Here is a 57,522-nt window from a genome sequence, read left to right on the forward strand (position 1 = left end):
AGCAGCGCACGGCGGCGGCGAGGCGGACGCCGCACAACCGCAAGTCGCCACTGAAACGCAAGCCGCAGCGCTGCCCGCATCTCCCGCCGCCGGACCCGACATCGGCAACGCCACGCGCGAAATCGGCCAGGCCGTCGCCCGTCTGAGCGCTGAAGCAGCCGTGACCGACGCGGCATTTCCCGATCCCGCGCATGCCGGGCACGATGAACCGCTCCAGTCGCTGAGCGCGCCGCCAGTTGCACGCGCAACGCGAGCGAGCCACGCCGCCGACACGCATCAAGACGAACAGGGCAACGGTGCGTCCGAAGAAGGCAAGTTTGCGTAGCGAGGCGTCGCCGCGCGGCAAGCCGGACAGTGGAATTTCAGGTCCGCTTTAAGTCCCCGCTTTAAGTCCCCTTTTTAAGCCGCCTTTAAGAGACCCCGTGGTGTAATATCCGCGAGCGATGGCAGCCGGGCCATGCCTGGCCGCATGCCGGTTCGTCGCGCCGGTTCGTCAACACGCTCTTGCAATAGGCGGAAGGCGCCCCGATTTACCGGCTGCATGCGCGCTCTGTACAAAGCGGCGTAATCTGCCAACAGCGCTGGCAACAACGCGGTCCACAGCACTGTTGCCAGCGGGCACGATGCCGATGCTGCTCGACGCCGTCTGCGCCTGCGTGCATTTCGGCCCATCGCAGCCCGTTTCAATTCACGGAGGAATTCATGTCGCTTTTCGACTCCATCTCTCGCACGCTCAAGGGCCTGCTCAACGACGCCGCCGATTCGGTGCAGGACCCGTCGCGCGACGCACGCCAGATCGTGCGCGAACTCGACGACAGCATCGCGAAAGCGGAGAACGCGCTCGTCGAGATCCAGGCGCAGGTCGCGACGCAGCAAAGCAAGCGCGACGTGGCCGCCGACAAGGCGAAGAAGTACGAAGAAGGCGCGCGGCGCGCGCTGCAATCGGGCGATGAAGCGCTCGCACGCGAAGCGCTCGGCGCGCAGTCCACGGCCGAAGCCGAACGCGATGCGCTTGCCGCAGAACTCGCGAAGCTCGAACCGTCGGTCGATCAACTGAAGCAGCAGATCGACGACATGCGCCAGCGGCGCAACGACCTCAACGCACGCTCGAACATCCTGCAGGCGAAGCAGCAGATCGCGCAGGCGAAGGACGTCGCGGCTACGGCGCTCGGCGGCATCGGCGGCAAGAATCTCTCGGCCGATTTCCAGAAGCTCGAAGACAAGGTCGCGCTGTCGAACGCGCGCTCGGATGCGCGGCTCACCTCTGCCGACACATCGAGCGGCAAGGCGCTCGACGACAAGCTCGCCGCGCTGAACAAGGGCCCATCGGTGGATGAGCGTCTCGAAGCCCTCAAGAAGCAACTGAACACACCGGCGCAATAACGCGCAGGGGTGTCCGGAGGCGGCGCGGCGCTCACCGCGCGCCGCCTCCTCGTCCCGACCGTCATGGAGACGGGCGTCACGCCGCCCGGCTTGCAACATGAAAAAGTTTCTCGTCGCCGCCCTTGCTTCGCTTGCATTCGCAAGCGGTGCCGCGTTCGCGGTGCCCAACGCGCAGCAGATCGAATCCGCCATGTCGCGAGGCGACTGGCAACGCGCGGATGCAGGCCTCGTGGAGGTTCTGCAGGCACATCCGAACAACGCGCACGCCCACTATCTCTACGCGCAGGTGCTCAATCGCGAAGGCCGCTACGCCGACGCGCTGACCCAGGTCGAACAGGCCAGATCGCTCGATCCGCAAGTGCGCTTCACGACACCGCAACGCTTCGCCCAGGTCGAAGCGAATATCCGCGCCGATGCGACGCGCGCCGGTGCCGTCACCACGAGCCGCACGGCCAATCCGTTCGCCCGGCAACAGACTCAGCAACAGGTTCAGCAGGCTGCGCCTGCAACCGCGCCGCAACGTCACGGCCTCGGCATGGGTGCGTGGATCGGCTTTGCGGTCCTGCTCGCCGGCATTGCGCTGGTGCTGCGCTGGACGCTGCGCCGCGCGAAGTCGAATGAAGACGCCAAAGCCGGCGGCGACCGTCTCGATCAGCTCAAGCGCGCCACGGAACTGCTCAATGCGGTGCGCTCGCTCAAGCTCGACGTGCGGCTTTCGACAGCGCCGGGCCACGATGTGCTCGAAAAGGAAGTCGAGGGGCTGGAAGCGCAATTGCGCGGCCTCGTCGAAACGCTCTCGAACAGCGCCAATCCGCTGCCGCCGTATCAGATCGAGGACCTCGAACACCAGTTCGAAAGCCTCAAGGCGCGCGCCGATGGCCGCCCCGATCCGAACGCGCAGCCCGCTGCGGCCTCGCCTGGCGGCAGCAATTCCACCTATGCGCGCGAAGCCGACGCCGCGTTCGGCCATCAGCCGCAGGCGCCCTATCCGCCGCAGCAACCGCCGCAGGTCATCGTGCAGCAAGGCGGCGGAATGGGTGGGATGGGCGGATTGCTGACCGGCGTGCTGCTCGGCGAGGCGCTTGGCCGCGGGCGTGAGCGCGTGGTCGAGCGCGATGTCTACGTCGACGAAGACGGTCGCCGCATACCGCGCGGCGGCGATGGCAGCGGCCTCGACTTGGGCCAGGGTTCGAACGACTGGGACGATGGTTCAGGCGGCGGCGTCGATATGGGCAGTAACGACAGCTCCGACGACTGGGGCAATTCGTAGAAGTCGCGGCACGCGCAGCGCTTGACGGCGCATGCATGCAATCTCACGACGGGCTCTCTTGCAGAGCCCGTTTTTTATCGAGGCGCGACAACGATTGCGCAGTCGGCCGGAAGGAAATGCGCATCGCTTCTCAACTCGCCGCGATAGTGACGCACCCGCGCCTCACCCGCGCCTCACCCGCGCCTCCCCCGGCTTCAGCTGCGAAAATTAATTCGCGCTGCCATCCATTGACGACTTCATGCGCTAGCGCTGCGGCCTTCCCGCATAAACGCGCGTCTCGTAGACGAAATTCACGCGGCCATCCTGTTGCGTGTGATCGAAGAGCGTGCGCAACGCTGCCAGCATCGGCTCGTGGCGCGGATCGCCGGGTTTCGGCGCGTAAGACGACGACATCAGCCGCCCCTGCAATCCATCGAAATCGAGCAACTGCGCATTGGGGAAAACCGTCTTGCGCTCGAAGCCGTCACCGAACCATTCGGCCATCGCCGCGTCGTCCGGATAACGCTCGGCAACACGCGCATAGTCCGAGCAAAAGCGCTGTAGCAGCGCCTCGTAGCCCGCGAGAAAAGGCGAGCCTTCCAGCAGCCGACTGTTCCAAAACAGGACAATCTGTCCGCGCGGTTTGAGGATGCGTGCGAACTCGCGTCGCGCCCCTTTCTCGTCGAACCAGTGGAAAGCCTGCGCAGCCATCACGAGATCAACGCTCGCGGTATCGAGCGTCGTAGCTTCCGCCGTGCCCGCCACGCTGCGGTAATTCGGGTAGTCGCCGAGCAGTTGATCGGCGGCTGCACGCATCGCGGCGTTCGGCTCGACGGCCACCACCGGATGCCCCGCATCGAGAAAAAGCTTCGCGGAAATGCCCGTGCCCGCACCGATATCGGCTATGCGCGCAAGCGGTGCAATACCGCAATTGGCATGCACGAAGGTCACCAGCTCGCGCGGATAGGTCGGCCTGAACTTCACGTAATCGGCTACCCGGTCGGTAAAGCGACGGGTGGAATCATCAGTCATCATGTCCCCTCTCAGCATGTCGCGCACGCGTTCGTACGCAAAGTCAATCGAATCCGGCCGCACCCGGTTGTGCACCAACGCCGTGCAGCATCGCCGCGCCCGCACGGCCTCAAGCCGTTCCGTCCTTAGTCCTGCAGTCCTTAAGCGCCGCCTAAAAGCCGCAGCAATCCCCACAGAAAGCGGCAGATCATCACGATCAGCTCCCAGAGCTGGATCAGTTGCTGCCATAGCACCACGAAGGTGCCTGCATCCAGCATGGCCTCGATCATCGTGCTCCCGATGCGGGCGCTGCGCGGCCCGTGATTCCGATCATATCCCTGCGGCACTTCGAACGCTCAAGTCTTCCCGCTTCACGCCGTTAAACTGCTTGGAGAGAGCCCGATATACGCATGATCGACGGGCCCACGCTTACCGACCCTTACGGGCAAGGAGACACCTGATGTCACGTTTGCGTTTTCGCCTGTTCGGCGCTCGCCGCACAGGAAATTCGGCTGCCATCGTCGGCGATATCGCCGCTCAGGCAGGCCGCCTCGGAATTGAGATTTGCGACGTATCCGGCCACGTCGACGAAGTTGCCGCGCGGGTGCAAAACCAGGCGGGCGTCTGTCACGCACTGCGCGACTCGGCTGCGCATACCCTCGCGGGCAATCACCAGATCGCCGCCGCGGCCCGGGCCATGCGCGAAGTCAGCAACAGCACGGCCGCGACCGTGCAGTCCTCGCAACAGACCATCGAAGCATCGCTCGCCGATATTCATGGGCTCGTTGAAGGCGTGACCGTCATTGAAAGCCAGATCAGTGCGCTGCGCAGCGCGCTCGCGCATGTCTCGAAGGTATCCGAGGAAATCTCGCTGATCGCGCGCCAAACCCAGCTTCTCGCACTCAACGCCGCCATCGAGGCCGCGCGCGCCGGCGAATCGGGCAAGAGCTTCGCCGTTGTCGCGTCCGAGGTGAAGAACCTCTCGGCGAAAACGGCGCTGGCCACCGGCCAGATCGAGAAGACGCTCGCGGAACTCACGCAGCAGACCGAACAGCTCATCGCCGAAGGTGCGACGAACACCGAGCGCGCACATCGCGTACGCGAAGGCACGCACTCCATCGGCTCGGCGATGCAAAGCACCGGCGTCGCGATCACGCAACTCGACGAGCACGCCGGCCAGATCGCCCAGCTCACCAGCGAAATCGAGGAAAAGTGCGACGGGCTCGAAGCGCAGGTCGCGGAGATGGCGAACGGCGTCGAGGATTCGAGCCGCAATTTTGTGCAGGCCAAGGATCAACTCGGGCGCCTGCTGGACGTATCGGAGACGCTGATCGAATTGAGCGCGGCGACGGGCGTCGAAACCGAGGACACGCCCTTCGTCGAGGTCGTGCAGCGCGGGGCGGCGCAGGTCGGCAAGCTGTTCGAGAAGGCCGTTGCGCGCGGCGAAATCAGCGAGGCGGATCTCTTCGACACCGACTACGTGCCGGTGCCCCACACGAATCCGCAGCAGCACATCGCACGCTTCACCGGCTTCGCCGACCGTGTGCTGCCCGAGATCATCGAGCCGCTCCTCGAGTTCGATTCGCGCGTGGCATTCTGCGTCACGATCGACCCGCACGGTTATATCCCGACGCACAATCGCAAGTTCTCGATGCCGCAGCGCGACGATCCCTTGTGGAACGCCGCGAATTGCCGCAATCACCGCATCTTCAGCGATCGTGCCGGCGTCGCTGCGGGCTCGCATACGAAGCGGTTCCTGTTGCAGACCTACCGGCGCGATATGGGCGGCGGCAACTTTGTGATGATGAAGGATGCGTCCGCACCGATCTTCGTGAACGGGCGGCATTGGGGCGGTTTCCGCATGGGCTACCGGCTCCAATAACGGCAACAGAAGGCCACAGAAGGCAGCAGAAACGCAAACGGCGCGCGGCCGGTTAAGCCGCGCGCCGTTTGCGTTACGTCAGGGAATCTCAGCCGGAGCCCCGGAAAATCCCGAAGCGACTTTTCCCTCTTCGCTCAGAAATCCTGAATGATACGCCCGTCAACCTGACGACGCGTGATCCACCCCTCCCTCCGGTACAGCGTCGACATCCCCGCCTTGCCTGTCATTATCCCGACAATTTAATTGCATAGTATTGCGAAACATTGTCGCGCAGGCGTTCAATCGCCGACGACCAAACCCAACCTGTGCTGCGCACCGTGAGCGCGTCACACTTTGATCCGTAATTCGACATGAACAGCAGACGTGATTTCCTGAAGCTCGCCGGTACCGGTGCAGCCGCAACGGCCACCCTTGCTGGTATTCCTGCCTCGATTCGCCGTGCACTCGCAATCCCGGCGAACAACTCGACGGGCACTATCCGCGACGTTGAGCACGTCGTGATTCTGATGCAGGAGAACCGCGCGTTCGATCATTATTTCGGCACGCTCAAAGGCGTGCGCGGCTTTGGTGATCGCTTCACGATTCCGCTGCCGGACGGGCGTCGCGTATGGCAGCAGGCACGCGATAACGGCGCGCTGTTGACGCCGTACCACCTCGACGGTGCGGCCAATAATGCACAACGAACCACGGGCGTTCCGCACACGTGGGCAGATAGTCAGGACGCGTGGGATGGCGGCCGAATGGCAAACTGGCCGAAATCGAAAACTGATACGTCGATGGGGTATTTCAAGGAGCAGGAAATCCCATTTCAGTTCGCACTCGCAAACGCGTTCACGCTCTGCGACGCGTACCACTGCGGGATGCACACGGGAACGGATGCGAATCGCTCGTTCCACCTCACGGGGACCAACGGCGCGACCGCAGTCAACGCCGCATTTGTGAACAACGAATGGAATGCGCTCGAAGGTCTCCCCGGGACTGAGGATACCGGGTTCACGTGGACGACCTACGCAGAACGCCTGGAGGCGGCCGGTGTCAGCTGGATCTGCTACCAGAACATGCCCGACGAATGGGGCGACAATTTGCTGGGGGCATTCGTATCGTTTCGGCGTGCGAATCTGAAATCGGGCTTTCCGGTTTCGAGCGGCGGCGCACCGGGCAACCCTTACTGGATCACGAGCCAGCCGCTGCCATACCATGCTTACGACGGCGCAACGGACAATGCGAAGACGCCTCTTTACAAGGGAATCGCCAATACGCTGCCAGGCGCATCACCGGACGAATATCTGAATGCCTTTCGCCGCGACGTGCTCGAAGGACGATTACCGCAAGTCTCGTGGATCAATGCCCCATCGATTTATTGCGAGCATCCGGGGCCGTCGAGTCCCGTGCAGGGCGCGTGGTTCATCCAGGAGGTGCTGGACGCACTCACTGCGAATCCCGAGGTCTGGAGCAAAACTGTGCTACTGATCAACTACGACGAGAACGACGGCTATTTCGATCACGTACCGTCCCCCTCCGCGCCATCGCGCAATCCGGACGGTACGCTGGCGGGTAAATCGACATTGCCTGACGAAGCCATGGCGTTCGAATATTTCTCACAGCCGGCTCCTGCCGGCAGCACGTTACAGCCCAAACCGGACGGACGGGTGTTTGGTCCAGGGCCGCGCGTGCCGCTATTCGTCGTGTCGCCATGGAGCCGGGGCGGATGGGTCAATTCGCAGGTGTTTGATCACACGTCCGTGCTGCGCTTCCTCGAAATGCGCTTTGGTGTGAACGAGCCAAACATTAGCCCTTATCGTCGCGCGGTATGCGGCGATCTGACGACCGCGTTCAACTTTCGGACACCCAATACCGAGCGGTTACCCGAGCTGACGGGACGTGGCACGCGCGCGGCCGCCGACCAACTGCGCGACGCGCAGGCTGCGCTACCTGACGTGCCCTTGCCTGTCGATACGAGCTTGCCCATCCAGGCAACCGGACTTCGACCATCGCGAGCGCTGCCGTACGAACTGCACACCAGCGCGCGCGTCGCCGCTTCAGGCATGGTCGAACTGCGCTTCGCGAACTCCGGCAAACAGGCCGCCGTGTTCCACGTGTACGACCGCCACAATCTCGGAAGGCTCCCGCGACGCTACGTTGTCGAGGCCGGGAAAACGTTGGATGACACATGGAACGCAGGACGAGACAACCAGGGACGCTACGATCTATGGGTGCTCGGCCCCAACGGTTTCCACCGGCAATTCACAGGCGATACCGGTCATCTATCCGGTGCGACACCGAATCCGGAGATTCGGGTCTGCTATGACATCGCAAACGGCGACATCTACGTTGACCTCATCAACCGGGGAACAGCACCGTGTACGTTCACTGTCGAGTCGCTGGCCTATCGCCGCGACGGACCGTGGACCATGACTATCGATGCGCAGGCGCAATCGTTGTTGCACTGGCAACTAGCCGACAGCGGCCGATGGTACGATTTCGCGGTACGTAGCGACAGCGACCCATTGTTCCGTCGTCGTTTCGCTGGACGCGTGGAAACGAGTACGGATTCGATTAGCGATCCCGCAATGGGTATGTCGTGACGGTGCGGTGATGCTGCGAAAGTGATTTCTGCGTCAGACTTGAAACACCCATGCGGCATTCACTTTCAGCCCATTGCGCTCGATGCATTGCGTCTGAAGCAGGGTATGCGCACGCCCTGCTTCAGACGGCCAACGCCATACGCTTGCGCTCCGCGCGCTGCATAAAGTAGTTGCCCACCACGACGCCGATCGTCACAACGAGAATAAAGAGCGTTGCGAGTGCATTCATCTCCGGATTCAGGCCCAGACGCACGCGCGAGAACACGACGAGCGGCAGCGTCGTCGAACCCGGGCCGGACAGGAACGCGGACAGCACGAGGTCGTCGATCGAGAGCGTGAACGACAGCAGCCAGCCCGCGGCCAGCGCCTGCGAAATAAGCGGCAGCGTAATCGTGAAGAACACCTTGAACGGCGTCGCGCCGAGGTCGAGCGCAGCCTCTTCGAGCGACGGGTTCAGTTCGCGCACGCGCGACTGCACGATGATCGCCACGTACGAGATGCAGAGCATCACGTGGCCGATCCAGATCGTGAATACGCCGCGCCCTGCGGGCCAGCCGATCAGCTTGCCCATTTCCACGAACAGCAGCAGCAGCGAAATGCCCTGAATGACTTCGGGGATCACGAGCGGCGCATTGATCATGCCGGTGTAGAGTGTAAAGCCGCGAAAACGCCCCATGCGTGCGAGCACGAAGCCCGCCCACGTGCCGATCACGACCGAAGCGAACGCGGTCATCAAACCGATGCGCAGCGATAGCCATGCGGCGGCGATGAGTTCGTCGTCGGTGACGAGCGCCTGATACCAGCGTATCGAGAAGCGCGTCCACACCGTCACGAGTTTCGACTCGTTGAACGAGAAAACAATCAGGCTGATGATCGGGATGTAGAGAAACGCGAAGCCGAGGCCGAGCGCGATGTACCGCAAAACCGGATTGGTTTTCATCGGCCGCGGCCCTCCAGTTCCTTCGCCTGAAAATGCTGGAACAGCGCCATCGGCACAAGCAGCAGCAGCACCATCGCGCAGGTCACGGCGGAGGCCATCGGCCAGTCGGCGTTGTCGAAGAACTCGTTCCACATGACGCGGCCGATCATCAGTGTATTCGCGCCGCCGAGCAGTTCAGGAATCACGTACTCGCCCACCGCCGGAATGAACACGAGCAGACACCCCGCGATAATGCCGTTCTTCGACAACGGCAGCGTGATCTCGACGAACGCGCGCCACGGCTTGGCGCCGAGATCGTAGGCGGCTTCGAGCAGCGTCAGATCCATCTTCACGAGATGGGCGTAAAGCGGCATCACGAGAAACGGCAGGTACGAATAAACCATGCCGATATAAACAGCCGTGTTCGTGTGATAAAGCTCGATCGGCGCATGAATCAGCCCGATCGACATCAGAAAGTTATTCAGCAGCCCGTTGTTCTTGAGGATGCCGATCCACGCGTAGACCCGGATCAGGAACGAAGTCCAGAACGGCAGCATCACCGCCATCATCAGCACGTTGCGCGAGGCGGGATTCGAGCGGGCGATGTAGTACGCCATCGGGTAGCCGATCAAGAGACACAGCAGCGTCGAGATCGCGGCCACCATCACCGAATTGACGTACGTCGCGAAGTACAGGCTGTCCTGGAACAGGAACGCATAGTGCGACAGGTCGAGCGCAAGATGCACGACGCCGTCGGCAAACGCGACGAGTTCGGTATACGGGGGAATGCCGAGCTGCTGGTCCGCAAAGCTGATCTTCACGACCAGGATGAACGGCACGAGGAAAAACAGCAACAGCCAGATGAACGGTCCTGCCACGACCGCCGTACTGCCGGTCAGGTTGAAGCGCCTGATGGGCCAGCTTACGATTTTCTTCAGTACCACGCTCATGACGTCAGCACCACCCCTGCCGACGCGCTCCAGCGCACATAAACTTCGTCGCCCCAGCCGGGCGACTCGATCTCGGAGATGGCGAGGCTCGACACATTCGCGACCACGGTTTTGCCCGAATCGAGCTTGACGTGATAGAGCGAGTAGCCGCCCATGTACGCAACGTTCATGACGACGCCGCGTCCCCAGTTGTAGGTGCCTTCGGGCGGCTTGCGCGTGAGCGCGATGCGCTCGGGGCGCACCGAAATCGTCACCGGCATGCCGAGCGGGCCGGTAATGCCGTGGCTCACGTACAGACGCACGGACAAATCCGGCGAATCGACGTACACGTGATCGGGTTCGTCCTCGACGACCGCGCCGCTGAAGAGATTGGTCGAGCCGATGAACTCCGCCGAAAAGCGGCTGTTCGGGAATTCATAGACCTCGTTCGGCGTGCCGAGCTGGACGATTTCGCCTTCGCTCATGACGGCGAGGCGCCCCGCCATCGTCATCGCCTCTTCCTGGTCGTGCGTGACCATGATGCAGGTCACGCCGACCTGGTCGAGAATGTTCACGAGTTCGATCTGCGTGCGCTGGCGAATCTGCTTGTCGAGCGCGGACATCGGTTCGTCGAGCAGCAGCAGCTTCGGACGCTTCACGAGCGAGCGCGCGAGCGCGACGCGCTGTTGCTGGCCGCCCGAAAGCTGATGCGGCTTGCGCTTCGCGTAGCGCGACATCTGCACGAGTTCGAGCGCCGCCGCGACGCGCTCGGTCAGCTCGCCCTTTTTCACGCCTTCCTGGCGCAGTCCGAACCCGACATTCGACTCGACCGTCATATGCGGAAAGAGCGCGTACGACTGGAACATCATGTTGACCGGCCGACGATACGGCGGCAGCGCCGCGAGATCTTCCCCGTCGATCAGGATCTTGCCCGAGGTCACGGTTTCGAGACCCGCGAGCATGCGCAGCAGTGTGGACTTGCCGCAGCCCGAGCTGCCGAGAAGCGCAAACAGTTCGCCCTTTTTGACCGAAAGGCTGACGTTCTTTACAGCGGCTGTCTCGCCGAACTTCTTGACGACGTCGATGACCTGCACGAAGTTATCCGCAGAAGTCCCTGCGGTGGATGAGCCCGAAGGCAGCGCACCGGTCGCAGCCGGCGCGCTCGATTGGTCACTCATGATTCTCTCTGCCCTGCCTTATCGCTGGACGGGTGTTGACGAACAAAGCCCCCGGCAGTGTGTCGGGGGCTCGGGGGAACAGGCTGGCGGTCGGGGCTCGCCTTAGCGGCCCGATTTGAACTCGGTCCACAGGCGCGTCTGCAGACGCTGGACCTCAGGCGGCAGCGGCTTGAGCAGGAACAGTGTCTTCAGGACTTCCGGCGGCGGATAGACGGCCGGATCGTTCGCGATGTCCTTGTTCACGTACTTGCGCGCTTCTGCATTCGCGCTCGGATAGTAGACCGCGTTCGTGATGGCGGCATGAACCTGCGGCGTCTCGATGTAGTTGATCCACTCGTGCGCGGCGTCCTTGTGCTGCGCGTCCTTCGGAATCACCATCACGTCGAACCAGATCGGCGCGCCGCCCTTCGGGATGAAGTACTCGATCTTGTACGGCTTCTTCGCCTCGATCGTGCGGTGCTTGGCGATCACGACGTCGCCGGACCAGCCGTAGGCAAAGCAGATGTCGCCGCCGACCAGATCGTTGATATAACCCGACGAGTTGAACTGCGTGATGTACGGACGGATCTTCTTCATCATCGCGAGCGCGGCGCGATAGTCTTCGGGATTCGTCGACATCGGATCCTTGCCGATGTAGTGCAGCGCGGCCGCGAACATCTGGTCAGGCGCATCGAGCACGGAGACGCCACACGACTTCAGCTTCGAAATGTTCTCCGGCTTGAAGAGGATGTCCCAGTTGTTGAGCGGCACGTCCTTGCCGAGAATCTGCTGCGCCTTGGTCACGTTGTACGCGAGGCCGGTCGTGCCGTACGCCCAGGGCACCGCGAACTTGTTGCCCGGATCCGCGCCCGCGACAAGCGCCATCAACTGGGGATCGAGGTACTTCAGATTGGGGATCTTCGACTTGTCGAGCGGCGCGAAAATGCCGGCGGCAATCTGCTTGCCCGCGTAGTTGCTGGTCGGCACAACGATGTCGTAGCCCGAATTGCCCGCGAGGAGCTTGGCCTGCAACGTGTCGTCGCTGTCGTAGTTGTCGTACTTGACCTTGATGCCGGATTGTCTGGTGAAGTTCGGAATCGTGTCGGAGGCGATGTAGTCGGACCAGTTGTACACGTTCAGTTGCGTATCCTTCGCCACCGACGCCACCCACGGCGCCGCGCAAAGCGCCAGCGCGGCCAGTCGTGTCACCACCTGTCTTTTCATTCCGTTCTCCGATCCTGGCCAGCCCGCGCCGGCCGTGTGCCTCGCATCATGCCGCGCCAGGCGCGGCCCCCCTGAGATTTACGAAACCTACCATCAAACATGTTAGACGACAAAGAAAACGCCGCCCTGTCGCGCAAACGGGACAGCCCCGCGCAAGCGCCTGGTCTGAAGGTAAATCGCGCGCAATTTTAGCCCGTTCTGCGCACGTGTCCATCAAAAATTCGGTCCGTGCTGTTTTCGTGCGACGCGCCGCCCGGCGCGCGGCCTCGAAGCCCTGGCACAGCGGGCGCCGCCCTGCTACATCCCCGATATTTCTCGACAGAGCGACTGGCTCATGGACGAACCTTTCACACGGGCGCACACACCAAACGCGGGCAAGGCGCTGCATGCGTACCGGGCGATGCCAGTCGGGCTTCGGAAGCAATGAACCGGGCCCGCGCCGGTATCGGCTAACATAACGGGGTTTTCATCCGTGGACGGCCGGGCCCGGTTCATTGCACCGATGCTCGCCGCTCCATTCAAGGCTCCTTCGATGGCATCCAACCTCCACGATCTTCCGGACAGCCCGTGCATAGGCGTCTGTTCCACCCTTTTCGACGAAATCTGCAAAGGCTGTGGCCGCACGGCGATGGAAGTCTCCAACTGGGTCTTCATGACCGACGAAGAGAAGCGTGCGGTTTGGGAACGCATCGAGCGTGAAGGCACGGCAATGCGCTTCCAGAAAAACCGCACCTGATTCGCAGCCCACGAAAAAAAAGCGCCGGACATAGCCGACGCTTTTTGCATGGTGCGTGTGCCTCAGAAGCGCATACCGACACCGACACCGACGATGAGCGGATCGATCCTCAGCATGCCGAGCGACGCTCCGCCGGCCGATGCATCCGTGCGCATCCAGATCTTCTTGATGTCGGCGTTCACGAACACCCGCTTCGTGACGTCGATGTCGATACCGGCTTGCAGCGCCGGACCGAAGCTGTCGTTCCCGATGGAAACCCGCGGACCACCGGCGCCTGCATGCAGACCGTTGTTGTAGAACAGCGTGTAGTTCAAGCCCGCGCCGACGTACGGCCGCACCTTGCCTGCGTGATTGAAGTGGTACTGCAGCAAGAGCGTCGGCGGCAGCACGCCAACACCGCCAAGGTTACCGATCCTCGACGTAACCTGATTGCGCGACGTGCCAAGAATCAGTTCAGCGCCGATGCTGCTCGTCACCATGTACGTGAAGTCGAGTTCCGGCACGATCGAATTGTTGACTTGCGCGTGAAGTCCGTCGAGTGTTCCGCTCGCGCTGGTCTGCGGGATGATGCTTATCGCCCGCAGGCGCACGAGCCAGTCACCTGCAGCGAGGCCAGTGCGAACGGGTCCCGATGCGTCGGCCGCCATGGCCGGTGCTGCTGCAAACGTAGTAGTCCCAAGGACCAGTGCAGCCGTAGCTGCGAGAGTTTTGATGCAATTTTTCATTGTGGTAAGCCCTGTTTTCTTTGGTCTCGTTAAAAGACCTTATTATTTTCAGGGACATACCACGTTACGGGATTGAGTCAGATCAAGTCAGGGCAAACGCCGCACGGCATGCGACCGCAGGCCGCGTCACTCCTGTCAGAAGCAATTCGAGGAGATCGCGCACGCTGCGAATTGCATTGCCAAACGGCAATGATTCGCGGCCGCGGAAGAAGAGACCATTCGCCACATCACCGCGCAGTGCGGCAGCAAGACGCGTATCGATACAGAAGTGGCCGAACTTTTCGATACCGTCACGCAAGCCGCACGCCGTCAGACATTCCAGCGTGGTGGGACATGCGAGCTTGAGCGAACCGATCTTCGCGCGCACGCGCGATTCGTTGCGCAGATAGCGCTCGAGCCACGGCGTCTTGACGGCACGTGCGGGCAGTCCCGTCACGCTGACGAACTCGACGATATCTTCAGGCTTCGCATCGGCAAGCACGCGCTTGAAGTTGGGATGTGCATCGCCCTCCTCCGTCACGGCGAACGGCGTACCCACCTGCACGCCACTTGCGCCTGCTTCGAGCCATTTTCGCACTGCCTCGTGGCTGTTGATGCCGCCTGCGACGATCAGCGGCACATCGGCACGCGTAATGCCCAGCGTTTTATAGACCTCTTCGAGTTCTGCCAGGATGCGGCCGAACTCGAAGCGCTCGTTGCCCATGTCTTCGATGGACGTGACGCCGAGGTGGCCGCCCGCATGAGCGGGATGCTCGATGACGATAGCGTCCGGCAACCGGCCTTTCTTGATCCACTTCTTGAGGATGAGCGCGACGCCGCGCGAGTCCGACAAAATCGGGATCAGCGCGATATCGCATCCCTGCGTGAGCTCCGGCAGGTCGAGCGGCAGACCCGCGCCCATGACGATCGCATCGGCGCCGTTCTCGCAGGCAGAGCGCACGTAGTCTGCGTGCGCAGCGACCGCCTTCATCACATTCACCGCGATCATGCCGTTGCCGTCGCTCAACTTGCGCGCCGCCTCGATCTCGCGCCCGAGCGCGGTCAGGTTCGCGTTAGCCAGCGTGTCATGGCCGGGGTTGGCACGGCATTCTTCGAGGAGATCGGCGTGATGGTGACGCAGGTCGATGCTCGCAATGGTGCCGACTGCGCCCTCGCGGGCGACGCTGCCCGCCAGGCGGTGCGCGGAAATGCCGACGCCCATGCCGCCCTGGACGACCGGCAGCAGCCGGCGGCCTCGAATCTGGAGCGGAGCGAAGGAGTGGTTAGGGAACATAATGACCTGCGTGGTATGTAACAAAGTTAGAATGGTCGCGCGCTGCCAACATATGATATTGATAACCATCAAGCAAGTGCACAGACTGTCGCAGTAACACTTCTTCGCGTGATGTCAATCAACACGACGCACGAAAATATTTGCACCGACACCAAAGCCACTTGCGATCAGAATCTGGGGCTTTGAACTGCGTCGATTCGAATTCCAGATACGCTTCCAGGCCGTATTTCCCGCTCTCCCGGCCCTTGCCTGACTACTTGCAGCCGCCGAGCGGCGCGGCAATTTTTCACATGACGGCGTCGATGCCGACCGGCCCGTTTCTTCACTCGCCGCGCCACACTGCCGCATGACACATGCGCCGTTAAGCCGCGCCCCGCAATCCCCTCCGCCCGCCATCAATGCTGGTTGCAGCCGCAACTGACTGACGTTTCACGCGCATACAAAAAACGGGCGACGCTTTCGCGCCGCCCGCGTGGCGTTCACCCGGCCAGCGCACGGTTGCTCAATGCAGCCCCTGGCTAGCAAGGAAGTCCTCGTAGTTGCCGCTGTAATCGTTGATCGTGCCGTCCGTCTTCACTTCGATGACGCGATTGGCCAGACCATTCACGAACTCGCGGTCGTGCGACACGAAGATCAGCGTGCCTTCGAACTTCTCGAGCGCGATCTGCAGCGACTCGATCGACTCCATGTCCATGTGGTTGGTCGGCTCGTCCATGAGCAGCACGTTGTGGCGGCCGAGCATCAGCTTGCCCCAGATCATGCGGCCCTTCTCGCCGCCCGAGAGCACCTTCACCGACTTCCTGATGTCGTCCGCGTTGAAGAGCAGACGGCCGAGCGTGCCGCGCACCGATTGCTCGTCGTCGCCTTCCTGGCGGTACTGGTCGATCCAGTCCATCAGCGTGACGTCGCCCGGAAACTCTTCGTACGTGTCCTGCGGCATATAGCCGACGTTCGCGTTCTCGGCCCACTTCACCGAGCCGCCGTCGAGCGCCAGGCTGCCGAGCAGCGAGCGCAGCAGCGTGGTCTTGCCCGCGCCGTTCTCGCCGATGATCGCGATCCGCTCGCCCGGCTGCACGCTGATGCCGAATTTCCTGAAGATCGTACGGTCGTACTGCTTCGTGATCTCTTCGGCCACCACGACGATGTTGTGCAGCTTCTTTTCGAACTCGAAACGGATGAACGGGTTCTGGCGCGACGAAGGCTTGAATTCCTCGATCTTGATCTTGTCGATCATCTTCAGGCGGCTGGTGGCCTGGCGCGCCTTCGACTTGTTCGCCGAGAAGCGGCGCACGAAGTCCTGCAGGTCCGCCACGCGCTCCTTCGCCTTGGCGTTCGCCGCGGCCTGGCGCTCGCGCGCCTGCGCCGACGCGAGCATGTAGTCGTCGTAGTTGCCCGGATAGACCTTCAACGTGCCGTAATCCATGTCCGCCATGTGCGTGCAGACCTGGTTCAGGAAGTGACGATCGTGCGAGATGATGATCATCGTCGAGTTGTACTCGTTCAGAACATCTTCCAGCCAGCGGATCGAGTTGATGTCGAGGTTGTTCGTCGGTTCGTCGAGCAGCAGCACGTCGGGCTTCGAGAACAGCGCCTGCGCGAGCAGCACGCGCAGCTTCCAGCCCGGCGCGACGGCGTTCATCGGGCCGTTGTGGAACTCGGTGCCGATGCCGATGCCCAGCAGCAGCTCGCCCGCGCGCGCTTCGGCCGTGTAGCCGTCGTATTCCGCGAACTTCGTTTCGAGATCGGCCGCCGCCATGTAGTCGTCGTCCGTGGCCTCGGGGTTCGCGTAGATCGCATCGCGCTCGGACATCGCGGCCCACATTTCGGTGTGGCCCATCATGACGACGTCGAGCACGCGCACGTCCTCGTAGGCGAACTGGTCCTGGCGCAGCTTGCCCAGACGCACGTTCGGCTCCAGCACGACGGTGCCCGAACTCTGTTCGAGGTCGCCGCCCAGGATCTTCATGAACGTGGACTTGCCGCAACCGTTCGCGCCGATCAGGCCATAGCGGTTGCCTTCGCCGAATTTGACCGAGATGTTCTCGAACAAGGGCTTCGGCCCGAATTGCATGGTGATGTTGGCGGTAGAGAGCACAGCGCGCCCCTGAAAGTAGATCGACGAAAAACCTGTAATTTTATCAGGTTATGCTAGTTCGCGGGCACCTGATACCCCGGCACGAGCCGCAAGCCGCGTGCGAACCGGAAGCGATGCAGGTGCGTCGCGGAAAAACGGCATGGCAAAGCCGCAACGACAAGCCCGACGACGAATACAGAAACAAACACGGAAACCAGCACAGCGGCGCACGGGGCCGGATCGTAACCGCCCGCCCCGCCACTGCCACAGCACGTCACCGCGCGATGCTACGCGGCGTCTGCAACACGTCGATGAAGCCCGAAAGATCGGCCTGTGCGAGTCCCATCGCCGCACCGAGCCGCAGCAACTGCTGAACCGTGCCGGAAACGGGCATCGGCGTGCCGGTCTGCTGCGCGGCGGCGGCAATCGTGTCGACGTCCTTCTGGAACGTTTTTAGCGCGCCGATCGGATCGAGCCCGTCCTGCGTCATGCGGGGCACGAACGTGCGCAGCAGCGCCGAGTCGGCCCAGCCGCCCGCGAGCGCCTCCGGCAGCCTCGCGGCATCGATGCCGCTGCGCCGTGCGAGACTCACCGCTTCGGCAATCGCGGCCACCGTCGCCGTGACGATCGCCTGATTGCACAGCTTGGTCGTCTGGCCCGCACCTACCGCCCCCATGTGCGTGACACGCGCCGAATACGCGTCGAGAATCGGCACGACCCGTGCGATGTCGGCGTCCGCGCCACCCGCCATAACCGCGAGCATGCCCGCCTGCGCGCCGGCCACGCCGCCCGAGACCGGCGCATCGACCCAGCCGACACCGCGCGCCGCTGCCCGCGCGGCAAGCGCGCGCGTGGCGTCGGGCGGAATGCTCGAATGGTCGACAATGCAGCGCACGCGCGTCCGGCCCGCCGGATCGCCCCCGTCGTTCGACTGCGCGCCCAACTGCGCACCGAGCAGCCCGTCAGCGCCGAACACGACCGCTTCGACCGCCGCCGCATCGGCGACGCACAGCAGCACGATTTCAGCGTGCTGCGCCAGTTCGCGTGGCGCCGCGGCAACGTGCGCGCCGTCGGCGACGAGCGCCTCGGCTTTTTCGCGCGTGCGGTTCCACACGCGCACCGCATGACCCGCGCCCAGCAGATGGCGGATCATCGGCGCCCCTATCAGCCCCGGTCCGCAAAACCCCAGTTCCAGCCTGTCCATCATTGACCGCCTCCCGCGTCGTTCGCCCATCGCGCCGTGTGCGGCGCGGAGCGTCATGATACCGGGCCGCGATTGCCTATACTCGATTGACCTACCCGCGGACCATGAGGAGACAGCATCATGAACGATCACGTCTACAAGCAGATCGAACTGACCGGCTCGTCCACCGAATCGAGCGACGACGCCGTCCGTTGCGCGATTGCCCGTGCCTCGAAGACGCTGCGAAATCTGCACTGGTTCGAGGTGACCGAGACACGCGGCCTCGTCGAGGACGACAAGATCACGCGCTGGCAGGTGACGATCAAGGTCGGGCTGCGTATCGACGATTGAGGGACGCAGCCGCCGCGCCGCCCGGGTTCAACCCGGGTTCAACCCAGGCACAACCCGGGCGCGCCGCAAACAAAAACGGCCGCGCGAGCCCTAAGGCTACGCGCGGCCGCATGCGCATGCAGGCTGCGTCTGCTTACTTCGGCAGCGAGCCGTCGACGCCTTCGACGTACCAGTTCAGGCGCTGCAGTTCCGTGTCGGTCAGCGTCTTGCCCGCCGGCACCTTCACTGCGCCCGTCTGGTCCTTGATCGGGCCCGAGAAGACGTCCCACTTGCCGCCCGCGATTGCTGCACGCTTCGCAGCGACGGCCTTCACGGCGTCAGCCGGGAGCGCGGACGTGTTCACGTCGCCCAGATCGACCGCTTTCTGCGGGATGCCCCACCACACCGGGTCGTTCTTCCACTTGCCGTCCGTCACCTGCTGGATGGCGTTGACGTAATAGACGCCCCAGTTCGCCTCGACCGAGCCGAGGTGCGCGTGCGGGCCGAACTTCTGCATGTTCGAATCCCAGCCGAACGCGTGGACCTTCTTCGCTTCAGCCGTCGCGAGCGTCGCGCTCGAATCGGTGTTCTGGAGCAGCACGTCGGCGCCCTGGCCGATCAGCGTTTCCGCCGCCTGCTTTTCCTTGCCCGGATCGAACCAGCTGTTGATCCAGATGACCTTCGTGTGGACCTTCGGGTTCACCGAGCGCGCGCCGAGCGTGTACGCGTTGATGTTGCGCACCACTTCGGGGATCGGCACCGACGCCACGAAGCCGAGCGTGTTCGTCTTCGTCGCATAGCCTGCTGCGACGCCCGCGAGGTACGCGCCCTGGTACATGCGCACGTCATAGGTGCCGAAGTTCGGGGCCTTCTTGTAGCCGGTCGCGTGCAGGAACGTGACGTCCGGGAAGTCCTTCGCAACCTTCAGTGCGAAATCCTGATAGCCGAAGCTCGTGGCGAAAATGATCTTGTTGCCCTTGTTCGCGAGATCGCGGAACACGCGTTCCGAGTCAGCCGATTCCGGCACGTTCTCGATGCGGGTGATCTTGTCGCCGAACTTCGTCTCGGCCACGCGCGAGCCCTGATCGTGCGCGAACGTCCAGCCGGCATCACCCGGATTGCCGATGTAGACGAACGCAACGCCCGGCACATCGGCTGCTTTGGCCGACGGCACGAGCGCCGCCATGCCGCACGCGGCGGCGACGGTGACCGCCGTCAGGATGGTTTTTTTCATCGTGGATCTCCTGTTCTGGATGGGGAATATTGTGTTTTCGATGGAGTATCAAGTTGGACTATCAAGCGGCGCCGAAGAACGGCTTGCCGAGCGAGGCCGGCGCGTTCAGGCGAATCGTGTTCGAGTTGCGCGAAATCAGGACCAGCACGACGATCGTCGCGACGTACGGCAGCATGGCGAGGAACGGCGTCGGCACCGGCACGCCGATGGCCTGCGCATAGAACTGCAGCCCGGTCACCGCGCCGAAGAGCAGCGCGCCGATCAGCAGACGCCCCGGCCGCCAGGTGGCGAACACGACGAGCGCGAGCGCGATCCAGCCGCGGCCCGCGGTGATCTGCTCCTGCCACAGGTGCAACTGGACGACCGAGTAGTAGCCGCCCGCGAGGCCCGCCATCGCGCCGCCGAACAGCGTCGCGCCGTAGCGCACGCCGATCACGGGGAAACCCACCGAGTGCGCGACCTGCGGCGACTCGCCGACCGAGCGCAGCACGAGCCCGGCGCGCGTGCGGTACAGAAACCAGCCGACGACGACGAACATCAGGAATGCGAGATAGTCGATCGGCGTGTTGTTGAACAGCGCGGAGCCGACGACCGGCAGATGCGAGAGCCCGGGAATCGGCCAGGCGGCGATGGTCGCGAGGCTCGCCGCCGACGTGTACGGCTTGCCGACATACGCCGAAAGGCCCACGCCGAAAATCGTGAGAGAAAGCCCCGTGGCCACCTGGTTGGCGAGCATCGTGAGCGTGAGAAAGCCGAAGAGCAGCGCCATCGCCATGCCCGCCACGATCGCCGCAACGAGCCCGAGCCACGGGCTGCCGGTCACGGTCGTGGTTGCGTAGCCGCTCACCGCGCCCATCAGCATCATCCCTTCGACGCCGAGGTTGAGCACGCCCGACTTCTCGGTCACGAGTTCGCCGATGCCCGCGAACATGAGCGGGATAGCGGCCGTCACGGCGCTCGACGTGAGCGAGCTGGCTTGCTGGATATCCATGTCGTTATGCCCGAATCAAAATCAGTGGCGGGTCGCGACCGGATGACGGCGGCGCACGCGGTAGTTCACAAAGAGATCTGCGCCGAGCAGGCAGAACAGCAGCAGGCCCTGAAAGACGCCCGAGAGCGCCTGGGGCAGTTGCAGCGAGGTCTGCACGGCCTCGCCGCCGAGATAGAGCAGCGCCATCAGCAGGCTGGCGAGCACGATGCCGAACGGATGCAGCCGCCCGACGAACGCGACGATGATCGCCGTGAAGCCGTAGCCCGGCGACCACGTCGCCTGAAGCTGACCGATCGGACCGGCGATCTCGCCCATCCCCGCGAGGCCTGCCAGGCCGCCCGAGAGCAGCAGCGAGGTCCAGATCGTCTTCTTCTCCGAGAAGCCGGCGTAGCGCGCGGCCAGCGGCGCCAGCCCGCCCACGCTCATGCGGTAGCCCGCGAAGCTGCGGCGCAGGAAGAGCCACACGAGCGGAATCGCCACGAGCGTGAGAAAGATCGAGGCATTCAGGCGCGTGCCGCGCAGCCAGTGAATGCGCCAGTCGCCGCCGAAGGTCGGATAGAGCGCGTCGCCGCTGAACATCTCGGAGAGCGGGAAATTCATCCCGTTCGGATCGCGCCACGGGCCGCTCACGAGCCAGATCAGGACCTGCGTCGCGACGTAGGTCAGCATCAGGCTCGTGAGGATTTCGTTCGTGTTGAAGCGGCTCTTGAGCCACGCCGGAATCGCCGCCCAGGCCATGCCGCCGAGCACGCCCGCGATCATCATGAGGAACAGGATCCACCAGCCGGTCGACTGATCGAAGTAGATCGCCACGCCGCTCGCCGCGATGCCGCCGAGCACCATCTGCCCTTCGGCACCGATGTTCCAGACGTTCGCGCGGTAGCCCGCCGCGAGGCCAAGCGCGATCAGGCACAGCGGCGACGCCTTGAGCAGCAGCTCCGACCAGCCGTTGATGGTCGAGAGCGGTTCGATGAAGAAGGCGTGCATGGCCTGCACGGGGTCGCGCCCGACGAGGCCGAAGATCAGGAAACCGATCGCGAGCGTGAGCAGCGCGGCGAGCAGCGGCACGGCAATGCGCACCGTGCGGGACGGCGCGGTGCGGGCCTCGAGTCGAAACGGAAAAATCATGATGGTGTGATCGGTGTTCAGTCCGGGTGTGTCGGTGTTCGGTTGTTTTCGGTCGTTATCGCCGCGCAGTGCAGGCTCAATCCTGGCTCAGTCGCCAGATTCAGCGTCGGGATGCGCAAGCCGCCCGTTTCGGCTCGTCGCAAACGCTGCCTTGCGAGCGCTTCGCGCGCCGCGCTTCAGCCATGCGCCGCAGGCCCAGACGCAGCAGGTGCCGCGGGCGGCACGCCGCCTGCCGCGCGCTCGCCGAACAAGCCCGCCATCCAGCGTCCGATCTCCTCGGCGTTGGTCTCGCCGGTGAGCCGCGCAGGGGAAAGCCGCCCGCCCGCAAGCACGGCGATGCGGTCGCAGATGTCGAACAACTCGTCGAGTTCCTCCGAGATCACGAGTATCGCGACCCCACGCGCCGAAAGATCGAGCAACTGTTGACGGATGAACGCCGCCGCGCCCACGTCGACGCCCCACGTGGGCTGCGCGACCACGAGCACCTTCGGCGTCTGCAGGATCTCGCGCCCGACGATGTACTTCTGCAGATTCCCGCCCGAAAGGCTCGCGGCGCGCGCGGCGGGACCGCCGCAGCGCACGTCGAAGGCGTCGATGCAGCGCTGGGCGAAGGCGCGCATCGCGCCTGTCCTGAGCCAGCCCGAGCGCACCATGCCTTCGCGGTGCGCGGTCAGCAAGGCGTTTTCGGACAGCGACATCTCGGGCACTGCGCCGCGCCCGAGCCGCTCTTCGGGCACGAATGCGAAGCCGCGACGACGACGCTCGCCCGCCGTGAGCCGCCCCGCGGGCTCGCCGCAGATCGTCACCGCATCGGCCGGAACGTGGCGGCCCAGATGCGCCTCGCCGGAGAGCGCAGCGAGCAGTTCGGCCTGGCCGTTGCCCGACACGCCCGCAATGCCGAAGATCTCGCCCGCGTGCACGCCGAACGTCACGTCGGCAAGCGAAGTGCCGAACGGATCGCCGCTCGGCATAGAAAGATGTTTGACGTCGAGCCGCACGTCGCCCGGCGTGTGCGAACGGCGCGTGTAGTCGGGCAAATCGCGCCCCACCATCAGACGCGCGAGCGACGCGTGCGTCTCCTCGCGCGGAATCACGTTACCGGTGACCTTGCCGCCGCGCAGCACCGTGGCCGTGTCGCAGAGTGCCTGGATTTCGTCGAGCTTGTGGCTGATATAGAGGATGCTGCAACCTTCCGATGCGAGCCGCCGCAGCGTGTCGAAGAGCTTGCGCACGGCCTGCGGCGTGAGCACCGAAGTCGGCTCGTCCATGATGAGCAGGCGCGGGTTCTGCAGCAGGCAGCGCACGATTTCGACGCGCTGCCGCTCGCCCACGGTCAGGCTGTGGACGTGGCGCTGCGGATCGACGTCGAGACCGTATTGCGCCGACACCTCGCTGATGCGCCTCGCGAGCGCCTTGAGATCGAACGCCTCGTCGAGCGAGAGCGCGATGTTCTCACCGACCGTGAGTGTTTCGAAGAGCGAAAAATGCTGGAACACCATGCCGATGCCGAGCTTGCGCGCGGCGGCCGGGTTCGCGATGTCGACGGGCTGCCCTTCCCAGCGGATTTCGCCCGCATCGGGCCGCACCGTGCCGTAGACGATCTTCATGAGCGTACTTTTGCCGGCTCCGTTTTCGCCGAGCAGCGCGTGAATCTCGCCGGGTGCGACCGAGAGCGTGACGTCGTCGTTCGCGAGCACCGCCGGGTACTGCTTCGTGATGCCCGCGAGCGCGAGACGCGGCACTGTGCCGCTCCCGGAAGCTGCTCCGGAAGCCGTGCCCGCCGCCTGACGTGAAGAAAAATCGCCCATGAAGGTTCTGCCGAAGTACGTTACTGCTATTCGAGTTCTATGCCCGCGCATGCCGCACGGAGTGGTTGCCCCCGCATCGTTCGGGGCAGCCAGGCCGCGACCGGCCGATGCCGGGCCGTCGCGCGGGGGTGACGATACCTGTTGGGCGGACGTTAGTCGAGGGGCAATAAATCCCGCCAGGCCATGTGACACGGGGGTTCTGGCGCAAGCCGACCTCGGTGGATTCGCCCCCTTATATTGAAAACGATATAGCGATAACGCCGATCTATCAGCGTGGACTTATAACCCGAAGGGTTGAAGACGAGTAGTCCGAAAGCAGCAGCCCGGCCATGGCCGTGAGCGTCGAAACTTCGATCATTTCGGGCGTGAGATGCGCCCGGAACCGGTAAAGGAGATTCGTGAGCCAGCCGAACAGCCCGGCATTCTGCGCGGCAGGCGCTGCGCAAGTTCATTACCTTCGACGATCAAAATTGCGCTGGCAACTCATGCAAGCGACGATACACAGATTCAGCGTAGCCCTGTAAAGGTCGTATTTATGCATCGCTTCGACGACCACAGGGGCACCGAACGATGCCGGAACCACGGCGAATCCGCGCGGAGCGCGAGCGCGTGCTGCACCGCGTCACGTCACTCATGCTGAAGGAATTGTCTTCGCTATCGGCTACCCGCTTACGCCACGATGGTTCTTGCAATGCGTTGAACGCCGCGTATGCATAACAGGCTGGACACGAGGAAACTGCGAATGGGCAAGCTCACCACCCATGTGCTCGACACCGCGAATGGCCGTCCCGGCGCGGGCATCAAAATCGAACTCTTCGCGCTCGCGGGCGATGCGCGCCGCGCACTGAAAACCGTCACGACGAACGACGACGGCCGCTGCGACGAACCGTTGCTCGAAGGCACGGCGTTCGCCGCCGGCGAATACGAACTCGTGTTCCATGCGGGCGACTACTTTGCCTCGCTCGGTACGCAGATGCCACACCCGCGCTTCGTCGACCGCGTCGTGCTGCGCTTCGGGATCGCCGACGCCAGCGCGCACTATCACGTGCCGCTGCTCGTCTCGCCCTGGTCGTACAGCACCTACCGCGGCAGCTAGGCGCGCTCGCCCCATCCAGCAATCCATCGTCGCCACACAACACATACAAAACCGGCGGCGCACGCGCTTCGCACGAGGTGTTGTGCGCGCAACGAATCAGGAGTGGAGGCGCTTTATGGCAGGTTTCATGACAGGGTTCATGGCAGGTCTCATCACCGACTGGCTGAACCTCGTCCTGCGCTGGTTCCATGTCGTGGCCGCCATCGCGTGGATCGGCGAATCGTTCTACTTCGTGGCGCTCGACAACAGCCTCAAGCCACCCGCGGACCCAAACCAGCAAATGCGCGGCGTGTTCGGCGAACTGTGGCACGTGCACGGCGGCGGCTTCTACAACATGCAGAAATACACGGTCGCGCCACCCGAAATGCCCGAGGATCTGCACTGGTCGAAGTGGCCCGCGTACACGACCTGGCTCTCGGGCGCGGCGCTCTTCACCGTGCTGTATCTGTTCGCGCCCAGCACCTACCTCATCGACAAGAACGTGCTCGATATGAGTCCGGTCGTCGCGATCGTCTCGGCGCCAGGCTTCCTCGCCGCGGGCTGGATCGTCTACGACGCGCTGTGCCGCCTGCTCCGCACGAAAGACACGCTGCTCGGCTTATGCGTTGGCGTCTACGTCCTGCTTGCGGCCTGGCTCGCCTGCCACATCTTCGCTGGGCGTGCCGCGTACCTGATCATGGGCGCAATGCTCGCAACGATCATGTCGGCGAACGTGTTCTTCGTCATCATCCCGGGGCAGCGCAAGATGGTCGACGCCATGCTGAAGGGCGAAGCGCCGAACCCCGTCTACGGCAAACGCGGCAAGCAACGCTCGGTGCATAACACGTACTTCACGCTGCCCGTCGTGTTTGCGATGCTGTCGAATCACTACGCGATAACCTATTCGCACCCGTACAACTGGGCTGTGCTCGCGCTGATCATGCTGGCCGGTGCGCTGATCCGCCAGTTCTTCGTGATGCGCCATCGCGGCCGGGTGTTGTGGTATTTGCCGCTCGGCGGCATCGCGCTGATGTTCGCCGCCCTCTTCTGGACGCTGCCGCGCCCGGTCGTGCCGCAGGCCGAAGCGGCCAAATCGGCCAATACGGCCAACTCGCCGAAACTGAAACTCGCCGATATCCAGCCGATCCTTCAGGCGCGTTGCGTGGCATGCCATTCGGCCCATCCGACGCTGATCGACACGGCGCCCGCTGGCGTGATGCTCGATACGCCCGACGAGATTTCGCAGAACGCCCAGCGTCTGTATCGACAGGCCGTGCAGTTGAAGGTCATGCCGCTCGCCAACATCACGCACATGACCGACGACGAACGCCAGAAGATTGCCGCCTGGTTCGAAGGCGGCGCGGCGAGGTGATTTGAGGTGATGTGAGGTAGGGCGAGGTAATGCAGCAAGGGCGGCATGCGAGTCAAAAAACGCCGCAGCCCGGCAAAACACGTGGCGTTTTACGCGTCGCGCGCCATTGCGCCCGGCATCAACGCCGCGCGGCGCACACAGCGTCTTCGGTTATCCAGAGCGACTCGGGCAGATCCTGCTCGTCGAGGTTGTGCCCCGCGCCGCCGCGATCGACGACGATAAAGTCGCTCACTTCGCCGAGCGCGATCAGCGGATGGTGCCACACGCCCTTCGCGTAGTTCACGCCTTGCCAGCCCTGCGTCACGAATGCGCGAATCTGCGTAATGTCGAGATCGCCTGCGGGCGCCACGACGATCAGATAGGGACGGCTATCGAGCGGCAAAAACGCCTGGCTGCCGAGCGGATGACGCTCGAGCATTTTCACCTCGAACGGAAGCACGCGCGCTTCGCCGCGAAAGAGATTGATGAGCGCGCGGCCGCCCTCGTCCGTCACGTCCACCTTCGCGAGATCGTGGTAGCGCATCGTCGTGCCGAGGTTGATCGGAAACGCATTCGCGCCTTCAAGTTCGATCACATCGCCGAACGGCGCGAACGCATCGCGCGTCAGCAGCTCGACGGCAAGCGTCGAGCCGGAGCGTTGCGTCGGATTGCTCATGGTCGGCTCATGATCGTTTCATGGTTGGCTCACAGCCCGCTTACGCGAGCGTGCCCCACAGGCGCAGGCGCGACACGCCGCCATCCGGAATGATGTTCAGGCGCACGTGCGTGACCGGACCGAGCGCAGCCAGCTCGCTTTCGAAGCTGTGTTGTGCGTCCATCTGCAGCTTCTGCTCGCCGAGCAGCACCGGCCAGAACATCGCCTGCGTGATGAGCGAACTGTCCGTGCCCCCCGTCACGCACGCAGCCTGTACCGAGCAGCGGTCGGGATAGTTGCCCTTGAAGTGCGCCGTGTCGACTTCGACCTTCTTGATGGTGCCAGGATGCGCGAGCGCGATGATCGCCCAGTCGTTACCCGGCTCGCGGCGGCGGCGCGTTTCCCAGCCATCGCCCATGTTCGCGCCGCGGCCCGGCATCAGCATGTTCGACGCGAGACCGAAGTGCTGGTTGTTCGCCGCGACCACGTACGCACCGTTCGCCATGGCGGCAAGGTCGAACGGCTCGCTACGGCTCGCGCCGTTCCAGTCCACCTGTGGCTGGCCGTAGACGCGCAGACGCGCGATGCCGCCGTCCGGATAGATGTTCAGCCGCACGTGCGTATATGGCTGGCCCGGCTCGCCGCCGATGGCTTCGAGGTAGTGATGGCTGTTGCCGCTCAGGGCCGTGGACGGCACGATCTCGAACCACGACGTCGAAGCCATCGGCGTGCCTTCGGACACATACGCGCCCTCCACCGATGCGGCGGGCGGATAGTTGCCGGTGAAATGGCTGGTATCGAGGTCGAGCCCCTTGATGACGCCAGCGCGCGCGAGCTTCACGATGCACCAGTCGTAGCCCATCGTGCGCTTGCGGCGCGTCTCCCAGCCGTCCATCCACTTGCCGTGGTCGTCGTACTTGCCCGGGACGAAGACAGCCGGCTCCGGGTTAAGCATGCGCGCCTTCGGCGCGAAGAATTCATCGCTTGCTTCGAGCGCCTGCGCACCGAGGCGCGGGTCCGCGAGATTCACATAGCGGCGGGTGAATGCTGGAGCGTTGGAATCGAGAGTCGGGAGTGCCATCGTCGTCTTCCTTTTTGTCTGTCCGGTGATACCGCAAAAGCGCCGCGTCAGGCATCGATCAACTCGTCGAGCCGAAAGCGCGCAATCCGATAGATCTCGTCGAGGCTCGCGCGTATTTCGTCGGCGCGATTGTTGTTCACGCGCGCTTCGAAGTTCGCGATGATGCCGCGGCGGTCGTGGCCGCGCACCGCGAGGATAAATGGGAAGCCGAACTTCTCGCGATACGCCCGGTTGAGCGACTGCAGCTTGTCGAACTCTTCCTGCGTGCACTGGTTCAGGCCCGCGCCGCGCTGTTCGCGCGTCGACTCGGCGGTCAGTTCGCCGTGCACCGCCGCCTTGCCCGCGAGTTCGGGGTGCGCACGGATCAGCGCGAGCTGCTTCGTCTCGCCCGCCGATTCGACGGCCTGCGACATCGCCCCATGCAGAGCCTCGACGCTCGTGAACGGACGCTCGGCGGCAGCAGCCTCGGCCGCCCATGGCGAGTGCTCGAAGATGCCCGAAAGCGCCGCCACGAAGGCTTCGGTCGAGGCGCGGTTGAGTTGTTCGAGGGTGTAGTGCATGGCCTTCATGTGGCAACTTCATGTGGCGGCCTTGCGGTCGCGCGGCCGGTAGGGATGATGCGTGCGCCAGTGGCGCGCGATGTCGACGCGGCGCGTCACCCAGACGCGATCATATTGTTCGATGTGGTCGAGAAAGCGTTGCAGCGCGCGAAACCGCCCTGGGCGGCCGAGCAACCGGCAGTGCATGCCGATCGACATCATCTTCGGCGCTTCGTCGCCTTCTTCGTAGAGCACGTCGAAGGCGTCGCGCAGATACGCGAAGAAATGGTCCGCCGTATTGAAACCCTGCGGCGTGGCGAAACGCATGTCGTTCGTGTCGAGCGTGTACGGAACGATCAGTTGCGGCACGGTCTTGCCGCCCGTCACTTCCACGTCCATCCAGAACGGCAGGTCGTCGCCGTAATAGTCGGAGTCGTAGAGAAAGCCGCCGTATTCCGCGACGAGACGGCGCGTATTCGGGCTGTCACGGCCCGTGTACCAACCGAGTGGACGCACGCCCGTCACGCGCTCGATCGCTTCCATACCGAGCTTCATATGTTCGGCTTCGCGTTCCGGCGTCGCGTCCTGATAGTGGATCCAGCGATAGCCGTGGCACGCGATCTCGTGACCGAGTTCGACGAATGCACGACCGAGTTCCGGATAACGCTCGATCGCCATGCCGACGCCGAACACCGTGAGCGGCAGGCCGCGCTTCTCGAACTCGCGCAGGATGCGCCACACACCGACGCGCGAACCGTACTCGTAGATGGATTCCATGCTCATGTGACGTGCGGGGTACGCGGCAGCGCCAACGATCTCCGACAAAAACTGCTCGGACGCGCTATCGCCGTGCAGCACACAGTTTTCGCCGCCCTCTTCGTAGTTGAGCACGAACTGCACGGCGACGCGTGCCTGGCCCGGCCAGTCGGCCTGCACCGGATGCCGGCCATAACCGGTTAGATCGCGAGGATAGAGAGGATCGAGTGCCATGGTGGAAGAGTCAACCGATCGTGTTGTGAACGCAAGATCCGCCGAAAGTCGAATTCGACGGGAAGCGGTCGCATCGTGCGGATCGCCGGTGCACAAACGGCGCGCGGCGGGTCAGCCCGGCAATCCGCTTTCAGGACCGGATCAGTGTAGCCAAATCATCCGGGCGCGCCCATACGTGCGCCACCCGAGTGCAGCCACCTCGCAATGCCCTTACGCACCGGTTGGCGGCGGCATTTCAATCGCCGCCAGCATGCCGGATATGCCCCATTTATCTGCCAGCGATTAGTCGCGACGCGAGTGCATCGGACATTCGCGTGCGGGCGAACGGCTTGGCCGTTAGTTGCATCTATGCGCCGTAAAAAAAGCGCCCGAAAGCGCTTTTGCGTGTCCGCATCAGCCGAGATGCGGATATCCGCTCACGGACAGCTCGAACCCGAGCGGTGTGGCGTGCAATTTCGCCTGCGCGCCGACCGGCAGCGTCACCATGTCCGGGATATGCCCGAACGGCAAGCCCGTGATGACCGGAATACCGACCACCGAGCGCACCTGCTCGATCATTCCATCGAGGTCGTAGCCGTTGTCGTAGTCGAACGGCTTGCCGCCCGAGAAGTCGCCCAGCACAAGTGCCTGCTGCCGCCCGATGATCCCCGAGAGGTGCAACTGATAGATCATGCGTTCGATGCGATACGGCTGCTCGTTGATGTCCTCGAGGAACAAAATACCGCCCTCCACCGGCGGCATGAACGGCGTGCCGATCAAAGACGTCATCACGGCGAGATTGCCGCCCCAGAGCGTGCCGGAAACATGTGCGGTTTGCGCCTGCGGGGCGTCCACGGTGAGCGTGAAATCGGGCTTCGAGAGCGTGTCCCAGAAGTGCTGCATCGTGAAGCTGCTGAGATCCTCGGCGCCGAAGTCGCTCACGAGCATCGGGCCGCCGAACGTCGTGAGTCCCGCGTGCGCAAGCAGCGCGAGCTGGATCGCTGTGAAGTCGCTATGGCCGCAAAACGCAATCGGCCGTCCGGCGAGCCGCCGCTGCAGGCCGTCGTAATCGAGCCCGTGCAGGAGGCGCACGGCGCCGTAGCCGCCGCGCACCGCGAGCACGATATCGGGCAAGTCGCGCGACGGATCGGCCAGGCGGTTGAGTTCGGCGGCGCGTTCACCGTCGGTGCCCGCGAAGCGCAGGTAGCGCCGCTCGGTGGCCGCCATGCCGTCGACGCGATGGCCTTCGGCCTGCAGGCGATCGAGCGCGCGCTCGACCACCAGCGGATCGGGCGGATAACCGGACGGTGCAATCAGTTCGATGGTGCGTTGCTGGGTCATTTCAATTGGGATGGGGTGTCGCCCTCGCCGGCGGAGCCATCATCCGCCGACGGCGTCTCGCCTGCTGCGGCACGGCGCGCCGCGCGGCTCGCCCGGCGTCGCTCCGCGAAGAACGAGCGCAGCGCGTCGCCACATTCGCTTTCGAGCACGCCGCCCACCACGCTGGTGTGATGATTCAACTGCGCGTTGGCGAAAGCATCGACGACACTGCCGCACGCGCCCGTCTTCGGGTCGTGCGCGCCGTAGACCACGCGCGCGATCCGCGCGTGCATGATGGCGCCCGCGCACATCAGGCACGGTTCGAGGGTCACGTAGAGTTCACAGCCCGGCAAACGGTAGTTTTCCAGCGCCTTCGCGCCCGCACGGAGCGCAGCCATCTCGGCATGCGCGGACGGATCGTGCGCCCCGATCGGATGGTTGAAACCTGTCGCGATCACCTCGTCGCCGCGCACCAGCACCGCGCCGACGGGCACCTCGCCTGCCGCACGCGCATCTTCGGCAGCCAGTTGGGCAAGCCGCATGAAATGGCGGTCGCGCTCGCTCACGGGATCGGGCTGTTGTGAAAGCGTGGACGTACCCGGCTGAACAGCATCAGGCGCTGCACCGGTGCAATCCTGCGGGTCGACGGCAACGCTGGAAGGCGCGGCCGGCGTGGCGGCCGGCGTGTTCACTGCGCCTCCGCCGGAATGGACTGTCTGGGCCGGGCGGACTCGGTTGACTGTGGATTGGCGACACGCCCGGAAAGCCGCTCGGCGATCCGTCGGCGGTATTCCTGAGGCACGACCGTCGCGCCGCCGCGCAGCGATTCGAGCGCCATGTCGAGCGCGAGCAAACGCGCGTGCAGACGGCATTGCGCCGCCTTGTCGCCGACCTTCGCGAGTTCCTGTTCGAGGTCACGCAACGCGCGCAACTGTTCGACAGCCGGAGGCACGAACCCGGCGTTCTTGAGAATGCGGTTAGCGACACGCACTTCTTCGGGGACAAACAGGTCGTCGTCGAATTCCTGGGGCGATCCGGCGCCCGGCAGATCGTCGAATTCCCCGCGCGCGGCTGCGGCGGCAATCCATTGTTCGACGAGGGCATCAAGCAATTTCATCGGTAATTCATTACGTTGCGGCTCACGCATTCTATCAGGGCGTAACCTGGCGGACCTTGAGGCTCTGTCGTGGCTTCCGTCGACGTGAATGGCTTGACAGCCGCTTGTCGAATGCTGCATGAACCGGCGTCCGGTTCTTTTTGAATGCCCCCGAGCGGGCACGAACCGCAACACCGTTATCGGGCAAGCGGGAATCGGGCAACCGCCGTGATGCGGGCAGCCCGTAAGCGCGGCATACGAGCGTACGCCGTGTGAAGCGGCTTCGCGCACGGCACGGCCTCAGACAGGCCTGCGCCGCGCGCGAAGCGCAGCGATGCCTAGTGCGCGAGCACCTTGGCAATCGCGTCAACCACGATCCCGACGTTCTTGTCGTTGAGCCCCGCCACGCACATCCGGCCCGAGCGCAGCACGTAGACGCCGAACTCTTCGCGCAGCCGCTCGACCTGGTCGGCCGACAAGCCCGTATACGTGAACATGCCGCGCTGGCGGACATAGCGCGACAGCGCCTCGCCGCTCACATACGCGCGCAGGCCGTCGTGAATCGCGACGCGCATGCGGGCAATACGCTCGCACATGGCCGCCAGCTCCTTCTCCCACGATTGCTTCAGATCCGGCGTGGTCAGCACGCGCGCGACGATCTTCGCGCCGTGCGTCGGCGGGTTGCTGTAGTTCGAGCGCACCGAGCCCGTCAACTGCCCGAGCACGCGATCGGCTGCCGCCGCGTCTTCGCAAACCACGTGCAGGCCGCCGCAGCGCTCGCCGTAGAGCGAGAAATTCTTCGAGAACGAGTTGGCGATCAGGGCCGGAAGCCCACGGCGCGCAATCTCGCGCACGGCGAACGCGTCGTCGTCGAGGCCCGCGCCGAAACCCTGGTACGCCATGTCGACGAACGGCAGCAGCTCGCGCTTTTGCAGCACGTCGATCAGCTGCTCCCACTGCGTGCGGTCGAGATCGACGCCCGTCGGGTTATGGCAGCACGCATGCAGCAGCACGATGCTCCTCGGCGGCAGCGCGTCGATAGCCGAGAGCATCGCGTCGAATTTCAGGCCGCCCGTCGCCTCGTCGTAGTACGGGTAGGTCTTCACCGTGAAGCCCGCGCGCTCGAAGATGAAGCGATGGTTTTCCCAAGTCGGGTCGCTCACCCAGACTTCGCTCGCCGGAAAATAGCGCTTGATGAAATCCGCGCCGACCCGGAGCGCGCCCGAGCCGCCGAGCGTCTGTACCGTCGCGATGCGCCCCGCCGTGCGTGACGGGCACTGCGCGCCGAACACGAGCGCCTGCACGGCGTCGCGATACTGGGCGAAACCCGCCATCGGCAGATAGGGCTTCGGTCCCGGCTCTTCGAGCAGCGCCGTTTCGGCGGTGCGGACGGCCTGCATCACGGGCAGACGGCCTTCGTCGTCGAAGTAGATGCCGATGCTCAGATTGACCTTGTTCTGGCGCGGATCCTTCTGAAAATTCTCGTTCAGCGTGAGGATCGGGTCGCCGGGATAGGCATCGATGTGTTCGAACATGGTGTTTGCGAAATGGGCTGTTCAGGATGAAAGACGATCGGGTTGCGCCTGGCGCGTGCCCGATCTGGCACCGCCTTGCAGCGCGGACCTCGCGTTGCGCTGCCAGAACCGGTACGCGAGCGCGAGCGCGGCGAGCCACACCGGAAGCAGATACACGGAAATCCGCAGTTCCGGCGAGAGATACATTACAACGAGAACGCCCGCGAGGAAAACCAGACATAAATAGTTCGTGAACGGATACCCGAGACTCTTGAACATCGTCATCTGTTGGGCGCGCGCCTTGTCGCGGCGGAACTTCAGGTGAATGAGGCTGATCATCGCCCAGTTGATGATGAGCGCCGACACGACGAGCCCCATCAGCAGTTCGAACGCCTTGCCGGGCATGAAATAGTTGACGATCACGCACACGCCGGTCGCGAGCGCGGAGACGCCGAGCGCCGCAAGCGGAATGCCGCGGCGGTTGACCTTGAGCAGCGACTTCGGCGCATTGCCTTGCTGCGCGAGGCCGTAAAGCATGCGGCTGTTGCAGTAGACGCCGCTGTTGTACACGGAGAGCGCGGCCGTCAGCACGATGAGATTGAGCACGCCTGCAACGAGATCGCTGTTCATCGCGTGGAAAATCAGCACGAACGGACTGCCGCCCGTCACGACCTTTTGCCATGGGTACAGCGAGAGCAGCACGGCGAGCGCGCCCACGTAGAAAAGCAGGATGCGGTAGATGACCTGATTGGTCGCGCGCGGGATCGTGTGCGCGGGATCGTCGGCTTCGGCGGCTGTGATGCCGACGAGTTCGAGGCCGCCGAACGAGAACATCACGACGGCCATCGCCATCACGAGGCCGCTCACGCCGTGCGGGAAAAAGCCGCCGTGCCGCCAGAGGTTGGCCACGCTGGCGTCGGGACCGGCATGACCGCTCACGAGCAGCCAGCCGCCGAACGCAATCATGCCGACAATCGCGAGCACCTTGATGATCGCGAACCAGAACTCCAGTTCGCCATACGACTTCACGCTCGTGAGATTGATCGCGTTGATGATCGCGAAAAACGCGAGCGCCGACACCCACGTGGGCAGGTTCGGCCACCAGTAGTGCATGTAGATGCCGACGGCGGACAGCTCGGCCATGCTCACGAGGATGTACAGCACCCAATAGTTCCAGCCCGAGAGAAAGCCTGCGAACGGACCGAAGTACTTGTCGGCGAAATAGCTGAACGAGCCCGCGACCGGTTCGTCGACGACCATCTCGCCGAGCTGGCGCATGATGAAGAACGCGATGATGCCCGCAATGCCGTAGCCGAGCAGCACCGAAGGCCCGGCCGTCTGGATCGTCTGCGCGATGCCGAGGAAAAGACCTGTGCCAATTGCGCCGCCAAGTGCGATCAGCTGAATATGGCGGTTCTTGAGGCCACGTTTGAGCTGGCCGCTTTTATCGTTTGAAGTCATGTTTTTCCGGTCGCCTCAGTGCGGCGTATCCGGCCAACGATTTTAAATAATCAGGAAATAAAAATGCGCGCGCAATGAACTGGGGCGAAGCGCGCAGCCGGACGCGCGAGGCGATGGCGCGCGGTTTGAGCCCCTGCGGCATGATTTCTTTCCCACATAAGCTTCGACGGCATAAAAAACTCTTTCACGGACAATAAGTTAATGATTTTACCGTGTCTCGAGACCGCCAGCGACAGCGCACGCTTGCGCGGAACGCCGCACCGCACATGGCATATCGTTCCCAGGCCGAAAATCTGACAATCACACAACAAAAATCGGGAAATACTCCCTAATCTGGAATATCTCCCGTGCTGTAAGCTGAAAACCGGTTTAGCTCGATTTGGATGGGGAAATCGCACAGCAAGCGCCATCGTGCGTAACAGCGGTTTTAGCCGTTCTTCCTGATGGCAGGTGACCGTCGATTTCTCTATTTTATTAGCATTACTGAGTTAGCCATTGTAGATCAGGGTTCCAAATCTTTCGCAAAGCCTGTATCCGCTCCCGGTGATCCAGGTGATACAGCTTTCTTTACGGAGTCGCCGCTCCCCTGCCGATTCCAACATGGCCCGTTTTATCGCTACACGATTCTGTTTGCCCTGTTTGCCGACGCGTGCTGTCCCTCTCCGGGGTTGACGTTTCATCAATAATGAGGTCTGCAAGTGAACAAGAAAATCCTGTGCGCATTAATCGCTCCGCTCGTATTTTCTGCAGGGGCCGCCCATGCCGATTCGCCGCCGCCAGTAGGCACCCATTTCGCGGCGCTGCCCGATCACTTCACGAAGCGCGTGCTCGTTACCGGCCTCAAAAATCCGCACAACATGGTGCTGGGGCCGGACGGGCAACTCTGGCTGACCGAACAGGCCACCAGGCGCGTGCTGCGCGTCGATCCGAAGACCGGCAAGCTTTCGGTGCTGGCCGAGATTCCCGACGTGGTCTACGACGAGGGGCATCAAAACGGCCTGCTCGGCATTGCCCTCCACCCGGAACTGCTCAAGCGCACGGGACATGACTACGTCTATGTTTCCATGACCTACGCAACCGGCAAGGGCGGCGATGCCCCGAACGCCACCTTGATCCGCCGCTATACGTACGACGCGAACACCGGCAAGCTCGCGCATCCGGTCGACCTGATCAAGGGCATGCCGTCGAGCTTCGACCATCAGTCGGCGCGCCTGCTGTTCGGCCCGGACCACAAACTCTATTACTCGATCGGCGACCAGGGCCACAACCAGTTCTCCTATCTCTGCCAGCCGAATCACGCGCAGGACATTCCCACTGAAGCCCAGATCAAGGCGGCGGACTACTCGCTATACCAGGGCAAGATCCTGCGTCTGAACGTCGACGGTTCGATCCCGAAGGACAACCCGGTGATTCACGGCGTTAAAAGCCATATCTATGCGTACGGGATCCGTAACACGCAGGGCATGGTGTTCTCGCCGAACGGCAAGCTGTTTGCGGCCGAGCATGGTCCGAACACCGACGACGAGCTGAACCTGATCGTGCCGGGCGGCAACTATGGCTGGCCGCACGTCGCGGGCCGCAAGGACGATTCCGGTTACGCGTATGCGAACTGGTCGGCAGCGAAAGGCGGCTGCGAGGCGCTGAGGGAGAAGGAGAAGGACCCTGCCCAAAACGGCCTCAAGGTGCCGGACGCCGTACCGGTAACGAAAGAATCGCAATGGTCGGATCCGGCCTTCGTCGAACCGATCAAAACCTTCTACACCGTACCGAGCAATTTCGACTTCAACGATCCGGTCTGCGCAGACAAGAATCTGTACTTCATCTGCTGGCCGACTATCGCGCCGTCGTCCGTGACGTACTACAAGGGCGGCCCGCACGGCGTGCCGGGCTGGGAGCATTCGCTGCTCATCACATCGCTCAAGCGCGGTCTCGTGTTCCGCGTGAAGCTGGATGCAACCAATACCGTTGCGATGGGCGACGCCACTCCGCTGTTCCGCTCGATTAACCGCTATCGGGAAATCGTCGCGAGCCATGACGGCTCGACGATCTACGTCGCGACCGACTCCGCCGGCCTGGGCACGACCGAAGCAGGGAATGCTTCGTTCAAGCTCGATAATCCGGGGTCGATTATCGAGTTCAAGTACACCGCGGGTAAGTAAGGGCGGGATGTTGTTCTGTCAAACCCGGGCGCGGGGAAATCCAGCCCGGGTTTTTATTTTGTTTTTATTGCGACTGATTTACTGGTTATTCCCACTCGGTTGTCAATCCGAGGCTGGAGCCTTGTGGGGATGGCGTTTCCACCTAGCCACGCGATGTCGATACCGTCGCCGATACCGAAAATCGTGCCCGGCAATTGATGGCTGTTATCGGAACACGCCGGAGTATCAATGCTCGTTTTGTTTGAAAAATCGCGAATACTGATCGCCCCAAGGTGATGTGTGACTGCAATACCGTCGCTAATACCGTCAGCATCGTTAGAACGCGGTCCTCAATACCGTCACAACCGCAATGCGGCGCTAAGATCCTCGTGCTCGAAGGCACTTGCCATCCGTGCCATCTCTGCGCGCGTGCAACCCACTTCCTGGGCAACCGCTTGCCATGCCCGGGTAACGTCGGCTACCTCCCGGATCGTGGCCCGAGCCTGTTTCAGCGTCAGGCCAAAAAACTCCGCCGCATTTGCCAGGAGTCCCACCGAGCACGTTCCCTCGTCGAGATCGATATTGGTCGTCAGGATGCGCGCCTTCAGATCGGTCGGCGTGGGATTGAGGTCATAGGCCGGTGACAATATCCACCCATCTCGCCCCGCCCACAGGAAGCCGTGGTTGCGCAAATGGTCATCCACATTGGAAACCAGAACATTGAACGTCACGCGACGATACAACTGCGCAGCGTCTGCCCGCGCCTTCGCCCCGTGTTGTGTCAGTGCGTCAACTAGTTCGGGATAACTGCCGCGTTGGCCGTCCCGCGACCCCGTCATCGACATAGCCGAGAGAAAGGGAATGCGAATGTTGCCCGCGCGATCGAAGCGGCGCGATAGCAGTACCGGCTTGCCTGCTACGTGGAGCAGTTCGTGGTGCGGAGTGGATATGCCGGCGCGTTCAGCCAATCGCAGTGCGATTTCCTCCCAAGTCTCGATGCTGTAGTCATCATTCTCCTTCGGAAATTTGGCAATCGACAAATGGCCGTGCTGGTCGATGACCGAGGCCTTGGGGCGCGCACCACCGAGCGACGACCCAGGCGCGAAGATGAGTTGCAGATCCTCATCGGTTTCCTCGTCGCGGAGAATACGTTCGGTGATTTGCAGCAGCCGCCCCAGTTCGATGATTGCGGGAACACCGGTGGGTACAGGCGCTTGGAACTCGTCCTCTCCGTTCCAGCGAAACCGCAGGGCGCCCAGCCGCGTTTCATCAGCCACGCCCAGCAGATAATCGAGTTCACCGAGCGTACGGACGTGCCGCCCTTCCCGTTCGGCTTGGTGACGCTCCGAACGCTGCATGAGACGGCGCCCCCAGGTATCGGGAGCCGAATCGCCGATCGAACCAAAGATCGGTTGATCGGGCTGCGGTGGAAAGATACCGCGCGTCAACGCCAGCGCTGGTTCGATAGAAAAGCGATCGTCGTCGGCCAGCCAAGCCTCGTCATATTCGAACGTAACCGTTGCTTCCCGACGCGACGTATGGCGCCTGAGCAGCCCTACCGGTCGTGACGTGCCAGCAAGATCGATATAGACGTCAACATCAGCCATGATCACCCTTTTCCTCTCGTTCGCGGCAGACGGACACGCTGCGGCAGTGCCGCGGTCGCCAGGGCGAGTCCCGTCGTATCCCGATCGGTGCCAGCGGATTCGCTCAGCCCGTCAAGGAGTCCCAGCGCCTGCAGCACGGCCGCGTAGATGCCGATGCTTACACCCGGATCTCCTGCTTCGACCCGCTGCAGTGTCGCGCGCGACGTGAAAGCCCGTTCGGCAATCACCGCCATGGTCAGCTTGCGGCGGCGGCGCGCATCATGGATATCGGCGCCTAGTTTTCGCAATGCCCGTCGGACGGCAGCGGAAGGCGTATGAGGAGTTGGCATGCCGTCACCTTCGTAATGCGTTAAGTGGCATTAAAGTATCACGAAGATAACATTTTATCCGAAAGCTGTCTGCGGGCGGGGCAGGCACAGCCTATGTTGTCTGGCACCTCCGTCGGCAACGCGTGCCCGGTAAACTTGAAAAGTCCGGAGGAATCAAGCAGGCCAGTACTGTCAACGATACCCAGATTCCGGCTTGGCACTAGCGGCATTTGGTGGAGGGCTCGGGGTGCCAGAAATCAGCAAGAATTCTTACATTTATATTACGCTCCACCCCCATGAGCGCACTTGTTCAACCGCATTCAATTGCAAACTCAATGCCTGCGCCAGGAACGCATGGCGTCTCACAACATTCCTGATCAAGCGCCGGAATATGTCCGAAAAAGGACTCGGTGCCCCCTTCAGCGCCTGCGGGCTACAGCATAATTCCAATCATTTACTATTGCGCACGAGATAGAAGAGAGGAGCCGATCCTGTGCAGTCGAATGCAACTGCAGCAGAACTTTTCAAGCATTTGGGCGCCGAGAAGTCCACGCTCTATCGATGCATCATGGATGTCTTCGCCGCGGCCAAGCGACAATACAGGCTCCAGCTTCGCCCCGACGAGGTTCTCGCTGAGGCGAACTGGTCCGAAGGGATGCCGCGTATCGAGGAAGTCAACGCTGCACTGACCCAACTGACCGAATGGGGAAATCTCGAATCCCAGCCAGATACGGCACGCGTTTCTTCGCTCAACGACTTTTACCGCGCACGCTTTCTCTACCGGCTTTCTCACGGGGGCGAGGCCGTGGAAACGAGCCTCGCCGTGTTCTTCCAGACACTACAGCGACGGGCCGAATTGCAAAGCGTGGCGCTGGAAGACATTGCCAGCCGCCTGCAGGCTCTACAGCAGCTGATCGACGATGACACCCCCGAAAATGGACTCGACGTCGCCAAGACACACCAGCTCCTGCGCGATCTGGTCGGCGTCTTCCATGACCTTGCAGAGAACGCACAGGCATTCATGGCAGGCGTCGCGCGAAGCCTGGAGCTTCGGCAAGCCGAAGCACATGCTGTCGTCGCATACAAACGCCGCCTCATCGACTACCTCGATCGCTTCCTTGGGGATCTGGTACGGCGCTCCGACTTCATCGCTCGGCTCATCGAGGAACTAGGTCCCCGCATCGACTCTGTCTTCCTTCTCGTGGCGGACCGAGAAGCCCAGGATGCCGCTCCGGAAGACGCGCAGAATCAAGCCGACGAAAAATTGAGGCGCTGGCGGGCTTGGCGTGAACGTTGGAAAGGCCTGCGCGGCTGGTTTTTGTCGACGGGACAGGAACCACCTCAAGCCGAGTTGCTGCGCGCACGCGCACGCGCCGCCATACCGCTACTCTTGGGCGCCATCGCCACATTGAACGAACGCCGCAGCGGACGTAGTGACCGCTCTGCCGACTTTCGCACGCTCGCCTACTGGTTCGCCGCATGCAACAGCGGCAGCGAAGCCCATCGGATGGCGCGGGCAGCTTTCGCACTTCATCCCGCCCAGCACTATTCCCTGAATCCCCAGGCCGATGACGACCTGCCTGCCAGCACGCCTTGGGCAGATGCGCCGCCGCTCCAAATCAACCCTCGCTTGCGCGAATATGGCGAGGCCGCCCCCCGGGGACCGCTCCCGAAGGTACGTGACCGCAGCACGGAGCGCGCGCTTATGGCCGAGCAGTTGGCAGAAGAATCACGCCAGGTCGATGCTGCTCGGCAACGCTTGGCCACCGGGCGTCCAATCCGCCTGTCCGAGCTGGGCGACCTGGACGTTCACGCCTTCGCCCTGTTTCTCAATCTTCTAGGAGAAGCACTGACCGAACAAGTGCATCCCGACCAGCCCGTCGAGCGCCAGACGGGCGACGGACTCCTCCATATCCGCATGGAGCCGCTCGATGCCACCACCGAAGCTCGCATCACGACCTCTGCCGGCGTTTTCGCGGGCCGGGATCACCTTCTCACGATCACGCTTACGCAAGAACCGACATGACTGCACGCACATCATGGGGACACGATCGTCAGCGAATCGGTGAACTCCAACGTGTCCAACAACAAGACGAGTTTCGCCGAGCGCTGCGTGCGCTGCTGTTGCAGCCGCTGATGGCACCGGACCATGACGCTTTCCCGGCGGTACGCCGCCAAGCCGAACGACTGCGCGACTGGTTTGCGCGGGAAACCGGCTGGCCCCTGCATGTCGAACGCGATGGCGCCCGGCTTTTCAAGCGCCCCGCGAACCTAGCCGATGATACACGCGGGCTGCCGAACTTCGACCGGCAGCGCTATGTCTTGCTCTGCCTCGCGTGTGCCGTGCTCGAGAGAGCTGATCCGCAGATTACGTTGCAGTTGCTCGGCGAACGCCTGATGCAGTTGGCGTCCGATCCAACGTTGGTTTCTTGCGGCTTCCAGTTCACGCTCGGTAGCGTTGCCGAGCGGCGTGACCTCGTTGCCGTGTGTCGCACTCTGCTCGACTTCGGCGCCTTACAACGTGTCGCTGGCGACGAGGATAATTTCGTCCATGAAAATGGCTGGGCGCAATCAGACGCACTCTACGATGTCCAGCGGCGCATGCTGGCGGGCATGCTCGCAGCTGTGCGTGGACCGTCGACGTGGCGTGTCGAAGATGCACCGATCGATTTCGAGGATCGGTTGCGCTCATTGGTAGCGGAGCACGTTGCCGACAGCGAACAGGGACATCGCGATGCTCTTCGTCACCATCTGGCGCGCCGGCTTCTGGACGATCCCGTGATCTACGGCGCGTCCTTGGATCCCGAGCATCTCGCATACTTCATCAATCAGCGCGGCGCAATGGCAGCCCGCCTTTGCGAAGCCGCTGGACTCACCGCTGAGCAGCGAGCCGAAGGGCTCGCGTTGACCGATGAATCGGGAGAGCTCACCGACATCTCGATGCCTGCCGAAGGAACTGAAGCACACATTACGCTGCTGGTCGCCGAGTTTTTGGCCTCACGCCTGCGAGAGGTGCCGGAAATCGCATTGACATCCCAAGACGCTGTAGCCGCCTTCCTGCGCGGTGCCACGGAGCAATATGGTCGCTACTGGCGCAAATCGGCACGCGAACCTGGCGCTGAAATGGAGCTGGCCGAAATCGCACTCGACCGATTGGAGCGGCTGCAACTGATTGTCCGAATCCATCGCGAGATTCGACCGCTGCCGGCCATCGCCCGCTTCGCTCTGGGCAATCCCGAAATTCGTTCGAAAGCAACCGGCGACGTTACTCCAGAATTATTGCTTATAGACACATGACCGACACCCTCATCGATTCGCCCCAGGCACCGCGTCCGGTATTGCCGGAACCCGGACACGAGCGGTGGCAACCGCTGCGGATCGGCCTCGTGGAACTTTTTCACTACGACAGTGAGGAATTCTGGTTCCGCGACGGCCATTTGCTGCTACGTGGCAACAACGGCACCGGCAAGTCCAAAGTGCTGTCTCTCACCTTGCCATTTCTCTTCGACGCCCAACTGCGCCCGTCGCGTATCGAACCGGACGGGGACAACGGCAAGAAAATGGCCTGGAACCTGCTGATGGACGGCTATAAACGCCGAATCGGCTACACGTGGATTGAGTTCGGCAGACGGCAAGCCGACGGCATGGCGCGCTATTTGACCCTGGGGGCCGGGTTGTCGGCGGTGACCGGCAAAACGCAGGTCGATAGTTGGTTCTTTTTGATCGAAAGCTCGTCGGGTGAACAAGATCCGCGTATCGGTCAAGATCTATGGCTCACGAACGAACAGCGGATCGTGTTGACCCGCGAGCGGTTGCGCGAACTTCTGGAAGAGCGCGGTCGTGGCACAGTCTTTGAGAACGGTCGCAACTATCGCCGAGCTGTGGATGAGCGGCTCTTCCACCTTGGCGAAAAGCGGTACGAAGCGCTCATGGACACCTTGATCCAACTGCGCCAGCCACAATTGTCGAAGAAACCCGACGAATCGGGCCTTTCCCACGCACTGACGGAAGCGCTCCCCCCTATGCCACAGGAATTATTGGCGGACGTGGCGGACGCGCTGAATCAGTTGGAGGCGGATCGTGAGCAGTTGGACAACACTCGTCAGCTCGAGCAGGCAGTCAGGCATTTCGAGCAAAGATACCGGACGTACGCCAGCACGTTGACTCGACGTCAGGCGCGCGAACTTCGTCAGGCACAGACCGCATTCGACAATGCCAGCGAGGAGCGCAACAACGCACAGAACGTATTGCACGCTGCGAAGGACGCAGAGGCCGAAGCGATCCGCACTCGTGACGCCGCGAAACAAGCGTTGACCGTGGCGCGAGAGCGCCTGGAAACGCTGCAAAGCGATCCGGCCAACCAGGACGCCAATCGCCTGAGCCAAGCCGAAAGAGATGTCAGGGACCGAAAGGAGGAAGCGGCCAAGGCAGAGGAACAACGCGAGGAGGCTCGGCGGCAACTGGAACGCGAAAAGGAACGCAGCCGGGCGTCCAACCAGCGGGCCGAGGCAACACGAAGCGAAGTCGCGTCCGCGCGCACGCAATGCGCGTCCGATGCGCAAACCGCTGGCACGGCCGTCGCGCTGTCCCGCAACCCACTCGTCGCGCTCCCCCTCGACGAGCTCGCCGAGCTACCGGTGACGCAATTCGCGTCCGCGGCGACCGAGTTGCGCGATGCCGCGAACAGGCGCCGCGAAAATATCCGGTATCTGGAACAGCGCCACGCTGCGGTGGCTACCAAACGGTCGACGCTTCAAACATTACAGACAGCCCAAAACGATTGCCAAGCAGAACTCGAGGAAGCGATAGAGCGGCGGGCCGAAGCCGATCTGGATGCAGAAACGACAGGCAATGCGCTGATCGACGCCTGGACGAAATATTGCGCCGGTCTGGAACAGCTACGTTTTGAACCACAGAACGCACTATCCGAGCTTGCAGGCTGGACAGCCCGTCCTGACGGCATCAATCCGGTTCATTCGGCGCTGACCACAGCTTACTCGCAAGCATTGGAACAACACGCCGCTCGCCAAACCGAACTTGCGACGCGCCAGCATGACCTGGATCAGGAACGCCGTGTTCTGGCCAACGAACTGGAACAGCTCGCGGCAGGCCAGGATGCTATCCCGCCCGTTCCCGCGACCCGGGGCTCGAACGTTCGCGAGGGACGGGCAGGCGCCCCGCTCTGGCAACTGATCGATTTTCACTCTCATGTCACGCCGCAACAGCGTGCAGGTCTGGAGGCATCGCTGGAAGCGTGCGGCCTGCTGGACGCATGGGTCGCGCCTGACGGCAACGTGTGCGATACGGCGGGAAGACCGATTTGGGACACGCAATGCCGGCAACGTCCCACCGTCGCGGGCGAGAATCTTCTGAGCCTGCTGTCGCCTGCGGCACCGGAAGGTTGCACGGTAGATTCAGCGCTGATAGAAGCCTTGCTTGCCAGCATCGCTTGCGGACCGGAAGACGATCTCGCTGCCGAATCCTGGATCGCTGCGGATGGGCGCTTCCGGCTAGGTGCACTTACAGGTGCGTGGGATAAACGGGAAGCCGTATACATCGGCCACACTGCCCGGGCGCAAGCCCGACAACGCCGGATGCACGAAATTGCGCTACGGCTTCAGCAACTGGATGCTGAAGTTTCTATCGTGTTACAGGCAGTTGAAGCGCTTGCCGCCGATCGCGCGAAAACCAAAGAAGAGTTGGGCGGCGCACCTACCGATACCTCGCTCCGCCAGGCGATTCTTGCCGCGGCAAGCGCCGAGCGTGACGTACTTCAGGCTCGCACTCGACTCGATCAAGCCGACACCCGATGCAGGGCAGCAGAGACCGAACTCTACGCGGCACGCGAAGCGCTTGGGAACGATGCCATCGACCTGCAACTGCCGCTCGACCGGGCAGGCCTCGCTCCGATCGACAGTGCCTTGGACCAATTCACCGATGCGCTCCACATATTGTCCCAAGCCGGCCGGGAATGGCGCAGCGCCTGGCCGGACCACCTGAAGCAGCAGGAGCGTGAGATCGAAGCCCAAGTCGCTCTGGAACGCCGAGAGGACGACCTCAGCACTGCAAATGAACGGAGGGAGAAAACCCTCTCGCGCTACGCCGTCCTGATGGAGGCGATTGGCGCGAAAGTTGGAACATTGCGCCTGCAACTGGAGGAGGCAACCCGGAATGCAACCAAAGCCTCGACCGACGCCGACGACAAACAAGCAGTCTTGATCAAAGCAGCCGAAGCCCGCGCCATAGCCGATACTCAAGCCACCACCACGAATCGTGTGCTGGCGGAGCGCGCGGACATTCGCACACTGGCTGTTGAGCGGCTCCAACGCTTCACTGAAAGCACGCTGCTGGCCTCTGCGCTGCCCGACCTGCCCCTCCCGCCCGCCGGCGTGCACTGGACCATCGATCCAGCGCTGCAACTGGCGCGCAGAGCAGAACAAGCGCTCGCGCACATCGGGGATGACGACGTCAGTTGGAGCCGCATCCAGCGCCAAGTCTCGGAGGACCTGACCGAACTACAACGCTCGCTCAGCGCGCTCGGCCATCAGGCGGCTTCCGAACCGAACGATTGGGGCTTCACAGTCCACGTCAATTATCAGAACCGCTCGGAGCGACCGGACACACTGGCCGTTCACCTTGCTGACGACATTGCGCAGCGCAGCGAACTGCTATCGGCCAGGGAGCGTGAGATTCTGGAGAACCACCTGCAAGCGGAGATCGCTGCGGAAATCCAGCGCTTGATGCGTGCAGCGGACAAACAGGTCAACGCGATCAATGACGAGTTGTACAAACGTCCCACCACGACTGGCGTCCGCTACCGCTTGCAATGGCAACCTCTTGCGCCGGAAGAAGGTGGGCCCTTGGGCCTCGAGATCGCACGCGAACGGCTGCTCAATACGAGTTCGGACCTTTGGTCCGCAGAAGATCGTCGCGTAGTGGGCATCATGTTGCAGCAGCAAATCTCCATGGAGCGAGCCCGTGCTGAAGACGATGCCACCGCGTCCGGTTTCAGCCTGAACGATCAATTGGCACGAGCGCTGGACTACCGCCGGTGGCATCGGTTTCTCGTCCAGCGTCAAAGAGACAAGAACAGCAGCTGGCAAAAACTCTCCGGCCCCGCCTCGAGCGGAGAACGTGCACTTGGACTGACCGTTCCACTTTTCGCGGCCATCGCCAGCTTCTATGGTCGAGGAGGCAACCCGCACGCGCCACGCCTGATGTTGCTTGACGAAGCCTTCGCAGGCATCGATGATGCAGCTCGCGCACATTGTATGGGACTCATCCGCGAATTCGATCTGGATTTCGTCATCACCAGCGAACGCGAATGGGCATGCTATGCAGAACTGCCCGGCGTATCGATTTGCCAGTTGCAACGGCGCGAGGGTATGGATGCCGTCTTCGTTTCACGCTGGACATGGGATGGGCGAGCCAAGCGGCGCGAAAGCGATCCCGACCGGAGATTTCCCGATACATGATGCGGACCGACACACCAGCCAGCCCCGATGCCCGGCTGCAACGTTTGCTAGGTGGTGCTCAGCTAGGCTCGCTCCGCCAGCGTATGCGGCGCCACTTCGAACGCGTCGACAACGGCACGGCGGGAAGTAGCATGCTGCTGACCCAGCTCAGCCCCGCGGAACACGAAGCTTTGGGGTTGCTCATCGGCCGACCATCTCGCATTTCCCGATCGGTACGGGTCGACATTGAACGACTCGACAGCGCGCTGCGAGATGCTGGCATCGCCGATTCGCTGCGAGCAGCGCTCGAACGCATCGATGGTCCGATCGTGAGTCGCGCTGCCGTCAGGGCAAACACTTACGCACAGTGGACCCGCATGATCGCACTTGACTCCTGGCACAGCGTACTGCGCGCCTGGCTCAAGTCCCCTGCGGCGCTGGGTCTGCTCAAACGCCTTTCCCGACAGGATCCGACAACGGGACAGCAATTGCTCGGACGAGCAGATGCCACGCTGCATCGGCTGCCGGCCCAAGATATCGCACGCTCTCAACTGGCCGCAGAGACCCTAGGTAATGCACATGCACTCGACGGCGGTGAACCGACGGCCACGATCGTATTGGCTGCTTGGCGGCACATGGAACATACAGCCGCCTACGACGACAACTTGCGCGACACAAACGGCAATCCGGACGACCCGCCGCAACTCGACGATCGCACTCGCGACATTTGGGCGCGGGCGGGTGTGCTGGTCAACGAGCTGTCCCGCCCCGCCCTGTTCCTGAATCTTCCGGTCACCGCTGGCGCCCCGGCAGGAGAGCCTCCCGGCGAGCCAGGCTACGCATCGTTGCGCAGGTTGCTGCGAACGCCGCCGGCGTGGTCCGTACGTGGCACCACGGTGTTCGTCTGTGAAAATCCCAACTTCGTAGCCATCGCGGCCGACCAACTGGGGGCGGCAAGCGCGCCGCTGGTCTGCACAGATGGTATGCCAGCCGCCGCACAACGGACACTGTTGACCCAGTTGGTGCATGCGGGAGCTCATTTGATGTACCACGGGGATTTCGACTGGCCAGGCTTGCAGATCGGAAACCAAATGATGTGCACATGGCATGCACATCCATGGCGATTCGCGACCCAGGACTATGAGGCTGCCGTGGCAAATTCTCCTCCCGTAACGCACGAACTGAGTGGCGCTTCGGTATCAGCCTCATGGGATGAATCATTGGCTGCTGTGATGCAACGCCATGGCATCGCCATTGCCGAAGAGGCGGTCGCGGCAGTATTACTCGAGGATCTGAGTCGAAGGTGCCCCTAGTAAGTCCGCCCTGTCGTCGTATGAGACCTCGTGGGGGCGGCAGAAAAGTGAAGCCGAACGCGTTACTAGTAAGCAATATGATGCAATTCAGATACCGTTGACGGCTCTGACGGTATCAAACGGGCCTCTGCGCATGCGCCCGCGTATACCGTCAGAAATACCGCCAAATTGTGGTTGCTCGGACTCGCCGCAGGTTCGGATGCACTTTTAGAATTCTCATATTTCTCAGGGGCTTACGAACCTGCACCGGCCAATTTAGAATTGGGCCCACGTCATTTACAACGCGCCACAACGCATTGATTTTAAAGGAGATTTAAGAAACCCTCACTCCCACTCAATCGTCGCCGGCGGTTTCCCCGAAATGTCGTACACGACACGATTAATCCCGCGCACTTCGTTGATGATCCGGTTCGACACATACCCGAGCAGGTCATGCGGCAGATGCGCCCAGTGCGCCGTCATGAAGTCCTGCGTCTGCACGGCGCGCAGCGCCACGACATATTCATAAGTGCGGCCGTCGCCCATCACGCCGACGCTCTTCACCGGCAGGAACACCGCAAACGCCTGGCTCGTCAGGTCGTACCACGACTTGCCCGTTTCACGGTCGATGGTGTTGCGCAGCGACTCGATAAAGATCGCATCGGCGCGGCGCAGCAGATCGGCGAACTCGCGTTTCACTTCGCCGAGAATCCGCACACCGAGGCCCGGGCCCGGGAACGGATGGCGATACACCATCTCGGGCGGCAGGCCGAGCTTCACGCCCAGCTCGCGCACTTCGTCCTTGAACAGTTCGCGCAACGGCTCGAGCAACTTGAGGTTCAGCGTCTCCGGCAGGCCGCCGACGTTGTGGTGGCTCTTGATCGTATGCGTGGCCTTCTTGCCCTTGCCCGCCGATTCGATCACGTCCGGATAGATCGTGCCCTGCGCGAGCCACTTCGCATCGGTGAGCTTGCCCGCTTCGGCCTGGAACACTTCGACGAATTCCGCGCCGATGATCTTGCGCTTCGCTTCGGGATCGGTCACGCCCGCGAGCTTCGAGAGGAACGCTTCGCTCGCATCGACGTGGATCACCTTCACACCGAGGTTCTCGGCGAAGGTCGCCATGACCTGTTCGGCTTCATTCAGGCGCAGCAGGCCGTGATCGACAAACACGCAGGTCAGCTGGTCGCCAATCGCGCGATGCAGGAGCGCGGCCGCCACCGACGAATCCACGCCGCCCGAAAGACCCAGAATGACGTGCTCGTCGCCGACCTGCTTGCGGATCGACTCGACGGCTTCGTCGATGTAATGCCCCATTTCCCAGTCGGCCTTAGCCTTGCAGATGCCGAGCACGAAGCGCTCGATCATCGCGCGGCCCTTCAGGGTGTGCGTGACTTCCGGGTGCCATTGCAGTCCGTAGAAGCGGCGTGCCTCGTCGGCCATCGCTGCGATCGGGCACGATTCGGTCGATGCCATCAGCTTGAAGCCTTCCGGCATTTCGGTGACCTTGTCGCCGTGGCTCATCCAGACCTTGAGCATGCCGTGGCCTTCAGACGTCTCGAAGTCCGAAATGCCTTCGAGCAGGCTCGTGTGGTTGCGCGCACGCACTTCGGCATAGCCGAATTCGCGCACGTGGCCGACATCGACCTTGCCGCCGAGTTGCTCGGCCATCATCTGCATGCCGTAGCAAATGCCGAGCACCGGTACGCCGAGTTCGAACACGACTTGCGGGGCGCGCGGCGTGTCGGAAGTCGTGACCGAGTTCGGGCCGCCCGAGAGGATGATCCCTTTCGGCGCGAATTCGCGGATGAATGCTTCATCCACGTCGTACGGGTGGACTTCCGAGAAGACGTGCGCTTCGCGCACGCGTCGCGCTATGAGCTGGGTGACTTGCGAACCGAAGTCGAGAATCAGGATTTTGTCGTGCATGGCTGCGGACTAGACCTAAGAAAGAACGGATACGGAACGCCGCGCAAGCTGCACGGCGTGAATTCTGAATGCGGTTGTGTGGTGCTCTTCGTCGTACTTTTTCGTGCGCCACAGGTCGGACGCAAGGCTGCCGGGTGCTGGCACGGCTCAGCCATGCAGCGGTGGCCGAGGCGCATCGGCCGCCTCATCGCGGGCCGCCAGACGGGCCTCCTCGGCAGACAGCGCGGTGCGCTGCGCAGCGTCCCCGGCCGCAGGCTGCGGGCGCGCTGCCTGAGCCTGCGCGCTGCCGCTCGCCGACACTGCGCCCGAAAAAACCGGCTCTGCATAAGTCACCGATTCCCGCCGCGGCTCGCTCTTTGCGCCACGCCGCGTCGCCGTGGTTTCTGCCGTCTGCGTTTGTGTCTGTGCCTGCGCTTGTGCTTTCTCGCGCCGCCGGACCGCACCGGCAAGCCGCACAGCGCCGAACCCGATCACGATCAGCCACGCACCCACGCCGCCAGCAATCAACTGGCCGAAGGCCGTCAGCTGCGGCTTGTGCAGCCCGATCAACCAGACCAGCATCAGCACGCCGCTGATCCAGTCGATGTGACCGGCTACGCGCCCGACCGGCACCGTCATTGCGCCATCGAATGCGGCGCGCAGCGCGAGCCACGACAAACCCAGCAGCGTCACGCCGAGCACCTGCCCGACGAATGCCGGCTGCGGTTGCACCAGTTGCAGCGCGTCGTACAGCGAGGTCCACGGAGTCAGCAGGAACAGCGCTCCGAAGCCCAGCAGCATCAACGCATCGACAATCAGTACAACGCGCAGCAGCAGCTTCATGGGCGATTAGTCCACGTGATAGTTGGGCGCTTCCTTCGTGATCTGGACATCGTGCACGTGCGATTCGCGCATGCCCGCCGACGTGATCTCGACGAACCCGGCCTTCTCGTGCATTTCGTCGATCGTGCTGCAGCCGCAGTAGCCCATCGAAGCGCGCACGCCGCCGATCAGCTGGAACAGGATCGCATTGACGGAGCCCTTGTACGCCACGCGTCCTTCGATACCTTCCGGCACGAGCTTGTCGATGTTCGCCGAGTTGTCCTGGAAGTAGCGGTCCGCGGCGCCGTCCTTCATCGCGCCCACCGAACCCATGCCGCGATACGACTTGTACTGGCGGCCCTGATACAGGAACACGTCGCCCGGCGATTCTTCGGTGCCCGCGAACATGCTGCCCATCATCACGGCGTTCGCGCCCGCTGCGAGCGCCTTCGAGACGTCGCCCGAGTAGCGCACGCCGCCGTCGGCGATAACCGGAACACCGGTGCCCTTCAGCGCGTCCGAGACATTCGCGATTGCGCTGATCTGCGGCACGCCCACGCCCGCGACGATACGCGTCGTGCAGATCGAGCCCGGGCCGATGCCGACCTTCACGCCGTCCGCGCCGTACTCGACGAGTGCGCGCGCCGCGTCGGCGGTGGCGATGTTGCCGCCGATCACTTCGACGTGCGGGAAGTTCTGCTTGACCCAGCGGACGCGCTCGAGCACGCCCTTGCTATGGCCGTGCGCCGTGTCGACGACGATCACGTCGACGCCGGCCTGGACCAGCAGCTCGACGCGCTCTTCGTTGTCGGGACCCACGCCGACCGCCGCGCCCGCGCGCAGCTTGCCGTGCTCGTCCTTACAGGCGGCCGGGTGCTCGGTCTGCTTGGTGATGTCTTTCACGGTCATGAGACCGCGCAGTTCGAACGCGTCGTTGACGACCAGCACGCGCTCGAGGCGGTGGCTGTGCATGAGCGCCTTGGCTTCGGCGAGCGGCGTGCCTTCCTTGACGGTGACGAGACGCTCGCGCGGCGTCATGATCGAGCGCACGGGTTCGTCCAGACGGGTTTCGAAGCGCAGGTCGCGATTCGTGACGATGCCGATGAGCTGTGCGCCCTCGACCACCGGGAAGCCCGAAATGCCATGCTGCTGCGACAGGGCGATCACGTCGCGCACGCGCATTTGCGGCGGAATCGTGATCGGATCGCGCAGGACGCCCGATTCGAAGCGCTTGACCTTCGCGACTTCGCGCGCCTGCTCGGCGGGCGTGAGGTTCTTGTGGACGATGCCGACGCCGCCCTGCTGCGCCATGGCGATTGCCAGACGGCCTTCGGTGACCGTATCCATCGCGGCCGAGACGAGCGGAATGTTCAGGGAGATATTGCGGGTCAGCCGTGTCTTGAGGCTGGTGTCGCGCGGAAGAACGTCGGAGAAGGCGGGAACGAGGAGCACGTCATCGAACGTGAGTGCTTTCTGGATCAGACGCATGGCAAATCCTATAGGCGCAAAAGCAGATTATACGGGATAGCGCCCTGGAAATCATCAGTATCAACAGTAGGTTAGCGATGATTCCAGGAAAACTCCGGGGCCGGGGATGCGCGCGTGCGCGCGCACCGGTCCGGCCCTTTGCGGCGCCCGGCGCGCTGAACCGGAAACCGCCGCGTTGCAGGATTGAACAAGACTGATGCGCAGTGCACGGGCTAAGCTCGAAGCCAGTCTCAGTCTGATTCAATCTGATCGTTCCGGAGTTTTCGAAGATGCGGCGTGGTGTGTTGTACGGCGTTCTCGCCGGTGCATTGTGGGGAACCGTGTTCGTCGTGCCCCGCCAGCTGGCCGATTTCTCGCCGCTGCTCCTGAGCGCGGGCCGCTACGTCATGTACGGCCTCGTCTCCCTCGCCGCGCTCGTGCCCATGCTGCGCCGCGTGTGGCCGCGCCTCACGCGCGAGGACCTCGTCGCGCTCGTCAAGCTCGCGCTGATGGGCAACCTGCTCTATTACCTCTTTCTCGCAAACGCGATCCACATGGTCGGCATCGCGCCTGCTTCGCTGATCGTCGGCGTGCTGCCGGTCACCGTAACCCTGCTCGGCCGGCGCGATCACGGCGCGGTGCCGCTTGCGCGCCTCGTCTGGCCGCTCGCGATGATCGCGGCGGGCATCGTCTGCATCAACGTCGACGTGTTCACAGCAGGCGCCAGCGACGGTCTTCACGCCAGCACGCTCACGAAGATCACGGGCCTCGGCTGTGCGGTCGGCGCACTGGTCTGCTGGACGTGGTTTGCCGTCGAAAACGCCCGTTACCTGCATCGCAACGCGCATTTCAGCGGCAACGAGTGGTCGGTGCTGTGGGGCGTGGTGACGGGCGCGCTCGGCGCGCTGCTGTGGCTCGCGATTCTCGCCATGCCGTCGGGCACGGTGCAGGAGGCCGTGTCGCCCTCGCGCTGGACGTCGTTCTGGCAACTGAACCTCGTCCTCGCGATCGGCGCGTCGTGGCTCGGCAACGGGCTCTGGAACGCCGCCGCCAAACGGCTGCCGCTCACGCTCTCGGGGCAGATGATCGTCTTCGAGACGCTGTTCGCCCTGCTCTACGGCTTCATCTACGACCACCGTCTGCCTCGCGGGCTCGAAATCGCGGCCATCGTGCTGCTCGTCGCGGGCGTGAGCTGGTCGGTGCGGCAGCATGCGGGCGGACCGGAGGAAACCGCGCACGGCGACGGCATCGTCCCCGCCGTTGGTCACCACGACGAGGGCCACAGCGAACGGCACGGGAACGCGGCGTAACGGCGCAACCATGCGCGGATGCCAAGCAGAACGGACCGCAACTACGCTCGCGCCGTTGCGGTCCGTTCTGTTCATATATTTGCGCGGATTTTCGCGGATTCAGCGCTTCAGCGTGAATCCTTGTGCAGCCACTTGCGCCCTTCCACGGAGCCCGCCTTGCGGGTTTTGTCGACGCGGCGCTGCCGCGCGGCCTTCGGATCGACGATCAGCGGACGATAAATCTCGACGCGGTCGTGGTCGGCGAGCGTGGCGTCGAGCGGCTTGAGCTTGCCGTAGATCCCCACCTTGAGCGTCGCGAGGTCGATCTCCGGATGGCGCGCGGCGATGCCGCTCGCGTCGATGGCCTGCTGGACGGTCGCGCCGGACGGCAACTCGACCGCGATGAGCGTCTGCGCGTCAGGCAGCGCATAGCAGACGTCGACGGTGATTTTCGCGCTCATGGCTTGCCGTAGCGCTGGTCGGCGCGCTTCACGAAGGTGTCGACGAAGGTGTTCGCGATGTGATGGAACACCGGCCCGATGATCTTCTCGAGGATGACGTTAGCAAACTCGTAATGCAGCGCGAACTCGATCTTGCAGGCGTCCGCGCGCAGCGGCGTGAAGCGCCAGTAGCCCGTGAACTTGCGAAACGGCCCGTCGGCGAAGTTCATGTCGATGCGCTCGGGGCGCTTTTGCGTATTGCGCGTGGCGAAATGCTGCTTGATGCCCTTGAAATTAATATGAATCTTCGCCTCCATACCGTTCTCGTCCCGCTGGTGGACTTCGACGCCACCGCACCACGGCAGGAAATTGGGGTAATCGTCGACATCGGTGACGAGGTCGAACATCTGTTCCGCCGAATGGCGAATCAGCACGGTTTTCTGGACATCTGCCATAGATTGCGCAACGCGTGGCGAGGGTTATAAAAGCGTATCGGGCTTTCGTGGGCCCGCTTTGCTAAAATCGTGATTTTAAACGAGTTGGGCCTTTTCCATTTCCTCATGAGCATCATCGACAACAGAAAGGCGTTCTTCGATTACTTCATCGAAGAGCGCTACGAGGCGGGACTCGTGCTCGAAGGATGGGAGATCAAGTCGCTGCGCGCGGGGCGCGGCCAGATCAAGGAAGGTTACGTCGTGATCAAGGACGGCGAACTGTTTCTGATCGGCACGCATATCAGCCCGCTGCCCGAGGCGTCCACGCACATCAACCCCGACCCGGTCCGCACCCGCAAGCTGCTGCTGCATCGCGAAGAGATCGACAAGCTGATCGGCAAGGTCGAGCAGCGCGGCTACACGCTCGTGCCGCTGAACTTCCACTACAAGGGCGGCCGCGTGAAGTGCGAAATCGGCCTCGCGAAGGGCAAGAAGCTGCACGACAAGCGCGAAACCGAGAAAAAGCGCGACTGGGAACGCGAAAAAGCGCGTCTCATGCGCACGCCGACCTGAGCGGCCGGGCGCTTCCGGAACCGCGCCCTGCAACGCGAACGGGCCGCTTTTGCGGCCCGTTTTCAGTTTACCGGCGCTTTGCAATGCTCAGGCGCCGTTCAAGTGACCTTCAGGCGCCCTTCACCTGCTGCTCGCGTACGCCCGCACGATTCACGATCGTCATCGCCGAAGCGATCATCGTGCTCAGATCGCTCATGTCGCCTGGCACGATGAGCGTGTTGCCCTGTTTCGCGAGATTCGAGAACGCCGTGACATACTGTTCGGCCACCTTGAGATTGACCGCGTCCATGCCGCCCTGCGCCTGGATCGACGCACCGATCTTCTGGATCGCCTGTGCATTCGCTTCCGCCACGGCGAGAATCGCGGCCGCCTGACCCTGCGCCTGGTTGATCGCGGCCTGCTTCTCGCCCTCCGACTTCTGGATCGCGGCTTCACGCGCACCCGACGCGAGGTTGATCTGCTCCTGCTTGCGACCTTCCGACGCAGCGATCAGCGCGCGCTTTTCGCGCTCGGCGGTGATCTGCGCCTGCATCGCGTGAAGAATTTCCTTCGGCGGCGTGAGGTCCTTGATCTCGTAGCGAAGCACCTTTACGCCCCAGTTCGATGCGGCCTCGTCGAGCGCCGACACCACGCTGTGGTTGATGAAGTCGCGCTCCTCGAAGGTCTTGTCGAGTTCGAGGCGGCCGATCACGGAGCGCAGCGTGGTCTGCGAAAGCTGGGTGATGGCGAAGACATAGTTGCTCGATCCGTACGACGCTTTCATCGGATCGGTCACCTGGAAGTACAGCACGCCGTCCACCTGCAACTGCGTGTTGTCGCGCGTGATGCAGACCTGGCTTGGCACATCGAGCGGAATTTCCTTGAGCACGTGCTTGTACGCCACACGATCGACGAACGGCAGCACGATCGAAAGGCCCGGCGTGAGCGTCGCGTGATAGCGGCCAAGCCGCTCGACGACCCACGCGTGTTGCTGCGGCACGATCTTGACGGTCTGCGCAACCACCACGATGACGATCACGAGCAGAATCAGGCCGACGACTGGAACTTGCATTGATGATCTCCTTATCCTTCGATAAATGCGATGGACTGCGAATGAAACGGTACGGCGCTTCACGTCAGGCACGACGGCTCATGCGTGCCGCGCGCCTTTGAGTTCCTCGCCCCGCCGCGCGGCGACGATCAGGCAGCTGCCGCGCACGGACTTGATTTCATAGAGACGCGCATCTTCGGGCTCGCCGGGCGCGAGTTCGATGTCCCATTCGGCGCCGCGATACATGGCGCGCGCGCGGCGGTCCTGCCAGCCGGTCACGGTCACCGGTTCGCCGATGTCGAGATTCACGCCCGGATCGCTCGACGCGTCCGCCCTGCGCTTGCGCCGCCCGAAGCGCGAGCGCCGCAGCACGATCATGGCGGTCAGCGCGACGGCAGCCGCAATGCCCAGTTGCAGATCGAGCGGCGCACCCAGCCCGTAGGCGAGCACACCGGCGAAGAAGCCGAGCGCGATCATCAGCAGGTAGAACGTGCCCGTCATCAATTCGGCAACGATCAGCACGCCCGCGCCGACCCACCAGAACAAACCATGTGGACCCACTTCAGCCTCCCAAAGTAAAACACCCCGGCATGACCGGGGTGTTATAGCACGAAGCTGACACTTTTTTCCGTACGGCGAGAAACCCGCACGGAGCAGCATCACATTTCGCGCGGGACGCGACGTGCGGTGATGACTCGATCGTTACTTCGCCTGCGCCTTGGCGAGCGCCTGCCACGTATCGATGACCGTGTCGGGGTTCAGCGACATCGAAGCAATGCCTTCCCTGGCGAGCCATTCGGCGAAGTCCGGGTGATCGGACGGGCCCTGGCCGCAGATGCCGACATACTTGTTCAGGCGCAGGCACGTTTCAATCGCGCGCCTGAGCATGAACTTGACGGCCGCATCGCGCTCGTCGAAGTCGGCAGCGAGCAGTTCCATGCCCGAATCGCGGTCAAGACCCAGCGTGAGCTGCGTCAGATCGTTCGAGCCGATCGAGAAACCATCGAAGAACTGCAGGAACTCTTCGGCGAGGATCGCGTTCGACGGCACTTCGCACATCATGATGAGGCGCAGGCCATTGACGCCGCGCTTCAGGCCGAACTTATCGAGCAGGCCGATCACGCGCTCCGCCTGCTTGGGCGTGCGCACGAACGGCACCATGATTTCGACGTTCGAGAGGCCCATCTCTTCACGCACGCGCTTGAGCGCGAGGCACTCCATCTCGAACGCCTGCGCGAAGTCCTCGGCGATGTAACGCGAGGCGCCGCGGAAGCCGAGCATCGGATTTTCTTCGTCCGGCTCGTAGCGCGAGCCGCCGATCAGCTTCTTGTACTCGTTGGACTTGAAGTCCGACAGACGCACGATCACGGGCTTCGGATAGAACGCCGCCGCGATCGTGGCGATGCCTTCGGTCAGCTTGTCGACGTAGAACGCACGCGGCGACGCATGGCCGCGCGCAACGCTTTCCACGGCCTTTTTCAGGTCGGCATCGACATTCGGGTACTCGAGGATCGCCTTCGGGTGCACGCCGATGTTGTTGTTGATGATGAACTCGAGACGCGCAAGGCCCACGCCGGCGTTCGGCAGTTGCGAAAAGTCGAACGCGAGCTGCGGGTTGCCGACGTTCATCATGATCTTCACGGGAATCGCCGGAAGCTCGCCGCGGCGCACTTCGCTGACTTCCGTTTCGAGCAGGCCGTCGTAGATGCGTCCTTCGTCGCCTTCGGCGCACGACACGGTCACGAGCGCGCCATCCTTGAGCGTGTCGGTCGCGTCACCGCAACCCACGACCGCCGGCACGCCCAGTTCACGCGCGATGATCGCTGCGTGGCAGGTCCGGCCGCCGCGGTTCGTGACGATCGCCGCTGCGCGCTTCAT

50 protein-coding genes and 1 pseudogene (2 of these 51 running past the window's edge) are annotated in these 57,522 nt (G+C 63.0%); 16 read left to right on the forward strand and 35 right to left on the reverse strand.

The genetic code is table 11. From position 1 onward, the window contains the following. From EPN59_RS00425 to EPN59_RS00435, 3 genes are all read left to right on the forward strand, one after another. Positions 1–325 carry the 3' end of a hypothetical protein gene (locus EPN59_RS00425; protein WP_293041519.1) on the forward strand. It extends 371 nt beyond the left edge of the window, so only the last 325 of its 696 coding nucleotides appear in the window; its start codon lies beyond the left edge, outside the window; the stop codon is at positions 323–325. A gap of 377 nt (positions 326–702) precedes the next feature. Next, positions 703–1,383, forward strand: a complete 681-nt coding sequence (locus EPN59_RS00430) for a PspA/IM30 family protein (protein WP_293041516.1) — start codon at positions 703–705, stop codon at positions 1,381–1,383. A 97-nt stretch (positions 1,384–1,480) separates the two neighbouring features. Next, on the forward strand, positions 1,481–2,653 hold the full coding sequence (locus tag EPN59_RS00435) for a tetratricopeptide repeat protein (protein ID WP_293041513.1): 1,173 nt from the start codon (positions 1,481–1,483) through the stop codon (positions 2,651–2,653). 243 nt (positions 2,654–2,896) lie between these two features. Here the strand turns inward: EPN59_RS00435 and EPN59_RS00440 are convergent, their stop codons facing one another. Beyond that, a complete protein-coding gene (locus EPN59_RS00440) occupies positions 2,897–3,667 on the reverse strand; it encodes a class I SAM-dependent methyltransferase (RefSeq protein WP_293041510.1) in 771 nt (256 codons plus the stop codon). A 137-nt stretch (positions 3,668–3,804) separates the two neighbouring features. Then, a complete protein-coding gene (locus EPN59_RS00445) occupies positions 3,805–3,933 on the reverse strand; it encodes a hypothetical protein (protein ID WP_293041549.1) in 129 nt (42 codons plus the stop codon). A 170-nt stretch (positions 3,934–4,103) separates the two neighbouring features. On the opposite strand from EPN59_RS00445, the gene EPN59_RS00450 reads away from it, so the two are divergent. Then, on the forward strand, positions 4,104–5,525 hold the full coding sequence (locus tag EPN59_RS00450; protein ID WP_293041507.1) for a methyl-accepting chemotaxis protein: 1,422 nt from the start codon (positions 4,104–4,106) through the stop codon (positions 5,523–5,525). Between the two features lie 350 nt (positions 5,526–5,875). Then, the gene (locus tag EPN59_RS00455; protein ID WP_293041504.1) at positions 5,876–8,110 is read left to right on the forward strand and encodes a phosphocholine-specific phospholipase C; all 2,235 of its coding nucleotides are present in this window, start codon (positions 5,876–5,878) and stop codon (positions 8,108–8,110) included. A gap of 121 nt (positions 8,111–8,231) precedes the next feature. On the opposite strand, the gene EPN59_RS00460 is transcribed toward EPN59_RS00455, so the two are convergent. The 4 genes from EPN59_RS00460 to EPN59_RS00475 form a co-directional block, all read right to left on the reverse strand. After that, a complete protein-coding gene (locus EPN59_RS00460) occupies positions 8,232–9,050 on the reverse strand; it encodes an ABC transporter permease subunit (RefSeq protein WP_293041501.1) in 819 nt (272 codons plus the stop codon). After that, the gene (locus tag EPN59_RS00465) at positions 9,047–9,979 is read right to left on the reverse strand and encodes an ABC transporter permease subunit (protein WP_293041499.1); all 933 of its coding nucleotides are present in this window, start codon (positions 9,977–9,979) and stop codon (positions 9,047–9,049) included. The genes EPN59_RS00460 and EPN59_RS00465 overlap by 4 nt, the downstream gene beginning before the upstream one ends. Further along, positions 9,976–11,136, reverse strand: a complete 1,161-nt coding sequence (gene potA, locus EPN59_RS00470) for a polyamine ABC transporter ATP-binding protein (RefSeq protein ID WP_293041496.1) — start codon at positions 11,134–11,136, stop codon at positions 9,976–9,978. Before potA ends, EPN59_RS00465 begins: the two co-directional genes overlap by 4 nt. A gap of 102 nt (positions 11,137–11,238) precedes the next feature. After that, entirely contained in the window at positions 11,239–12,339 is a 1,101-nt protein-coding gene (locus EPN59_RS00475; RefSeq protein ID WP_293041493.1) for a polyamine ABC transporter substrate-binding protein, read from the reverse strand. A gap of 532 nt (positions 12,340–12,871) precedes the next feature. Between EPN59_RS00475 and EPN59_RS00480 the strand changes: the two genes are divergently transcribed. Then, on the forward strand, positions 12,872–13,075 hold the full coding sequence (locus EPN59_RS00480) for a DUF1289 domain-containing protein (protein WP_293041490.1): 204 nt from the start codon (positions 12,872–12,874) through the stop codon (positions 13,073–13,075). Positions 13,076–13,137: 62 nt separating this feature from the next. Here the strand turns inward: EPN59_RS00480 and EPN59_RS00485 are convergent, their stop codons facing one another. The 4 genes from EPN59_RS00485 to EPN59_RS00500 all read right to left on the reverse strand — a co-directional run bounded on the left by EPN59_RS00485 (position 13,138) and on the right by EPN59_RS00500 (position 18,342). Next, the gene (locus EPN59_RS00485; RefSeq protein ID WP_293041487.1) at positions 13,138–13,800 is read right to left on the reverse strand and encodes an OmpW family outer membrane protein; all 663 of its coding nucleotides are present in this window, start codon (positions 13,798–13,800) and stop codon (positions 13,138–13,140) included. A gap of 82 nt (positions 13,801–13,882) precedes the next feature. Further along, positions 13,883–15,073 (reverse strand): nitronate monooxygenase family protein, encoded by a 1,191-nt coding sequence (locus tag EPN59_RS00490; protein ID WP_293041484.1) that lies wholly within the window; start codon positions 15,071–15,073, stop codon positions 13,883–13,885. A gap of 502 nt (positions 15,074–15,575) precedes the next feature. Beyond that, positions 15,576–17,168: an ABC-F family ATPase gene (locus EPN59_RS00495; protein ID WP_293041481.1), complete on the reverse strand. Its 1,593-nt coding sequence runs from the start codon at positions 17,166–17,168 to the stop codon at positions 15,576–15,578. A gap of 253 nt (positions 17,169–17,421) precedes the next feature. After that, the gene (locus EPN59_RS00500; protein WP_293041546.1) at positions 17,422–18,342 is read right to left on the reverse strand and encodes an NAD(P)-dependent oxidoreductase; all 921 of its coding nucleotides are present in this window, start codon (positions 18,340–18,342) and stop codon (positions 17,422–17,424) included. A 129-nt stretch (positions 18,343–18,471) separates the two neighbouring features. Here EPN59_RS00500 and EPN59_RS00505 point away from each other — a divergent pair, with 129 nt between their 5' ends. Beyond that, a complete protein-coding gene (locus EPN59_RS00505; RefSeq protein WP_293041478.1) occupies positions 18,472–18,681 on the forward strand; it encodes a dodecin in 210 nt (69 codons plus the stop codon). A gap of 133 nt (positions 18,682–18,814) precedes the next feature. Here the strand turns inward: EPN59_RS00505 and EPN59_RS00510 are convergent, their stop codons facing one another. The 5 genes and pseudogenes from EPN59_RS00510 to EPN59_RS00530 all read right to left on the reverse strand — a co-directional run. After that, positions 18,815–19,846 carry a BMP family ABC transporter substrate-binding protein gene (locus EPN59_RS00510; RefSeq protein ID WP_293041543.1) on the reverse strand — a complete coding sequence of 344 codons (1,032 nt, stop codon included), beginning with the start codon at positions 19,844–19,846 and terminating at the stop codon, positions 18,815–18,817. 109 nt (positions 19,847–19,955) lie between these two features. After that, positions 19,956–20,885, reverse strand: coding sequence for an ABC transporter permease (locus EPN59_RS00515; protein WP_293041475.1), 930 nt, complete (start codon positions 20,883–20,885; stop codon positions 19,956–19,958). Between the two features lie 21 nt (positions 20,886–20,906). Further along, entirely contained in the window at positions 20,907–22,013 is a 1,107-nt protein-coding gene (locus EPN59_RS00520) for an ABC transporter permease (RefSeq protein WP_293045337.1), read from the reverse strand. Between the two features lie 176 nt (positions 22,014–22,189). Continuing rightward, positions 22,190–23,821 carry an ABC transporter ATP-binding protein gene (locus EPN59_RS00525; RefSeq protein ID WP_293045339.1) on the reverse strand — a complete coding sequence of 544 codons (1,632 nt, stop codon included), beginning with the start codon at positions 23,819–23,821 and terminating at the stop codon, positions 22,190–22,192. Positions 23,822–24,113: 292 nt separating this feature from the next. Then, positions 24,114–24,269 (reverse strand): annotated as a pseudogene (locus EPN59_RS00530) (8-oxoguanine deaminase); the annotation flags it as partial. A gap of 294 nt (positions 24,270–24,563) precedes the next feature. Between EPN59_RS00530 and uraH the strand changes: the two are divergent. Together uraH and EPN59_RS00540 are read left to right on the forward strand one after the other, a co-directional pair. Beyond that, entirely contained in the window at positions 24,564–24,917 is a 354-nt protein-coding gene (gene uraH / locus EPN59_RS00535; RefSeq protein WP_293034170.1) for a hydroxyisourate hydrolase, read from the forward strand. A gap of 139 nt (positions 24,918–25,056) precedes the next feature. After that, positions 25,057–26,268 carry a urate hydroxylase PuuD gene (locus tag EPN59_RS00540; protein ID WP_293034169.1) on the forward strand — a complete coding sequence of 404 codons (1,212 nt, stop codon included), beginning with the start codon at positions 25,057–25,059 and terminating at the stop codon, positions 26,266–26,268. 118 nt (positions 26,269–26,386) lie between these two features. On the opposite strand, the gene EPN59_RS00545 is transcribed toward EPN59_RS00540, so the two are convergent. The 10 genes from EPN59_RS00545 to EPN59_RS00590 all read right to left on the reverse strand — a co-directional run bounded on the left by EPN59_RS00545 (position 26,387) and on the right by EPN59_RS00590 (position 35,024). Next, positions 26,387–26,923: an ureidoglycolate lyase gene (locus EPN59_RS00545; protein WP_293034168.1), complete on the reverse strand. Its 537-nt coding sequence runs from the start codon at positions 26,921–26,923 to the stop codon at positions 26,387–26,389. A gap of 40 nt (positions 26,924–26,963) precedes the next feature. Continuing rightward, a complete protein-coding gene (gene alc, locus EPN59_RS00550) occupies positions 26,964–27,983 on the reverse strand; it encodes an allantoicase (RefSeq protein ID WP_293034167.1) in 1,020 nt (339 codons plus the stop codon). A 47-nt stretch (positions 27,984–28,030) separates the two neighbouring features. Further along, a complete protein-coding gene (gene uraD, locus EPN59_RS00555; RefSeq protein ID WP_293034166.1) occupies positions 28,031–28,552 on the reverse strand; it encodes a 2-oxo-4-hydroxy-4-carboxy-5-ureidoimidazoline decarboxylase in 522 nt (173 codons plus the stop codon). A gap of 9 nt (positions 28,553–28,561) precedes the next feature. Continuing rightward, positions 28,562–29,512, reverse strand: a complete 951-nt coding sequence (puuE, locus tag EPN59_RS00560) for an allantoinase PuuE (protein ID WP_293034165.1) — start codon at positions 29,510–29,512, stop codon at positions 28,562–28,564. 393 nt (positions 29,513–29,905) lie between these two features. Beyond that, entirely contained in the window at positions 29,906–30,832 is a 927-nt protein-coding gene (gene ldcA / locus EPN59_RS00565) for a muramoyltetrapeptide carboxypeptidase (protein ID WP_293034164.1), read from the reverse strand. After that, positions 30,829–31,377: a tRNA adenosine(34) deaminase TadA gene (tadA, locus tag EPN59_RS00570; protein ID WP_293034172.1), complete on the reverse strand. Its 549-nt coding sequence runs from the start codon at positions 31,375–31,377 to the stop codon at positions 30,829–30,831. Before tadA ends, ldcA begins: the two co-directional genes overlap by 4 nt. A 122-nt stretch (positions 31,378–31,499) precedes the next feature. Beyond that, positions 31,500–31,928 carry a DnaJ family domain-containing protein gene (locus tag EPN59_RS00575; RefSeq protein WP_293034163.1) on the reverse strand — a complete coding sequence of 143 codons (429 nt, stop codon included), beginning with the start codon at positions 31,926–31,928 and terminating at the stop codon, positions 31,500–31,502. Positions 31,929–32,245: 317 nt separating this feature from the next. Next, positions 32,246–33,442, reverse strand: a complete 1,197-nt coding sequence (locus EPN59_RS00580; protein ID WP_293034162.1) for an amino acid aminotransferase — start codon at positions 33,440–33,442, stop codon at positions 32,246–32,248. A gap of 21 nt (positions 33,443–33,463) precedes the next feature. After that, a complete protein-coding gene (locus tag EPN59_RS00585) occupies positions 33,464–34,882 on the reverse strand; it encodes an amino acid permease (RefSeq protein ID WP_293034161.1) in 1,419 nt (472 codons plus the stop codon). Beyond that, positions 34,866–35,024: a hypothetical protein gene (locus tag EPN59_RS00590; RefSeq protein ID WP_293034160.1), complete on the reverse strand. Its 159-nt coding sequence runs from the start codon at positions 35,022–35,024 to the stop codon at positions 34,866–34,868. The genes EPN59_RS00585 and EPN59_RS00590 overlap by 17 nt, the downstream gene beginning before the upstream one ends. A 556-nt stretch (positions 35,025–35,580) precedes the next feature. Here EPN59_RS00590 and EPN59_RS00595 point away from each other — a divergent pair. Next, positions 35,581–37,041, forward strand: coding sequence for a glucose/sorbosone family PQQ-dependent dehydrogenase (locus tag EPN59_RS00595; protein ID WP_293034159.1), 1,461 nt, complete (start codon positions 35,581–35,583; stop codon positions 37,039–37,041). 338 nt (positions 37,042–37,379) lie between these two features. Here the strand turns inward: EPN59_RS00595 and EPN59_RS00600 are convergent, their stop codons facing one another. Next, positions 37,380–38,627 carry a type II toxin-antitoxin system HipA family toxin gene (locus tag EPN59_RS00600; RefSeq protein WP_293034158.1) on the reverse strand — a complete coding sequence of 416 codons (1,248 nt, stop codon included), beginning with the start codon at positions 38,625–38,627 and terminating at the stop codon, positions 37,380–37,382. A gap of 2 nt (positions 38,628–38,629) precedes the next feature. Then, positions 38,630–38,956, reverse strand: a complete 327-nt coding sequence (locus EPN59_RS00605; protein ID WP_293045341.1) for a helix-turn-helix transcriptional regulator — start codon at positions 38,954–38,956, stop codon at positions 38,630–38,632. A gap of 472 nt (positions 38,957–39,428) precedes the next feature. Here EPN59_RS00605 and EPN59_RS00610 point away from each other — a divergent pair, with 472 nt between their 5' ends. From EPN59_RS00610 to EPN59_RS00625, 4 genes are read left to right on the forward strand one after another with little or no spacing between them, the layout of a single operon-like run. Continuing rightward, a complete protein-coding gene (locus tag EPN59_RS00610; RefSeq protein ID WP_293035503.1) occupies positions 39,429–40,961 on the forward strand; it encodes a TIGR02677 family protein in 1,533 nt (510 codons plus the stop codon). Further along, positions 40,958–42,232: a TIGR02678 family protein gene (locus EPN59_RS00615; RefSeq protein WP_293035504.1), complete on the forward strand. Its 1,275-nt coding sequence runs from the start codon at positions 40,958–40,960 to the stop codon at positions 42,230–42,232. Before EPN59_RS00610 ends, EPN59_RS00615 begins: the two co-directional genes overlap by 4 nt. Further along, positions 42,229–46,410, forward strand: a complete 4,182-nt coding sequence (locus EPN59_RS00620) for a TIGR02680 family protein (RefSeq protein WP_293035505.1) — start codon at positions 42,229–42,231, stop codon at positions 46,408–46,410. The genes EPN59_RS00615 and EPN59_RS00620 overlap by 4 nt, the downstream gene beginning before the upstream one ends. Continuing rightward, complete coding sequence (locus tag EPN59_RS00625; protein WP_293035506.1) at positions 46,407–47,702, forward strand: TIGR02679 family protein; 1,296 nt, start codon at positions 46,407–46,409, stop codon at positions 47,700–47,702. Before EPN59_RS00620 ends, EPN59_RS00625 begins: the two co-directional genes overlap by 4 nt. A 324-nt stretch (positions 47,703–48,026) precedes the next feature. On the opposite strand, the gene guaA is transcribed toward EPN59_RS00625, so the two are convergent. The 3 genes from guaA to guaB all read right to left on the reverse strand — a co-directional run bounded on the left by guaA (position 48,027) and on the right by guaB (position 51,899). Next, positions 48,027–49,610, reverse strand: a complete 1,584-nt coding sequence (guaA, locus tag EPN59_RS00630) for a glutamine-hydrolyzing GMP synthase (RefSeq protein WP_293035507.1) — start codon at positions 49,608–49,610, stop codon at positions 48,027–48,029. A 147-nt stretch (positions 49,611–49,757) separates the two neighbouring features. Further along, positions 49,758–50,432 (reverse strand): hypothetical protein, encoded by a 675-nt coding sequence (locus EPN59_RS00635; RefSeq protein WP_293035508.1) that lies wholly within the window; start codon positions 50,430–50,432, stop codon positions 49,758–49,760. Between the two features lie 6 nt (positions 50,433–50,438). Next, positions 50,439–51,899: an IMP dehydrogenase gene (gene guaB / locus EPN59_RS00640; protein ID WP_293035509.1), complete on the reverse strand. Its 1,461-nt coding sequence runs from the start codon at positions 51,897–51,899 to the stop codon at positions 50,439–50,441. Between the two features lie 269 nt (positions 51,900–52,168). On the opposite strand from guaB, the gene EPN59_RS00645 reads away from it, so the two are divergent. Beyond that, complete coding sequence (locus tag EPN59_RS00645) at positions 52,169–53,188, forward strand: DMT family transporter (RefSeq protein ID WP_293035510.1); 1,020 nt, start codon at positions 52,169–52,171, stop codon at positions 53,186–53,188. Positions 53,189–53,295: 107 nt separating this feature from the next. On the opposite strand, the gene EPN59_RS00650 is transcribed toward EPN59_RS00645, so the two are convergent. Then, positions 53,296–53,628 (reverse strand): RnfH family protein, encoded by a 333-nt coding sequence (locus tag EPN59_RS00650; protein WP_293035511.1) that lies wholly within the window; start codon positions 53,626–53,628, stop codon positions 53,296–53,298. Further along, a complete protein-coding gene (locus EPN59_RS00655) occupies positions 53,625–54,062 on the reverse strand; it encodes a type II toxin-antitoxin system RatA family toxin (protein ID WP_293035512.1) in 438 nt (145 codons plus the stop codon). The genes EPN59_RS00650 and EPN59_RS00655 overlap by 4 nt, the downstream gene beginning before the upstream one ends. 105 nt (positions 54,063–54,167) lie before the next feature. Between EPN59_RS00655 and smpB the strand changes: the two genes are divergently transcribed. After that, positions 54,168–54,614: an SsrA-binding protein SmpB gene (smpB, locus tag EPN59_RS00660; protein ID WP_293035513.1), complete on the forward strand. Its 447-nt coding sequence runs from the start codon at positions 54,168–54,170 to the stop codon at positions 54,612–54,614. A 109-nt stretch (positions 54,615–54,723) separates the two neighbouring features. On the opposite strand, the gene EPN59_RS00665 is transcribed toward smpB, so the two are convergent. The 3 genes from EPN59_RS00665 to ppsA form a co-directional block, all read right to left on the reverse strand. Then, positions 54,724–55,665 (reverse strand): stomatin-like protein, encoded by a 942-nt coding sequence (locus EPN59_RS00665; protein ID WP_293035514.1) that lies wholly within the window; start codon positions 55,663–55,665, stop codon positions 54,724–54,726. Between the two features lie 78 nt (positions 55,666–55,743). Next, positions 55,744–56,205: an NfeD family protein gene (locus EPN59_RS00670; protein WP_293045343.1), complete on the reverse strand. Its 462-nt coding sequence runs from the start codon at positions 56,203–56,205 to the stop codon at positions 55,744–55,746. Positions 56,206–56,346: 141 nt separating this feature from the next. Continuing rightward, positions 56,347–57,522 carry the final stretch of a phosphoenolpyruvate synthase gene (ppsA, locus tag EPN59_RS00675; RefSeq protein ID WP_293045345.1) on the reverse strand. It continues 1,224 nt past the right edge of the window, so only the last 1,176 of its 2,400 coding nucleotides appear in the window; its start codon lies off the right edge, out of view; the stop codon is at positions 56,347–56,349.

The organism is Paraburkholderia sp. (genome assembly GCF_004298475.1).
GTDB lineage: Bacteria > Pseudomonadota > Gammaproteobacteria > Burkholderiales > Burkholderiaceae > Paraburkholderia > Paraburkholderia denitrificans.

What these genes read in the sequence shown, in the direction of transcription:
- EPN59_RS00430 (WP_293041516.1), top strand. Translation starts at nt 703, where the DNA reads ATGTCGCTTTTCGACTCCATCTCTCGCACGCTCAAGGGCCTGCTCAAC.
- EPN59_RS00435 (WP_293041513.1), top strand. Translation starts at nt 1,481, where the DNA reads ATGAAAAAGTTTCTCGTCGCCGCCCTTGCTTCGCTTGCATTCGCAAGC.
- EPN59_RS00440 (WP_293041510.1), bottom strand. Translation starts at nt 3,667, where the DNA reads ATGATGACTGATGATTCCACCCGTCGCTTTACCGACCGGGTAGCCGAT.
- EPN59_RS00445 (WP_293041549.1), bottom strand. Translation starts at nt 3,933, where the DNA reads ATGATCGAGGCCATGCTGGATGCAGGCACCTTCGTGGTGCTATGGCAG.
- EPN59_RS00450 (WP_293041507.1), top strand. Translation starts at nt 4,104, where the DNA reads ATGTCACGTTTGCGTTTTCGCCTGTTCGGCGCTCGCCGCACAGGAAAT.
- EPN59_RS00455 (WP_293041504.1), top strand. Translation starts at nt 5,876, where the DNA reads ATGAACAGCAGACGTGATTTCCTGAAGCTCGCCGGTACCGGTGCAGCC.
- EPN59_RS00460 (WP_293041501.1), bottom strand. Translation starts at nt 9,050, where the DNA reads ATGAAAACCAATCCGGTTTTGCGGTACATCGCGCTCGGCCTCGGCTTC.
- EPN59_RS00465 (WP_293041499.1), bottom strand. Translation starts at nt 9,979, where the DNA reads ATGAGCGTGGTACTGAAGAAAATCGTAAGCTGGCCCATCAGGCGCTTC.
- potA (WP_293041496.1), bottom strand. Translation starts at nt 11,136, where the DNA reads ATGAGTGACCAATCGAGCGCGCCGGCTGCGACCGGTGCGCTGCCTTCG.
- EPN59_RS00475 (WP_293041493.1), bottom strand. Translation starts at nt 12,339, where the DNA reads ATGAAAAGACAGGTGGTGACACGACTGGCCGCGCTGGCGCTTTGCGCG.
- EPN59_RS00480 (WP_293041490.1), top strand. Translation starts at nt 12,872, where the DNA reads ATGGCATCCAACCTCCACGATCTTCCGGACAGCCCGTGCATAGGCGTC.
- EPN59_RS00485 (WP_293041487.1), bottom strand. Translation starts at nt 13,800, where the DNA reads ATGAAAAATTGCATCAAAACTCTCGCAGCTACGGCTGCACTGGTCCTT.
- EPN59_RS00490 (WP_293041484.1), bottom strand. Translation starts at nt 15,073, where the DNA reads ATGTTCCCTAACCACTCCTTCGCTCCGCTCCAGATTCGAGGCCGCCGG.
- EPN59_RS00505 (WP_293041478.1), top strand. Translation starts at nt 18,472, where the DNA reads ATGAACGATCACGTCTACAAGCAGATCGAACTGACCGGCTCGTCCACC.
- EPN59_RS00510 (WP_293041543.1), bottom strand. Translation starts at nt 19,846, where the DNA reads ATGGCGGCGCTCGTGCCGTCGGCCAAAGCAGCCGATGTGCCGGGCGTT.
- EPN59_RS00515 (WP_293041475.1), bottom strand. Translation starts at nt 20,885, where the DNA reads ATGGATATCCAGCAAGCCAGCTCGCTCACGTCGAGCGCCGTGACGGCC.
- EPN59_RS00520 (WP_293045337.1), bottom strand. Translation starts at nt 22,013, where the DNA reads ATGATTTTTCCGTTTCGACTCGAGGCCCGCACCGCGCCGTCCCGCACG.
- EPN59_RS00525 (WP_293045339.1), bottom strand. Translation starts at nt 23,821, where the DNA reads ATGGGCGATTTTTCTTCACGTCAGGCGGCGGGCACGGCTTCCGGAGCA.
- uraH (WP_293034170.1), top strand. Translation starts at nt 24,564, where the DNA reads ATGGGCAAGCTCACCACCCATGTGCTCGACACCGCGAATGGCCGTCCC.
- EPN59_RS00540 (WP_293034169.1), top strand. Translation starts at nt 25,057, where the DNA reads ATGGCAGGTCTCATCACCGACTGGCTGAACCTCGTCCTGCGCTGGTTC.
- EPN59_RS00545 (WP_293034168.1), bottom strand. Translation starts at nt 26,923, where the DNA reads ATGAGCAATCCGACGCAACGCTCCGGCTCGACGCTTGCCGTCGAGCTG.
- alc (WP_293034167.1), bottom strand. Translation starts at nt 27,983, where the DNA reads ATGGCACTCCCGACTCTCGATTCCAACGCTCCAGCATTCACCCGCCGC.
- uraD (WP_293034166.1), bottom strand. Translation starts at nt 28,552, where the DNA reads ATGAAGGCCATGCACTACACCCTCGAACAACTCAACCGCGCCTCGACC.
- puuE (WP_293034165.1), bottom strand. Translation starts at nt 29,512, where the DNA reads ATGGCACTCGATCCTCTCTATCCTCGCGATCTAACCGGTTATGGCCGG.
- ldcA (WP_293034164.1), bottom strand. Translation starts at nt 30,832, where the DNA reads ATGACCCAGCAACGCACCATCGAACTGATTGCACCGTCCGGTTATCCG.
- EPN59_RS00575 (WP_293034163.1), bottom strand. Translation starts at nt 31,928, where the DNA reads ATGAAATTGCTTGATGCCCTCGTCGAACAATGGATTGCCGCCGCAGCC.
- EPN59_RS00580 (WP_293034162.1), bottom strand. Translation starts at nt 33,442, where the DNA reads ATGTTCGAACACATCGATGCCTATCCCGGCGACCCGATCCTCACGCTG.
- EPN59_RS00585 (WP_293034161.1), bottom strand. Translation starts at nt 34,882, where the DNA reads ATGACTTCAAACGATAAAAGCGGCCAGCTCAAACGTGGCCTCAAGAAC.
- EPN59_RS00590 (WP_293034160.1), bottom strand. Translation starts at nt 35,024, where the DNA reads ATGCCGCAGGGGCTCAAACCGCGCGCCATCGCCTCGCGCGTCCGGCTG.
- EPN59_RS00600 (WP_293034158.1), bottom strand. Translation starts at nt 38,627, where the DNA reads ATGGCTGATGTTGACGTCTATATCGATCTTGCTGGCACGTCACGACCG.
- EPN59_RS00605 (WP_293045341.1), bottom strand. Translation starts at nt 38,956, where the DNA reads ATGCCAACTCCTCATACGCCTTCCGCTGCCGTCCGACGGGCATTGCGA.
- EPN59_RS00615 (WP_293035504.1), top strand. Translation starts at nt 40,958, where the DNA reads ATGACTGCACGCACATCATGGGGACACGATCGTCAGCGAATCGGTGAA.
- EPN59_RS00620 (WP_293035505.1), top strand. Translation starts at nt 42,229, where the DNA reads ATGACCGACACCCTCATCGATTCGCCCCAGGCACCGCGTCCGGTATTG.
- EPN59_RS00625 (WP_293035506.1), top strand. Translation starts at nt 46,407, where the DNA reads ATGATGCGGACCGACACACCAGCCAGCCCCGATGCCCGGCTGCAACGT.
- guaA (WP_293035507.1), bottom strand. Translation starts at nt 49,610, where the DNA reads ATGCACGACAAAATCCTGATTCTCGACTTCGGTTCGCAAGTCACCCAG.
- EPN59_RS00635 (WP_293035508.1), bottom strand. Translation starts at nt 50,432, where the DNA reads ATGAAGCTGCTGCTGCGCGTTGTACTGATTGTCGATGCGTTGATGCTG.
- guaB (WP_293035509.1), bottom strand. Translation starts at nt 51,899, where the DNA reads ATGCGTCTGATCCAGAAAGCACTCACGTTCGATGACGTGCTCCTCGTT.
- EPN59_RS00645 (WP_293035510.1), top strand. Translation starts at nt 52,169, where the DNA reads ATGCGGCGTGGTGTGTTGTACGGCGTTCTCGCCGGTGCATTGTGGGGA.
- EPN59_RS00650 (WP_293035511.1), bottom strand. Translation starts at nt 53,628, where the DNA reads ATGAGCGCGAAAATCACCGTCGACGTCTGCTATGCGCTGCCTGACGCG.
- EPN59_RS00655 (WP_293035512.1), bottom strand. Translation starts at nt 54,062, where the DNA reads ATGGCAGATGTCCAGAAAACCGTGCTGATTCGCCATTCGGCGGAACAG.
- smpB (WP_293035513.1), top strand. Translation starts at nt 54,168, where the DNA reads ATGAGCATCATCGACAACAGAAAGGCGTTCTTCGATTACTTCATCGAA.
- EPN59_RS00665 (WP_293035514.1), bottom strand. Translation starts at nt 55,665, where the DNA reads ATGCAAGTTCCAGTCGTCGGCCTGATTCTGCTCGTGATCGTCATCGTG.